Source organism: Pseudomonas sp. B21_DOA, assembly GCA_030544685.1.
GTDB classification, from domain to species: domain Bacteria; phylum Pseudomonadota; class Gammaproteobacteria; order Pseudomonadales; family Pseudomonadaceae; genus Aquipseudomonas; species Aquipseudomonas fluorescens_AO.
Genome location: CP086683.1, coordinates 5123440 through 5181110 on the forward strand (window position 1 = coordinate 5123440; position 57671 = coordinate 5181110).

A 57671-nucleotide genomic window follows, 5' to 3' on the forward strand; every position below is an offset into this window, starting at 1 on the left:
ACGACTTGTTTCAGCGTAATGGCACGTCCACTGCACATGCCCTCTCCCGAGCTTTCCAACCATTGCGGGAGCAAGCGCATGAACACACAACTCAAACCCACGCTGGGCACGTTGCACCTGTGGGGCATTGCCGTGGGGCTGGTGATTTCCGGGGAATATTTTGGCTGGAGTTACGGCTGGGGCGTGGCCGGTACGCTGGGATTTCTGGTGACTTCATTCATGGTCGCGACCATGTACACCTGCTTTATCTTCAGCTTTACCGAACTGACCACCGCGATTCCCCACGCCGGCGGGCCGTTTGCCTACAGCCGCCGCGCGTTTGGCGAAAAAGGCGGATTGATCGCCGGACTGGCCACACTGATCGAATTCGTCTTCGCCCCGCCAGCGATTGCTCTGGCGATAGGCGCTTACTTGAATGTGCAATTTCCGGCACTGGACCCGAAACACGCGGCGGTCGGCGCGTACATCGTGTTCATGGGCCTGAACATTCTCGGAGTGAAACTGGCCGCGACGTTCGAGCTGATCGTCTGCGTGCTGGCGGTGGCTGAGTTGCTGGTGTTCATGGGCGTGGTCGCGCCGGCGTTCAGCTTCAGCAACTTTGCACTGAATGGCTGGGCCGGTTCTGACGTCTTCGGCGCACCGGCGATTGCCGGGATGTTCGCGGCGATTCCCTTCGCGATCTGGTTCTTCCTCGCCATCGAAGGCGCCGCCATGGCCGCCGAAGAAGCCAAGGACCCGAAACGTACGATCCCGAAAGCCTACATCAGCGGCATCCTGACCCTGGTGCTGCTGGCCATGGGCGTGATGTTCTTCGCGGGCGGTGTAGGCGACTGGCGCACCTTGGCCAACATCAACGATCCGTTACCACAAGCGATGAAAACCGTGGTCGGCGACAACTCCGGTTGGCTGCACATGCTCGTCTGGATCGGTCTGTTCGGCCTGGTCGCCAGTTTTCACGGCATCATCCTCGGCTACTCACGACAATTCTTCGCCCTCGCCCGCGCCGGTTACCTGCCTGCCTCACTGGCAAAACTGTCGCGCTTTCAGACCCCACACCGGGCAATCATCGCTGGCGGCCTCATCGGCATCGCGGCGATCTACAGCGACGGCCTGATCAACCTCGGCGGCATGACACTCACCGCAGCGATGATCACCATGGCCGTGTTCGGCGCGATCGTGATGTACATCATGAGCATGCTCAGCCTGTTCAAACTGCGTAAATCGGAACCGAATCTGGAACGTACTTTCCGCGCGCCGTGCTATCCGCTGGTGCCGATGATTGCGCTGATACTGGCGGTGGTTTGCCTGGTAGCGATGGCGTGGTTCAACACACTGATCGGGCTGATTTTCCTCGGTTTCATGGCGGTGGGGTTCTGCTACTTCATGCTGACCGGGCAACTGCGCGCCGATGCGCCGGCGGATGCGATGTTGACCGGTTTGTGACGCCGTTCGGGTGTGCCGGGCATTAGCGGCCTAGAATGGAACCACTGCGAAGTCGTTTCGCTCAAAGGTGGTATGCAGCATCGCACGGCGAAGTCCTCGCCCGTCGAGCTGCCCTTAAGGAGAGCCGTTATGCCCTGGTATGCCTGGTTGATTCTGGTCGTTGCGATCGGCTCGATTGTTGGCGGATTGATGATGTTGCGCGACACCGCCAACAAGGTCGAACTGACCGATGAAGAACGCAAGCGCGTCGCACAGCGCAATGCCGAAGCGGACGCCAAGGACGCACAGGACCGCTGACACCAACCCCGCCGCCATGGCGGGGTTTGTTTTTCCAGCGCAATCGGACTTACCCGCCGGCTGTTTAGATTTTGGAAGTACAGTCACCATTTAATCTTCCGTGGTTAAGATGGCAGCATCGTCGCGGAGAGCTCCACATGCGTTACTCGCCAGATCACAAAGCCCAGACCCATCAGCGCATCATCAAGGAAGCCTCGGCGCGCTTTCGCAAGGACGGCATAGGCGCCACCGGCCTGCAACCGTTGATGAAAGCGCTGGGCTTGACCCATGGCGGTTTCTACTCGCACTTCAAATCCAAGGAAGAACTGGTCGAAAAAGCCCTGCAAGAGGCCGGCGAGCAAGTCGCGGGCCTATGCGAAGAAATCTTCGCGCAGGAAAACCCTTTGCAAGTATTCATCGACACCTACCTGTCAGAGTGGCATCAGACCTCGCCTCAAGAGGGCTGCCCGCTGCTGACCATTTCCTCGGAACTGGGCCTGCGCGGCCAGCCAAGCCCCACCAGTGACGAAGTCCTCAACGCTCGCCTCGAACAAATTCAAGGCACGCTCGAAGGCGAGAACAGCGCCGATCGCAGCATTGTCATCATGGCGACCCTGGCCGGCGCACTGCTGCTGTCACGCAGCGTCGCGAATGCCGACTTCGCTCAGCGCATCCTCGACGTCACCCGCGAACATCTCAAGCAATCGAGCGATTAACCTTCCCAGCGCTTGAACAGCACGCTCGCGTTGACCCCGCCAAAACCGAAGCCGTTGGACAAGGCATATTCGATCGCCATCGACCGCGCCTGACCATGGACGATGTCCACCCCTTGGCTCGCCGGATCCGGGTTTTCGAAGTTGAGCGTTGGCGGCACTACCTGATCACGAATCGCCAGGAGCGTGAAAATCGCCTCCAGCCCGCCGGCCGCGCCGAGCAAATGACCGGTAGCGGATTTGGTCGAAGTCACGGCGATCTTGTTCTGCGTGCCAAACAACGCCTTGATCGCCGCCAACTCGCCCAGGTCACCGACCGGCGTCGACGTCGCATGAGCATTGAGATGCTGCACGTGCTCCGGCGTCACACCGCCCTGAGCCAGTGCCAATTGCATCGCCCGGCGTGCGCCACTGCCGTCTTCCGGCCCGGCGGTCAGGTGATAGGCATCGGCGGTGGTGCCGTAGCCGACCAGTTCGGCCAGCGGTTTCGCCCCACGCGCCAGAGCATGCTCCAGCGATTCGATGACCAGCAGGCCGGCACCCTCGCCCATCACGAAACCGTCGCGCCCACTGTCGAAAGGACGCGAGGCTTTTTCAGGGTGTCGTTGTAACCGCTGGACAGCGCCCGCGCCGCCGCGAAACCGGCGAGACTGACGCGATCGATCGAAGCTTCAGCACCGCCACATACAGCGATGTCCGCCTCACCTGCGCGAATCAACCGCGCCGCATCGCCGATCGCCTGAACCCCGGCGGCACATGCGGTAACCGGTGCGCCCAACGGCCCTTTGAGGCCATGCTGGATCGACACATGACCGGCCGCGAGATTGACCAGAAACGATGGGATGGTGAACGGCGACAAACGCCGCGGGCCACGGCTGTCGGTGGTACGCACGGCATCGGCAATGGCACCGAAACCACCGACGCCCGAGCCGATGATTGTTGCGGTCCGCTCCTGGCTTTCAGCGTCCGCCGGATGCCAGCCTGCCTGCTCCAGCGCCTGCCGCGCCGCTTCCATGGCGAACATGATGAAGCGATCCATCTTCTTCTGTTCCTTGGGCGGCGTCGCACGATCCGGATCAAACCCGGCCTCGGCATCCTCCTCCACCGTCGGCACGCTGCCGCCGACCCGGGTCGGCAGATCAGCCACAACCGCGTCTGGCAGGTTGCGCAACCCGGAACGACCGGCCAGCAAACGCTGCCAGACGATTTCAACATCACTGCCCAAGGGTGAAACCAGGCCCATGCCCGTAACGACGACTCGACGTTGGTTCATATTGTGGTGACCCCTTATCAATTCAAAATTCGACGTGCATCGGTGTACTGCGATTCAGCTGCTGAATCAGTCCCGAGCGAAATTATTATAGGCATAATTAAGGCGCAATATGATACCCGTAATTTTCAGCGTTCAGGCATCGACCAGATCGGCACCCAATAAAAAGGCCGGTCAATGACCGGCCTCTCGGCGTTGAACTGTCAGCTTAGTTCACTTCCAGCTTTTCACGATTTCGATCCAGAATCGCCTTACCAATCCCCTTCACCTCCAGCAACTCATCCACCGACGCGAACGGACCATTTGTATCCCGATACGCAACAATCGCCTGCGCTTTCGCCTCTCCCACACCCGCCAACTCCTTTTGCAACGTTGCCGCATCCGCGCCGTTGAGATCGACCTTGGTAGTCTGGGAAGGCGCCGCTGCATCCATCAGCAAAGGCGCCTTCGGCGTCGGCGAAGGCGCTTCAGGTGCCGCAATCGCGGCGATCGAGGCACTGGTGAGGAAAGCAAAGATCAGCGAGTAGAAATAACCGGTACGCATAAGTGACGCTCCATCATCGTTTTAGAAAGCAGCTTTTCCCAAGCTGCTCTTCAAACGTAGGCCATGATGGAGCGAAGTCAAAAATGCGAGCGTTACAGGATGTGAAACAATCAAGGCTCGAGACGACGTTGCTGGTAGATCCAGTCAACGATCTCGCCATCGGGGGTGTAGCCGCTGACCGTTTCACGCAGGAGCTGGCGGACACGGATGTAGTCATCTCTCTCGACGGCTTTGAGCAATTCGCTCAGCCGCGCTTTCAACACATCCCAAGACAAATGGTCTTCGTTGGCACTCATGATCATCGGATGTGGGGTTGCGGCGACGTTGTCGCCAATCAGCAACTCTTCGTAGAGCTTTTCGCCAGGACGCAACCCTGTGAATTCGATGGAGACGTCGCCTTGCGGGTTGCGGTCGGAGCGGATACTCAGACCCGAGAGGTGAATCATTTTCTCGGCAAGCTCGACGATCTTCACCGGCTCGCCCATGTCCAGCACGAACACATCGCCGCCTTGTCCCATCGAGCCAGCCTGAATCACCAATTGGGCCGCCTCGGGGATGGTCATGAAATAGCGGGTTATTTTCGGATGGGTCACCGTCAGAGGACCACCAGATTTGATTTGGCTGTGGAACAACGGGATCACTGAACCGGAAGACCCCAGCACATTGCCGAATCGCACCATGGTGAAGCGGGTTTTGTTGACCCGTGAAACGTTGGCCTTGTCACCAAACAGGACTGGAGCGATCTCGTGGCTCAACGCTTGCAGAACCAGTTCGGCGAGGCGTTTGGTACTGCCCATCACATTGGTCGGGCGAACGGCCTTGTCGGTAGAAATCAACACGAAATTGGCCACACCTGACTGCAGGGCTGCCTGCGCGGTATTCAAGGTGCCGATCACGTTATTCAGCACACCTTCGGCAATGTTGTGCTCGACCATCGGTACGTGTTTGTAAGCCGCTGCGTGATAAACCGTGTCGACCTGCCAGGTTTTCATCACATCCAGCAACTTGTCCGGATGGCGAATGGAACCGAGGATGGGCAACAGACGCACCTTGACCGACTCCCTGCACCCACGCTGCTCCAGTTCGGACAAAATGCTATAGAGATTGAATTCACTGTGATCGAACAGCAGTAGTGTGGTCGGGCCCAAGGCAAAAATCTGCCGGCACAGCTCTGAGCCGATCGAGCCACCAGCACCGGTCACCATGACGACTTTGCCCCTGATGCAGCGTTGCAGCAGGTCCGGTTGCGCTGGCACGGCGTCGCGCCCCAGCAAGTCAGCGATGTCGACTTCCTGAATGTCTTCGACTTTCACCCTTCCGCTGGCCAGATCGGTGAAATTCGGCACGCTGCGGATATGCAGAGGAAAACCCTCGAGCAGGTTGAGAATCTCCCGCCGTCTGGCCCGGGTGGAGGATGGCAGGGCCAGCAGGATTTCCTGGGCGCCGGTAACGTCGATCATTTCCTGAATGTGCTTGGGCTTGTAGACATGCAGACCCGAGATCGATCGGTCAGCGATACTGGCGTCATCGTCAATGAAAGCCACCGGGCGCATGACCTTGCCCATGCGCAACGCGGCAACCAGCTGATTGCCGGCGACGCCGGCGCCGTAAATGGCAACCTTCGTCAAGCCGTTATCACGATTGGTGAAGGGCACATGTTGCGCTGCAGTAAACCAGTCCCCCATGAAGTATTGGCGCATACACAAGCGCAGTCCGCCAATGATGACCAGACTCAACCACCAGTAATTGAAAATGATCGAACGCGGTACAACGGCCTCGTGGTTGCTGTACCAGTACACGACAACGGCCAGGATCAGCGAAGAAAGACTTACCGCCTTGATAATGGCAATCAGCGCGTCATTGCCGAAATACCGCATGACAGCCCGGTACATGCCGAAGCGAATGAAAAGGGGGATAGCGACGACGGGGGCGCAGACAAACAGCCAGACATGCACTCTGAACGGGTTATACATGTCGTCGATGCCCAGGCGAACGATGAACGCCAGCCACAGGGCTGCCCAGACCAGGACGATGTCCGTTGCCACCTGAATCAGGCGTTTGCGTCGCCTCGGCAATGCGACGAGCCGCTCCCGAACCTTGTCCATCAACTCTTCAAACACTCAGTTTTCTCCCTTCAACTGCTGTATTCCTCTGCTGAACTGCTGGCATGCACTGTAAACCCAAATGACAGAGCCGTGACGCGGTGGCCTTTCAGTTCTTTTCCAGTTCGCCGGCGCGATATGCGATTGCAAGCCACAGCAGAGGAGCATAGGCGACAATAACGCCCAGGCTCCCGTCCAGTCCGAAATGCGTAACGGCCACGGCAATCGGCAACAACCAGAACATATTGATCACGGCAACGGTAATAGTGACGGGCAGATGACTGCCAAACCGACGAGAGGCATATTGATAGGCGTGACTGCGATGCGCCTCATAAACTTTATCGCCGCGCAGCAAGCGCCGAAATAGCGTGAATGTCGCATCGACAATAAACACGCCGAGCAGTATCAGCCAGCCCCATAGCAGCTCGGCACTCTGCCATGCCGCCTGCAGCGACAAGCCTCCCAGCACGATACCGAGAAATCCGCTGCCGGCATCGCCCATGAAGATTCGAGCGGGCGGAAAATTCCAGAACAGAAAGCCGCCGACGCACACCGCCAGCAGCAGCGGCGCCCAGACCACTTGCGGCCAACCACCCAGCCAGCCAAGCAGACAGGCGCCGAGGCATACGCAAATGGCCTCGACACTGGCGATACCGTCAATACCGTCCATGAAGTTGTACAGATTGAGCAGCCAGACAAGATAAAACACCGCCAGCACATGACCGACAACACCCAGGTCGACCACCACGCCCCAGAACTGCAGGGCAGGGAGTCCGCCCATCCACCAGAGCAACCAGGTCGCCGCGGCAAAATGCCCCAGCAATCGCCAGCGTGCAGCGATGTGTCCATGGTCATCCATGAACCCAACCACGGCGACCAGCGCCCCGCCCCGGCGATAGCGATAAACGGCGCGAACGCAATCAAATCCCGCCACAGCAGATACACCAGCGCCAACAAGAACGTCAGAACAATCGCCACCCCGCCACCACGCGGGGTTGGCACCGAATGCGAGCTTCGCGCATTGGGAATATCCATAAGGCTTCTTGCCAGAGCGTAATGACGCAAAGCCCAGGTCAGTGTCAGGGAGAGAAGCGCAATGATCGCGATGAACCATCCGTAATTCATTTTTGGCGAGTATCCAGAAAATGCTGCGCCGTCAGGTTCAAGGCGCGATCAAGGGCCACCGGAGGCACCCAGTTCAATAGTTGGCGGTTCTTGCTGATATCGACCTGCAAAGAACCGAAGAGTCTTTGCGACAGCGCTTCACGGCCCAGCAATCTGGCCACACCGCTCATGAAACCGACGGAGACCGGCAATAGCCGGGCCGGTCTGCCAAGCGCGGTGCCGAGCCTGCGCAACAGCTGAGTGGTCGAGACATCTTCACCATCACTGGCCAGAAACACCTGATTTGCAGCTGCCGGGTGCTCGGCGCAGGTCAGCACCAGATCGATCAGATTATCGAGCGCCACCAGGCTGCGCCGATTGTCGACGGCACCGAACGGCAGTGGCACGCCGCGATATAGCCAGCGCATCATGCTGAGGAAATTGGCTTTGACGCTCGGGCCGTAGACCAGCACCGGGCGGATGATGACCACGTCCATGCCGGTGCCCGCGGCCAAAGACAGCAACGCCTGTTCGGCTTCGTGTTTGGAGATGCCGTATGGATCGACCGGCGCAGGTAGGTCATCGGCCGTGTACACGTGCCCGGGCGCAGTGCCCTCCCCGTTGACCTTGATCGAACTGACGAAGATGAAACGCCGCACTCCGGCCGCCGCGGCTTGCCGAGCGAGATCCAGAGTGCCTTGCACATTGGCTAGACGGAACGCTGCCAGCGGATCGGCGTCCACCTCGTTCATGATATGAACCCGCGCCGCGGTATGGATGACGCAATCGACGCCCTGCATTGCCTCCGATAGATCCTGCCCGCGGCCAAGACCGGACCACTGGACCGCATGCATGCGAGGATCCATAGCCGTTTCGGCGCGGCGCAGAGGGGCCACGACATGGCAGTCCGCTGACGCAAGCAATCGGCCGATCAATGCCCGGCCCACAAAACCGCTGCCACCCGTTACCAGAAATGTCTTGGTGCTCATGGGCGACCCTTGGAAGAAATGGATACTGCACACACTGCAGCGACGCTGTTGCAAGTGACGGAACCGCGCTTCTGGCGCGACGCCAGGAAAATCCGATCGGCTACCGCACGAGGCGGGCAGTTTATTGAATCGACGACTTCATAGCCACTTCTGTGGCGATAGCAGTCCTGCAAGCTGCATCTACCGCAAAGCCAAACACTGGCGCTAATTGCACTTTGCTGTTGGAGCGGGCTCAGGGTACGGATAGAATCCGTGCGGAAAAGTGATCGGAGCGCTCGCAGCTACAGGATTTCAGCTCCGCCATCACGTCAAATCTCGGCTAACACCGGCCAAAATCAAGATAGCAGACGCCTTTTGCTTCGAAATGGAGAGCACCCATGCAACAGATCAACAACCTCGCAGCGAAGATCGACAAGTTCAAGTCGCAGATTAACGCTTCGGTGCAGCGCGTGGTCGACAGCGGTTGGGTGGTATTAGGGCCGGAAGTCAAACGCTTTGAAACAGCATTCGCTGAGTATCTGCAGGCTGGCCATTGCATCAGCGTCGCCAATGGAACCGACGCCATCGAGCTGGCGCTCAAGGCACTCGGTGTCGCTGAAGGCGATCAGGTCGCTACAGTGGCCAATGCCGGCATGTACACCACCACATCGGTACTGGCCATCGGCGCAACTCCGCTGTTCATGGATGTCGACCTGGACACTCATGTGGTCACCTTGGCGAGCGTCGAGCAAGCGATCGAAGCCGGGGCCAAAGCCGTTGTCGTTACCCACCTGTACGGTCTCGCAGTGCCGGACATCAAGGCCATCGCGGCGTGCTGCGCGACGCACAAGGTTGCTCTGCTGGAAGATTGCGCCCAGGCTCATGGCGCCGAGCGCGATGGTCAACGCGTGGGTACCTTCGGGGACGCTTCCAGTTTCAGCTTCTATCCAACGAAGAATCTCGGAGCCTTGGGCGACGGCGGCGCTGTCGTGACCAATTCGGCTGCAATTGCCCAGCGTGTTGCGCAATTGCGCCAATACGGGTGGTCATCCAAGTATTGCGTGGAGCTCGCAGGCGCCCGCAACAGTCGCCTCGATGAAATGCAGGCGGCCATCCTGTCCGAATTTCTGCCGCACCTTGATGAGGGCAATGCGCGCCGCCGCGAAATCGCCCAGCGCTACCGCACCGAGATTCGCCACGGTGACATCAACCACTCGCCAGACACGGGCCTGGCCTCGGTTGCCCACCTGTACGTGATCAAGTCGCCGAAACGTGACGCTCTGCAAAAACACCTGCGTGAAGCGCAGATCGCCTCAGACGTGCACTACCCGATCCCCGACTACAAGCAGCCGGTATTCGGCCAACAGTTCGCCGGTCTCAACCTGGTCAACACCGAGCAACTGGCTTCGGTCATCCTCACGCTGCCTTGCTATCCGGAAATGACCGACGCCGAAGTCAGCAACGTGATTGCAGCCGCCAATGGATGGACTGCATGAGATATTCCGTCATCGTTCCAGTCTATAAAAACGCTGATTCGATTCCCCGGCTGATCCAGGCTCTGACCGACATGAACACCACACTCGAGAATCAGCTCGAGGTGGTGTTTGTGGTGGATGGCAGCCCTGATGACTCGTTCCTGTTGCTCAAACAGGCTTTGGGTAGCATGAAATTTTCTGCACAACTGCTCGCGCACTCGCGCAACTTCGGGTCGTTCCCTGCCATTCGCACCGGCCTGATGGCTGCCAAGGGTGATTATTTCGGAGTGATGGCCGCCGATCTGCAAGAGCCGCCAGAACTCTTGATCAGTTTTTTCAAGTCGCTGTCCAACGATGAATGCGACGTTGCCATCGGTACGCGCAATGCCCGCCAGGATCCGTTCTCCAGCCGGATGGCGTCGTCGATCTTCTGGGGCCTGTATCGCCGCCTGGTGGTGCACGACATGCCTGCAGGAGGGGTCGACATCTTCGGCTGCAACAAGGCGTTTCGCGAGCAGTTGCTGCAGCTGAACGAGTCGCGCTCGTCGCTGATTGCGCTTATTTTCTGGCTCGGCTTTCGGCGCAAGTTCATCGAATACGAACGGCAGACACGCCTGGAAGGCAAATCGGCGTGGACCTTCAAGAAGAAGCTCGAGTACATGATGGACAGTGTGTTCGCGTTTACCGATTACCCGATCAGACTGCTCACACGCATGGGCGCCATGGGCTCGCTCATTTCGCTGTTCATCGGCTTTATGGTGATCATTGCGAAATTGTCTGGAGCTATCGAGGTGCCAGGGTATGCCGCCACCATGCTGGTGGTGCTCTTGTTGGGCACACTCAATCTGCTCGGCCTGGGGCTCGTGGGCACCTATGCCTGGCGCGCCTACGAAAACAGCAAGCAGCGTCCGCTTGCCATCGTCTGCATGAAACTCGACAACAAGGAACATTCCAATGACTGAGCCGTTCATCCACTCCAGCGCCGATGTAAAGAGTTCGAAGATCGGCAAGAACACACGCATCTGGCAATACGTTGTGGTCTTCCCGGACGCGGTGATTGGTGACGACGTCAACGTCTGCTCGCACTCGCTAATTGAAAATGACGTGGTGATTGGTGATCGCACTACCATCAAGTCCGGTGTTTACGTGTGGGACGGCTTGCGGATCGGCTCCGACGTATTCATCGGCCCGAACGCCACGTTCACCAACGACAAATTCCCACGCTCCAAGGTATATCCGGAGACGTTTTCGCAGACGGTCATCCAGGACGGCGCCTCGATTGGCGGCGGCGCGGTCATTCTGCCCGGCGTCACCATCGGTACCGGCGCAATGGTGGGTGCAGGTGCGGTCGTTACCAAGTCCGTACCTCCGTACGCCATCGTGACCGGCTCTCCGGCCCGTATAACAGGCTACGTGGAAAACTCCGCATCCAGTGATGCCACCAAGACTCCTGCTGTCAAAACCCAGGAGCAGGATGATGCGGTAGTGCGTATCGGCGTCGGCGATGTCACCACCCACCGCTTCAAATACATTGCGGACATGCGCGGCGACCTGTCCGTAGGTGAGTTCCACAAGGAAATCCCGTTTACCCCCAAACGTTATTTTCTCGTGTTCAATGTTCCGAGCCAGAAAACCCGCGGCGAGCATGCCCACCACAAGTGCCACCAGTTCCTGATTTGCGTCAAAGGCAGCTGCGCAGTGGTGGTAGATGACGGCACCAACCGTGCCGAAGTGTTGCTCGACGCTCCGAACAAAGGCATCTATCTGCCGCCACTGACCTGGGGTATCCAGTACAAATATTCCGAAGATGCGGTACTGCTGGTGTTCACCTCGGACTATTACGAAGCTGACGATTACATCCGTGATTATTCAGAGTTCACCAAGCTGACTGCCAAAAAAGCGCGCCGTGACCACACTGAAAAACAATCCGCAAGTTCGCCGCTGGATCAGCTTCCTGATCGGCGGCGGGCTCAATACCGGAATAACCTACTGCCTCTATCTGTTGCTCAGCTATGTGATCAACTACCAGATAGCCTATGCGATCGCCTATGTTGCCGGAATAGTCTTTGCCTACTTCTTCAACTCGAAAGTCGTGTTCAAGGTCGAGCACTCGGTGATCGGCATGCTTGTTTATCCGACCATTTATCTCGTGCAGTACGTACTCGGCGCAGTGTTACTCAATGTGCTGGTCGAGCACTTGAATATGCACAAGGCTGTCGCACCGATTCTGGTCATATTACTTCTCCTACCCTCAAGTTACCTTCTAAACAAAGTCGTTCTTAAGGCAACTCATAAAACCAAGCCCGCGAAGGATTAACAGGCGCCCCATGACAACTACGAAACCGGCATTGCCTGCGATGCCAATTCATCCCTATAGCAGGTCGATGCTATGGCTCGCCCACTTGGCTCCGGCACTGCTGACCGTTGTGTTCATATGGCTGCCCTTCGGATTTTTGCTGACCGGGCTTATTGAGGAATGGGGTGTTATCGGCCTCTTCAGTAGAGCGGGACTGTTTTTCGTAACAGACATTTCAAGCCCCTTGCCTGCTCATGCCTTGCGACCCTTGACGGTATTTCCCCATGCGGTCGCTTATTTTCTTGACCCGAATAGTTTCAATTTCTGGCACATATTGCTGATGGTCGCACTGACGATCAAAGGCGCCTCATTGAGTTTGCTTACCACTCGGGTGACAGGCTCCATCAAATGGGGAATGTTCGCCAGCATTCTGGTCATTATTTACCCAGCCGACACGATGCAGCTCTCGTTCCGGGCGATCCACATCAATTGGGCATTGAGCCTGGTATTGATTGGCAGCGTCTTGCTGCTCGCAGCAACCGACCAGAACAGTAAACTCCGCGGGACACTCCTGAGCTTGGCTGCTGGCTTCCTGCTGGCTTGTGCCAGTGCAATGTATGAAGCCTCCCTGCTGCTCGTCGCCATTCCGTTTATGGTCGCGTTCGCACAGACGGGATTCAAGCGATTGTTTTCAAACCTGAAAGACAATTGCCTTTACTACGTGATCTGGGTTTCCGGCGCCCTGACATATATTGTTTATGTCATTCATACCGCGCCGCTGGTAAAAAGCTATCAAAGCGTGCTGGCTGGCGGCAGCGCACTGACGACGCTGATGACGTACTATCCCAACCTGTTCAAAGTGGGCTTGTTTCGCAGTATCTTCGGCGGCTGGATCGATGCACTGCGCATCACCCGCATCGAGATAATCAGTTATTGGTATCTGGTAGTTGCGACTGCAGTACTGATGGGACTGATTTATATCTTCTTGAAGAGATCGGTAAAAACCGTCGCATTCGAAGAAAAAGCGCTGACTTTGCAATCGTTTTACGGCTCGCCTTAATCGGCCTCGCCCTCATTTGCATCGGCTACGCTCCGTTTCTGCTGTCGCCTCCGCATATGGCGATCAGCCAACGGACCTTTTATTCGCTACACCAGGCGCCGTACTGTTCGCAGTTTCAATGCTCTGGGCTTTGAGCAAAGCATCCAAAGCACTGACCTCGGCAGGATTCGCCGCGCTCATCTTCACTGGCCTCGCCTTCCAGCTGTTCCAGTTTCACCATTACATTGAAATTTCCAGGCAACAACAGCTCGCGCTCAGGGACATTGTTCAAAATTTCGACGGCAACGCTGCTGATAAGACCCTGTTGATCCTCGACTACAACAATCAGCTCAATCATGTCTGGATGTTCTTGAATCCTGACTTGGCAAACGTTCTTACTTACATTTATGGCAAACCCGTCAACGACATCCAGGTTTGCTATATGCCCAGCCGCGAATGGCAAGCGCCAACACCTTCGGTGCAACGCAAGGGCACTTGCGAAGAGGGCAAAGATGACTGGACATTCAATTTTCCGTCGCCTGTTACTGGCCCAGGCATGGAGTTGGCACCTGCCACCCCGAGCATGAAGCTCTCCAAGTCGAAAGTGGTCACGGTGGTGGTCGGGGACAGAAAGCCGAACGCGGAAAATGGTTTATCGGCATCCTACCGCACGGAGCTGGAATCGGGCGATACGCCGACCAGCCTGCGCTACCGTGGAATTACCGAAACCAAACCGTGGTTTGATTTTTCAAATTTCGCGACCAATTGGCCAAAGACGAGTACTTCTGGGGCTTTGGCAACTGGTGGAATCTCGACCTTCCTACGGCTGGCTCTGGATGGCGCGACGCAGATTGGGAACCTCGCCGGTTCAATCACATTGCTACGGCCTGGATGAATGCACCGCAAGCGTCACTTTACTTCGATCTCGAGCCGAAAAACGCGCCTTACGTACTGAGCGGTTTTTTCGACGCGTTCCCGAACGAGGCGAGCCGCAGCAACATGAAGTTCAGAATTAACGGCTCAGAGATTCCTGTTGAATGGAGCGAGGTTGGAAAGTTCACCGGGGCAGTGGACCCTAAACTCTTGAAAACGGGACGCAATGTACTCGAGTTCGAGACGGTCCCCAACCATGATTACTACGGTTATTCTGCGCGGCTGGACTGGGTCAAGATCGCACCTGAATAACCCTGCCCCCCGCATCCTTGCCAGTTGAAAATGCAGATGCGGGGTTTATTCGAATTTATTTCACGTCGAGCCAGCAAACTCTTCGCTGAAACGGAGCAACAACATGGATGCGATGAAAATCGATACCCGCCCCCCGTCAGAGCAATCGGCAATGTACACCTTCAGACTAAGCGAAAGGTTCGTCGCCTTCGCACTGGCCACGCTACTGATGTTTATGGCCCAGCTTTACATCAACCCACAGACATTTCTGGGGGATGCCTATAACTATTGGGATCTGAGCTCAAAAATCTGGGATTTTTCATTTCCAAAATCTTTGCGCGGTTACTTTTATCCATTGCTGCTCTCGCCAGCGAGGATATTCTTCGACGCCTATCCTGAAACGGGATACCTGGCTGTCCATCTCATCCAGGCACTGGCCTTCTCCTACTCACTGTGCATTTCGCTGCCATACGTGTTCAGCAAGGTCATCGGGGGCAAAATCACCCTGCCACGCCGCCTGTTGGTGCCTGCGCTGGTAGCCATTTTCTTCCCGCCGCTGATTGCTTACACACTTAGCGACCTTCCCGCTTTCTGCCTGATCATTGGCGCGCTGGCCCTGATTCTCAAAGCAAGCGAGCAAAAGAGTGTCGCAAGAGCAATCGTCCTTATGATCGTGGCAGGGGTACTGGCATACGGGGCATACAATACTCGAACAATCTATCTGTTCACTCTCATTGCCTTGCTGCCGGCTATTCCCCTGCTCGCGCTTAAAAATCAATGCCTGCGTAAAAAAATACTGTTATTGGCATTCTTCGTCATCGGCTCGGCGATCGCAGCCATTCCTCAGTCTTTGATAAACAAAAGCACCTGAATTCTGCAACACCCTTGGTTGTCGCGAGCGTCAACGACGCTTCACTCTTCGCAAGTCAGCTTAAATGGGGAATTACCCTGCAGCGTTATGAAACAGGCCACGACACAGAGACCGGTGCAATCTTTCCTATCTTCTATCTCGATCCGATAGGAGTGCGATTAACTGAAGAATTAAAGTTTAAAGGTACTGTTCCAACACTACCGTGGTATTTCCAACTGCTCCTCTCGGAACCGGTTTCATTTCTCAAGATATACACTAAGCATTTTGTGAACGGGCTGGATGTTCGTGACTATGACACCTATACGAAAGTTCGCTCCAAGGAAAATGACATTCGCTCGGCGACCAGTATCGCGATCGCTCTGTTTGGCCTGATCTGCTTATTCCTTTTAGTGATTCAAAAATCGGACAACCGGGCGCAAGGCTTATATCGCATTGGCTGGCTGGCGGTTATTGTGTTGCCGGTATTCGCAATTCTTCCGGGCGCCATTGAGACCAGGTTTTTCTTGCCTCTGCATGTGATGGCTTACTGTGCGATTGCGTTTGGAGTTTCAAAACAGTGCGCACGGGCGACTTCGGCAAAAGTCCTGATTCCTCTGGGCATTTTGTTTGTGGTCGCCGTACCTATCGCGTTCATGATTGCAAAAGCTGCGATATCCAACCCGGTTTTTCAATTGAATTGAGAGTCGGATGTCAGTGTAAGGGCGTCGCGCGAGACGCCCTTGTATGCAGATTGAGACGACGCGCTCACGATCACTGTACGGAAGACTCCACGGCGCTTGTGCGAAGCTCTCGGACCTCAGGGTTTTCGCAGCAAGCGCCGATAGATTGCCGCGTACGCTGAAACCATGGATCGCGCAGAAAACACCTCAGAGTATCGACGCTGCGCATTCTCACCGAAGGCCTGAGCGCGCTCAGGAGCGTTCGACAACGTCAACATTGCGCTGGCAAGGGCACCGGAGTCTCTAGGCGGAACCACAAGTCCGGTCTCACCAGCAATGTTGATGAAGGTAGTACCCGAGCCGATTTCACAGGAAATGAGCGGTTTGCCGTACATCGCCGCCTCGAGCAGCGAAATGCCAAATGACTCCGAACGCAAGTGTGATGGAAACACAAAGGCATAACACAGCGTCAACAGCGCAGCCTTGTCCTCATCACCCAAGCCTCCCAGAAAATGCACATTGGCAAGGCCGAGCCGCGCAGCCTGCTCTTTAGTTCGGACTCCTGATGCCCGCCCCCGAGGATCACCACTGGCAAACCGCTGATCTTTGCCGCATCCAGCAAGTAATCGAGCCCCTTGTAATATCGCAAGGCACCGACGAACAGGAAGAACTTAGAACCCACCCTGCTCCGCCAGAAATCAAGCCTGGTTTCGGGGACGACCGGATAGGTAGCTCTGTCCAACCCATAAGGAATGATTTCGACCTTGTCGCGGAACCGTGACAGCACCGGACTGCTTTGTGCGTAGTTAGGTGAAGACGCCACGATACAATCCACGCTGGAGAGAAAGCGATTCATCAGTGGCTGATACAACTTGAGCAGTGTCTTTTGCTTGACGATATCGGAGTGATAACTGAGTACCGAGGGTTTGCCATGCCGAGTCGCAAAATGGACCAGGTCCATATAAGGCCAGGGAAGTGGTAATGCACCACATCAGCCTCTTTGGCCAATTGCGAAAAATCCTTGAACGCGGACAGAGAGAATCCCGTCGAGGCAACATGCATATCCAGCCTCGAGCGATGGGTCAGGTGATTACCCACTGTTTCATTACGAGCAGCGCCCCGTTCACTGAGGTACAGCACTTCGGAGCAAAACCCGTGTTCCGCGCCGCCTTGGGCTATCTGGAAAATGACCTGCTCGATCCCGCCCATCGTTTCCGGGTAATAGGTTTTGAAGAAGTGCAGAACCTTGATCATTTGGCGTCGATAACCTTTTGGTAGACCTGCAGGGTTTCTCGAGCACAACGCTCCCAGGAAAAGCCTTGCGCGTGCTTCATTCCCTTGATGACGGCGGCATCGCGCCAACACTGATCGGTCAGCCCGCGCTCGATAAGACCGGTCAGCGCTTCTACGTCCAGCGCGGCGCACATCAGCGCAGCATCACCCGCCACCTCGGGCAGCGAGGAGCTATTGGAGCAGACCACCGGCACCCCGGAGCTCATGGCTTCCAGAACCGGTAGACCGAAACCTTCATAAAGCGACGGAAACGCGAACAGACGTGCGCCGGCAAACAGCAGGGGCAAGTCTGCGCTGGGAACGAATCCGAGATAATGCGCCCAGCCTTCACGCCTGGCGCTTTCGAGCTTCTCGTGAATCGCGTCGTTGCGCCAACCGTGATACCCGGTAAGGATCAACGGCCAACGGGTTCGCAATGCAAGGGGCAATCGACCATAGGCGGCGAGCAACGTCTCGATGTTCTTGCGTGGCTCGATCGTACCGACAAAAAGCGTGTAGCCATCGGGCTTCAAGCCATGGCGTGCAAGCACATCGCGAAGCTCATGCGGCGCGCGAGGAAAGAACTCCGGAGAGCTGGCCAGCGGCACAGTATGGATTCGTTCGATGGGCCATGAAAAATAGCTGGCCAGTTCCTGTCGCGTGAATTCCGAATCAGTGATCAAAGCATCGGCCCTGACCAGCGTGGTTTTCAGCTCTTTTTGCAGATAACGGACTAACTGCGGCGCGTGACAATGCGCCCAGGTGAAGGGCGACAGATCGTGAAACGTTGCCACGCTGCGCCCGGCAAAAGGCGGCAGATAATAATTGGGGCTGTGGTAGAGAAAATCCCCATGCCCTTTCAGGGCAGCCTTGCGCAACATCGGCATCAACAGCCGATAAGCTTCCACTGCCAAAAAGTTCTTCTGCACCGCACGCTTCAAGCCGTAACCACTGCCGGACTCATTGGAAGCTGTGGGAAGTTCAGGCAGAAAACGTCGACCGGCAAAAAATTGCAGGTCGGTAATTTCGGGACTTTGCTGAAGTCTCAGCGCAAGTTCATAGGTATAGCGACCGATGCCAGTCAGCGGAAAGCGGATCGGCTCAACTGAAAGAACTAGCTTCATTTATTCCGCCGCAAGCATCCAGCTCAGAGTTTCTTCCAGTCTTGGCGTATCCCAGCCCTGAACCAGCTCACAAAGACGGGTATTGTCGCCGCAGAGAATTTTGACTTCGTTGGCTCGGACGAACGCCGGGTTCACTTCGACTGCAAGCTGATGCCCCGTGATAGCCGAACACATGTCGATCACTTCACGCAGGGAATGACTCTTGCCCGAACTCACATTGACCGTCTGGCCAACAGGCCGCGCCTCGATCAAACCGCGATAAGCCTTGACCACTGCACGCACATCACTGAAGTCGCGAGATACATCGAGATTGCCCAGCTCGATCTTGTCCGCACGTTGCCGGAAATGAGCGACGATCTTCGGCAGCAGAAAGCTCTCGGCCTGGCCGACACCGGTGTAATTGAAAGGACGCGTCACCACTATCGGCAAGCGGTTATGCCAAAGACTGGCCATGTATTCCATGGCCAGTTTGCTGACTGCGTAATCGTTGGCCGGCGCTGGCGGTGTGGTTTCACTGAGCAACCCCGCCGAAGCATTGCCATAGACATTGGCACTGCTTGCCAGCAGCACGCAGTCCGGCACCTTGCCACAAGCTGCGACGGCTTCCAGCAGGTGACGGGTGCCGATCAGATTGACGCGGTAGAACGTATCGGCCGCACCGTGAGCCACAAAGGCGAGTGCAGCCAGATGAATTACCACGTCGGGTTGAATAGTTGCCAGTAACTCGCGCAAGGCAGAACCGTCAGCCAGATCAACCTGATAATAGCCAGGTTCATCCGACGGTTGTGTACCCATCCCTATCACTTCATAGCCACCGGCCTTGAGCTCAGCAGCCATGTACCGCCCGGTGAAACCTTGAATACCTGTGATCAACGCGCGCTTACCGGCAATACTCATCAGAACGAAAACCCTTTCTCATTTCGACGCAGATCCGCCTCGACCATCATGCGGCACAGCTCTTCAAGCGTGGTTTTTGGCTCCCAGCCCAGCGCCGCTTTGGCTTTGGCAGGGTTGCCGATCAACAGCTCGACTTCGGTAGGACGGTAGAATTTCGGGTTGATCGTGACCAACACCTTGCCAGTCGCCAGGTCTGTGCCCTTCTCGTCTTCAGCCGCACCGCTCCAGGCCAGATCGATCCCGACAGCCTTGAAGGCCATGGTGACGAAATCGCGCACGGTTTCGGTACGGTTGGTCGCAAGTACAAAAGTATCCGGCTCGTCTGCCTGCAGCATGCGCCACATGCCTTCGACGTACTCTTTCGCAAAGCCCCAGTCACGCTTGGCGTCCAGATTGCCGAGTTCCATCTTGTCGAGCAGGCCCAGCTTGATCTTCGCCACGGAGTCGGTGATCTTGCGGGTAACGAACTCGCGTCCGCGCAGTGGCGACTCGTGGTTGAACAAAATGCCGCTGGTGGCAAAGATGTTGTAGGACTCGCGGTAGTTGATGGTCATCCAGTGCGCGTACAGTTTGGCAACGCCGTAAGGACTGCGCGGGTAGAAAGGTGTGCTTTCGATCTGGGGGATCGCCTGCACCTTGCCGAACATCTCGGAAGTCGATGCCTGGTAGAAACGCACTTTCGGATTGACGATCCGGATCGCTTCCAGAAGGTTCACACACCCCATGCCGGTAATGTCACCGGTAGTCAGAGGCTGATCGAATGACACGCCAACGAAACTCTGGGCTGCAAGGTTGTAAACCTCAGTCGCTTCAGTGGTCTGAAGCAGACGGATGCTGGCCGACAGATCGGTCAGGTCGTACTCGACCAGATGCAGATTGGGATGCTTTTCAATACCCAGCTCCTCAATGCGCCAGAAGTTGACAGAACTGGTTCGACGGTAGGTGCCGTACACCGTATAACCCTTTTCCAGCAGCAGTTCCGCCAGATAGGCGCCGTCTTGCCCAGTAATGCCGGTAACGATAGCTTTCATGCGAATCCTCTAAACTCCATTAGAGAGCCTTTGCCAGGCTCCGTTGTGTCATGTGCGCCCATTGAGCTCTAAGTCGAAGAGCCATGAAATCTTGCAGATCATACAGAATGCGGCTCGGAACGACGATACCAAAGCTGTTCGCCAGGCGTAACAGGATCATTATGCCAGCAGCCCATGACCTTCCTCCGCGTGTCGAGGATTGCATTCTGCCCGATCCCTGCCACGCCTACACGGATATATAAATCAAGAAGTTGCTGCTACTGATCGAAATCCTCCAGCTCGTGCGACAGGCAATAAAGAAATAACTCAGAAAGAGTGACACTCCCCGCACCCAAGCCTAAAATGGCGTGTTTTTTTGATCAACAATCTGGTGCTATTAATGCGCAATGGTTCAGTAAGTATCGCCGTGTCGGACATCATCGCCGCGACGAGACGGTACGCTTTAGTAGGGATGCTAGGCTGGCAGGACGTTCGCCAGCGCTATAGAAGGTCGGCACTCGGACCGTTCTGGCTGACTATCAGCATGGGCGTCATGATCGCCACCATCGGTGTGGTTTTCGGTCAGATTTTCAATTCTCCGATTCAGGAATTCCTGCCTTTTCTCGCGATCGGCATGATTCTCTGGAGCTTCATGTCCACGGTGATCACCGAAGGCTGCACCGGGTTCATTGCCGCCGAAGGCATCATCAAGCAATTACCGATCCCCCTGTTTGCCCACATCATGCGCATGATCTGGCGCAACATCCTGATTCTGGGTCACAACATCGTGATCTTTCCACTGGTACTGCTGGCCGTCGGCAAACCGCTGACCTGGTTGGCCCTGATCAGCATTCCGGGTTTTTCCTGGCACTGCTCAACTTGACCTGGATCGCCCTTCTGCTGGGCATTCTGTGTGCGCGCTACCGTGATCTGCCCCAGATTGTCGGAAGTTTGTTGCAAGTCGTGTTTTACCTCACGCCAATCATGTGGATGCCAAGCTTGCTGCCGCAACGGGCAGGTCTGTACCTGCTCGATCTGAACCCGGCCTACCATGTCATGTCGGTGGTTCGATCCCCGCTGATCGGGCAGTTGCCCACCGCTACCAACTGGTGGGTTTCCTGGGCATGGCCGTCGTCGGCTGGGCTTTCGCGCTCGTGGTTTACGGCCGTTACAAGCGCCGCATCGCATACTGGCTCTGAGAAGAACGACTAATGTCCTTGATCGAATTCAAAAATGTCTGTGTAGATTTTCCGATCTATAACGCGAACGGACGCTCGCTGAAAAAGCGTCTGATGCAAGTGGCTACCGGCGGTCAGTTAGGTGCGGATCAACAGGGCCGAGTGATTGTCAGAGCTCTCGAAGACCTGACTTTCACGCTCCGCGACGGGGATCGGGTCGGCCTCCTTGGACACAACGGCGCCGGCAAGAGCACGCTGCTGCGCTTGCTCAGCAGCGTGTACGAACCTTCCTCCGGCACCGCCGTGATCAAGGGAGAAATCGGCTCGTTGATCGACATATCACTGGGTACGGATCCGGAAGCGACCGGCCGGGAAAACATTTTCCTGCGCGGCGGCATTCTTGGCATGACCAAGTCGGAGATCGCCGAAAAGCTCGACGAGATCATCGAATTCTCCGAGCTTGGTGATTTTGTCGACATGCCGATCCGCACTTATTCGTCAGGGATGCACTTGCGTCTGGCGTTTGCGGTTTCGACGACGATAAAACCGGAAATTCTGTTGATGGACGAATGGCTTTCGGTGGGCGATGAAGGCTTCAAGCACAAAGCCGAAATCCGCATGAACGAGCTGGTGAAATCGACCAATATCCTGGTGATTGCCAGCCACTCGCGCGAACTCGTCATGCACACCTGTAATCGAGTGCTGTGGCTGGAGCACGGGAAAATAAAAATGGATGGCGACCCGGCGACGGTCACCGCAGCTTATTTCGGAGCTTGAGGCAGATGAACAGCATTAAGCGCAACGGGGTGGATATACAGGTGGCTTTCACGCTGGCCTCCAGCCGCCTGCACGCCAAGAACCTCATTGAAACGGGGGCTGATGTCCCGGCGGAGGTTGTCGCGACCAAGCCAGGCATGAAACTGATCGTACGCCACTATACGAAACAGGCGCTTGTGCGTATTGCGCATCGCCTTGTCAGAGCGGCCCGACCGGTCACCCGACCACTATTGTTCCGCCTGCGCAACTACTTCACCTCCACCCTCCGCCAGGAAATGCTGGAAGAGTTCACCAAGCTGCAGAAAATTCAGTACCAGCAGCACCAGCAGATCGTTCTCGAATTTCAGCGCCTGGCGAACTCGGCGAAGATCCAGGCCCGACTGTCGCAAAAAATCTTTTCCGGCCAGCACTCGCTGGAAAGTCTGCAACAACAACTTGACCGTATCGAACGGAAATGTCCGGGCGTCGACCGTCAACCGGCTGTCGATTCGCCTCAGGGCGAGGCCACGGCCGCTCCTCGACAAGCCAGAGGTGAAGGTGCATGAAAAGTGAAGTGATCGTCGTCGGTGCCGGCGGGCACGCCAAGGTGTGTATCGAATTGCTGCGAGCCCAAGGCGATAGCGTCGCTTACTGCGTAGGTAATCCGGACAGTCCGGATACCTGCCTGGGGGTTCCCGTACTTAAAAATGACGAACACCTCGCGGCGCTTCGCAATGATGGCTACGAAAAGGCATTCATCGCGATCGGCTCCAATTCGGTGCGAAACAAGCTGGCCGCAAAGGCGACCCAGCTGGGGTTTGGCCTGGTCAATGCGATCAGTCCGGCAGCAGTGGTATCACCTTCAGCTAATTTGGGGAGGGAATCGCCGTCATGGCCGGCGCCGTTATCAATGCCGAGGCGAAAATTTCGGACCTGTGCATCGTCAATACCGGCGCCACTATCGATCACGATTGCGTGATTGGCGAGGCGGTCCATATCGCTCCGCAATGCGCGCTGGCGGGCAATGTGCATGTGGGCAAGCTCAGCTTTATCGGTGTCGGCAGCAAAATCATCCCCGAGGTTCATATTGGTGAGTCGGTGATGGTAGGTGCCGGCAGCGTCGTCATTTCGAACATCGGGTCGGCAACTACAGTCGTAGGCGTGCCAGCCAAAGTTCTACACAAAATTTGAAGGAACAAGCATGAATCGTATTTCTGTTGCACAACCGAAGCTTGCCGGAAACGAACGTAAGTATGTGCTGGATTGCCTGGATACCAACTGGATTTCCTCGAACGGCAAATACATCGGCGCCTTCGAAGAAAGCTTCGCAGCATTCTGCGGCGTCAAGCACGCGATCGCGACCAACAACGGCACCACTGCACTGCACCTGGCATTGGTCGTGCTCGACCTGCAACCGGGCGATGAAGTCATCATTCCGACAGTGACCTACATTGCCACCGCCAATGCCGTGCGCTACTGCGGAGCGACGCCTGTATTGGTGGACGTTTGCGCCGATACGATGAACATCGATCCGCAGACCATCGAAAGCAAGATCACCGCGAAGACCAAAGGCATCATCCCGGTGCACCTGTACGGTCACCCTGCGCAAATGGATGTCGTCAACGAAATCGCCCGCAAACACAACCTGTGGGTGGTGGAAGACGCGGCCGAAGCCCATGGCGCCGAGGTCAAGGGCAGCAAGGTTGGCAGCCTCGGCACGTGCGCAACCTTCAGTTTTTTGGCAACAAGATCGTCACCACTGGTGAGGGCGGCATGATTACCACCAACGATGATGAGCTGGCGGCGAAACTGCGCCTGTTCCGTGGTCAGGGCATGGACCCGAAGCGTCGTTACTGGTTTCCAGTGGTCGGCTACAACTACCGCATGACCAACATTCAGGCAGCGATCGGTCTGGCGCAGATGGAAAACATTGATACTGCCCTGGCAGATCGTGATCGGCTCGCTGGCTGGTATAACGAAGCGCTGGCCGACCTGGCTGGCAAAATCGTGTTGCCGACCGAGGCCTCCTGGGCCAAACAGGTTTTCTGGATGTACAACATCTTCCTGAGCGATGGCGACGAGCACAAACGTGACGAAGTCATGCAAAAGCTTGATGCCATGGGTATCGAAACCCGCCCGGTCTTCTACCCGATGCACGTGCTGCCACCGTACAAGGAGGACAGTACCTACCCTGTTGCAGACTTGTGGTCGGGACGGGGCATCAATTTGCCGACGCATCAGGACCTGACTCAGGATGACATCATCAGAATTGCAGCCAGCCTGCGTGAGGTCCTGGCCGACTGATGAAAATCGCCCTTTGCTCCACATTCGTGCCCTTCATCAGAGGGGCGGAAGGAATATCGTCGACTGGCTGGCCTCCACGCTGACGGCAGCCGGCCATCAGGTCGAAGTCGTCTACTTGCCCGAACTGGATGCGCCGGATCTGTTGTTTCAACAGATGATGGCGTTGCGTTGGGTCGATCTGCAGAGCGCTGACCGGGTGATATGTTTCCGGCCACAGTCGCACCTGATTCCCCATCCGCACAAGATCCTCTGGTTCATCCATCACATTCGTGCGTTCTACGATATGTGGGACAGCCCGTACCGCGATTTCCCGGACAATGCCAAGCATCGCGCAATTCGCGATGCGCTGGTGGATGCCGATACCCGAGCCCTGGGCGAAGCAAAGGCGATCTTCACCAATTCGAAGGTCGTATCCAAGCGACTCAAGACCTACAACGACTTCGATAGCGAGGTGCTTTACCCTCCGGTCTTCGAATCGGAGCGTTTTTTTGCGCTGGCTACAACGATGAAATCGCTTACATCTGCCGCCTCGAACATCACAAGCGCCAACACCTGCTGATCGACGCACTGAACTATACGACGACGCCGGTCCGCCTGCGGTTGCTGGGAACGGGCGCGGGTCCAGACTACGGCATCGCCCTGCGCGAAAAAATCGAAGAGTACGGCCTTTCGGACCGAGTGACCCTGGATGATCGCTGGATCACTGAAGAAGAAAAGGTCGCGCAGCTGTCAGTTTGCCTGGCTGCCGCCTACCTTCCGGTTGATGAAGACTCCTACGGCTACCCCAGCCTCGAAGCCAGTCACGCGGAAAAACCGATCCTAACCACTACCGACTCGGGTGGCGTTCTGGAATTGGTTCAGGATGGCTATAACGGCTATATCGCCGAGCCGACTCCAGAGTCTCTGGCCGCTGCGATGGACAAACTCTACCGGGATCGAAGTCTGACCGAAGCCATGGGCAAGAATGCCCGGCAGCGCCTGGTTGACTTGAAAATTTCCTGGTCACATGTGCTGGAGCGTCTGTTGGCATGAAAGTCCTGATTGTAAACAACATGGCTCCGTTCATCTGGGGCGGCGCCGAAGAACTGGCGGTCAATCTGCAAAGAAACCTGCTCATGGCCGGTCACGACGCCGAAGTCATGCGCATCCCGGCTCAGTGGGAACCGGCATCGCGCATCCCTCCCAGATGCTGCTGACCCGCACGCTGGAAATCTTCAATACCGATCACGTCATCGCCTTGAAATTCCCGGCGTACCTGGTTCGCCACCACCGCAAATCACTGTGGCTGCTGCACCAGTATCGTCAGGCCTACGACCTTTACGACGTCGGCCAGACCAACCTGCCGGCAGACAAGAGCGGCAGCGACATTCGCAACGCCATTATCAACGCGGACAACGAAACTTTCGCGGAGAGCCGCAGCATCTACACCAACTCCGAAGTGACCAGACAGCGGTTGTTCAAATACAACGGCTTCGACTCGCAGGTGTTGTTGCCGCCCGTAAACGATCCTGAAGCATTCACCGGCGGTGAATATGACGATTACATATTTGCCGGCGGACGCGTCAACGGCATGAAGCGTCAGCACTTGCTGCTGCGAGCACTTGCCAAAGCCGACAAACGGGTCAAGCTGGTCATTGCCGGGCCTCCCGAGTCGCACGCCGACACGCTGCAATTGCATTCGATCATCAATGAGTTCGGCCTGCATGACCGCGTCAAACTTGACCTTGGATTCCTGCCTCGCTCCACCTACGTCAATTATGTCAATCGTGCACTCGCGGTTGCTTACATTCCGTTCGATGAAGACTCCTGGGTTACGTCGCGATGGAAGCCGCCACTGCGCGCAAAGCACTGATCACGACGACGGACAGCGGTGGCATCCTGGGCCTGGTCAATCCGCAGGAGTCCGGATGGCGGGCAGAACCCACTGCAGAAAGTCTGGCAGAAGCGATGAATGCGGCATTCGAAAGCAAAACCCGAACCATCGAGTACGGCGAAGGCGCGGAGGCGCTGTGGAACACCCTGGGCATCAACTGGCCCGAGACCATAGAGGCGCTACTTAAATGAAACTGGTCATTTTTACCCCCGGCGTCAAATCCTCCGCCATCGGAAGGATGACTCGTCTCGTGGTTCGCGCCCTGCTCAGTCAGCAGCACCACATTGTGCTGGTGCGCACTGAAAGCCCGCATGTTCTCGACAAAGAGGCTCATGACTTCGGTTGCACCGTCATTGCCTGGACGGATGAAGAGCGGGTTGGCACCGAAGTGGCGGACGCTGACTGCCTCGTCTACCAGATCGGCGACAACTACGAGTTTCACGAAGGTGGCGTAGCCTGGCTTCACAAAGCCCCGGGCATCGTCTGCCTGCATGACTTCTTCCTCGGCCATCTTTTCTGGGGTTGGGCGCAGCAACGGCGCGATGAGGCCCATCACATCCTGACGCAGTGGTACGGACGCAGAATCGCCAGCGACTACTTCAACGTCAGCGACAGTACGACCTTCATCAACTCGACGCGAGAAACCGCACCGCTGACCGAATGGATCAGTTCGATGGCCACCGGCGTGATTACCCATAGCAACTGGGGATGCAAGCGGGTAATGGCCGCGTGCGCGGGTCCGGTTTTTGTGACGCCGCTGGCCTACGACGCTCCCGGGGCTGTCGCCGGGCAACCGGTACAAAATGACAATCGCAAGTTGCGGTTGTTGACCATTGGCCACGTCAACCCCAACAAACGGGTGGAAAGTTGCATCAAGGCCATTGCCAGCAACGCCTCACTTCGAAAGAACGTGAGTTACCGTCTGGTGGGGGCGATTCTTCCGGATGTCGAACGGAAATTGTCCGAAATGGCCGCCAAAGCCGGGGTCGAGCTGATTATTTCCAACGAAGTCGATGACGCCGCGTTGTCAGAGGCCATTCGCGAAGCTGACGTTATCAGTTGCCTGCGCTGGCCCAGCCTCGAAGCGGCTTCGGCCTCTGCGATTGAAGCGATGCTGTACGGTAAAGCCACCATCGTTACCGACACCGGCTTTTACAGCGAACTGCCCGATCAGTACGTATTGAAGGTATCGCCTGAAAGGGAAATAGAAGATCTGAAGAAGATCCTTCTATCACTGCGCAGCAGCCCCTCCGCGGCGATCGATATCGGCAAGCAGGCGCAAACGTGGGCACAGGAGACATTCACGGCCGAGAACTACGCCCACAAACTTGTGCAGGCGGTGCCTGTCGCGCTTCGGGCGAAGGTCATCATTTCAGCGGTCGACCATTTTGCGACCATCATCGAGAAATGGTCAGCAAGCCCCGAATTGCTCGGTACGCCCGAGATTCTCAAGTCGCTGAATCTGTTCAACACCAATACGATTGCCTGAATACCAGCATGCGGTGGATCGACCCTGATCCACCGCATGCTGTAATCGTTACTTCAGGCTATCGAAAACAAACTGCGCCGTCTCTTTCCAGGCAACGGGTTTGTAATCACGTTTGATCGCCGCTTCCTTGGCCGCCAGCGCCAGCGGATCGAACGCATACTTGTGCAGTTCAGCCACCCAAGCCGACACATCCCATGGCTCCAGGTAGTCCAGCAGCTGCCCGCCTACTTCCGGAATCGAAGCCGCATTGGAGGCCAGGCAGTACTTGCCGGCAGCGAGACTTTCGGCAACAGGCAGTCCCCACCCTTCATACAATGACGGGAACGCAGTCATCATGCAGTTGCGGTACAAGTGCATGAGGTCTGAGTCCGACACGTTATTGAGAATGCGTATGTAATCCTGAGTTCTCGGATCAAGCGAGATGTCCGATAACAAGTCACCCACGCCCCAACCCGGCATTCCGACAAAGACCAGTTTAGGCAGATCCTGAACACCGCTATCGATCAGGCGGGTATAGGCGCGGTAAAGCACCTCATGGTTCTTGCGGCGCTCGATCGTGGAAACGAACAGGACGAAACGCTCTTTCAACAATGTCTCGACGTCAGGGCTGACGGCGTCGCTCAACTCGTGAGATAGCTGGCAGCCCAACTTGACCACCGCCGTTTCAGGAACCGGCGCACCCAATTCATCGAGCAACGCGATCAGATCCTTGCGCGTGCATTCGGAAATGCACAGGATCTTGTCCGCGCACCAGGCGACGTCAGCAAAGTAATTGGCAAACTTGGCCGCAACATCACCCACACACAAATGTGGCAGCCTCACCGGAATCACGTCGTAGCAGAAGAGAATGACGCGCAAACCGACCTGCTTCTTCAACTCATAGAGATGCACAAGGTCTTTATTGTCCCAGTCCAGCCCCACCGATATGTAGCTGTCACCTTTGGCAAAGGGATGGCCGCCACTGTGCACTTTGCGTGACGCAGGATTGAATACATGGCTGCGCTGGGCCGGTTTGAAAAAGCCCGTGCGGCCGAAATCAAATGGCGGACGCCGATCACCGCTTCCACGATGGAGGTACGGCGCAGCTGGAAAAACTGATAGATACGCCCGCTCAACTTGGGAGGCAGGCGGTTCAGTACCTTGGTCGCCTTTTCTTTCAGGCGCGCCTCTATCGAACGTTTATTGGTAGTGCCGGCAGCTGTCCGGCCTGGCGCTGCCGCGTGAACCCCGGAAATTCTCTTCAGGGTTTTTGCCACGTCGGTCGCATCGATCGCGCTGTATCCGGTGGCATGACTGAAGAAGCAGAACTTCACCTCTTCCCCGCCGCGATCAGTTCGAGCGCATGGGCCGCAGCCTCGGCCTCGGTACGAATAATGCCTACGGCTGGCCGACGCCAGCCAAGAATGGTTGTTACATCAAACCAAGTGGTCATGCTTGCGCCTTCTGAACGATAACGTCTGCCGCTGTACGCGGAATTGATTCCAGACTCCGAGCCCACGTCAATGGCTCACGCGATGCTCTGTCCGGGCCGTCACCACTGATCATCGCAGGCCCGGTGAGACGCGCGCGGATTGCCGCATGAAACTCGTGGGGCGTACGCGCAACACTGATCTCGGGAAGCAGAAGATGCTGTTCGAAACCACGAAATGCCGCTTCGGTGCCGATGACGTACTTGCCAGAGTAAATGGCTTCTGCGGTTTTGATATTCGAGCCGCCACCGTGAGGGATCGGTAACAGAAATGCGTGCGCAAGTGTCTTGACGGCGTCCAGATCTTCGTCCGGCAGCATGTACAGCAGTTGCAGGCGCGACAGGTTCAGTTGTCCCCAGCGACTGTCGCGAAGTGTGGTTTCGAGGTGCTCACATACACTGCCGACCACCACCAGTTTGCTGTCCGGAGGAATGCACGCCAGAGAACTGCCGAGGCATTCATTGAAACCCTTGAAATTGGGCGGATGGGCACTGGCAACATAGAGAATCCAGGGCGACTGCGGCAGCCGCTCTTTCCAACTGGCGAGCAACTCCGCCCTGGCCGACCATGGCGCGATACCGTTGGACGCCAGCAGCGGTCTTTTCGCGCCCCAGACCTTGAGAATATCGAAATCGGCCTGGGTTACCGCCACGGCAATATCTGCTTCCAGCGTTGCCTTGCGCTCGAGCGTCTCGATGTCGGCGATCACCGATTCGGCGCCCTTGATGCCATAGCTGTCGAGAATCTCCTGCTTCAGCGGAGCTTCGATGTTCTGCGAGCCGTAGATGAGGCACGCATTGGCGTATTGCGGCATCTGGCGGATCTTCAGCACCAGCGGCCATAGCCATGGCTGCTCGACATGAATCACGTCGATCACTGGCGGCAGTTTCTTGAGAATGTCAGCGAAACCGCCCTGCTCCGACGCTGCGAATTCCCCGGACAGCAAATCGTTGATCAGTGGCACATACGTGCCCTTGTATTTCCTGAAGTCGCTGCCAGCCGGAAAGCTGACATCGTTGGCACCCAGGGTAGATGGCGGATAACCTTCCGGCTCATATACAGCCAGATGAGTTACATCCCAACCATTTTCGCGAAAGGTCTTGGCGATGTTGGCGACCCGGACCTGTCCGCCGTGACGGGGACTGGCAATCGGGTACGTGCTTAACAATAAAACCGTTTTCAAAATGGCAACCTATAGAAATGATATTTCGCAACCCGCGCCCGCATCGCTGTGCTTCGCTCACCCAAGCACGGGCGCCGCTGAATACCAGACGGGCGAAGCTTCAAGCACCCTTGATCAACAATTCGATCTCTTTCAGACGCGCCCACATCAATGCCTGATCGCCACGGGTTTCGACGTTCAGGCGCAACAGCGGCTCGGTGTTGGAGCCGCGCAGGTTGAAGCGCCAGTCGGCAAACGACACGCTGATGCCGTCAGTCCTGTCGAGCGCGGGATTGAGCGGCAGGAAATGCTCCAGGACTTTGTGCAGCATCGCCGGCACATCTTCAACGCGATAGTTGATCTCGCCGGTGCATGGATAAGCGTCAATACGCTCGTCGACCAGTTGCGCCAGGCTCTTGCCAGTGCTGGACATCAGGGCCGTGACCAACAACCACGGGATCATCCCGCTGTCACAATAGGCGAAATCACGGAAATAGTGGTGGGCGCTCATTTCGCCGCCATAAATGGCGTCCTCGATACGCATGCGCTCTTTGATAAAGGCATGCCCCGTCTTGCACAACACCGGCACGCCGCCCGCTTGCTCGACCTGCTCGATGGTGTTCCAGGTCAGTCGCGGGTCATGAATGATCTTGCTGCCCGGGTGTTGCTTGAGCAACATTTCCGCCAACAGCCCGACCAGGTAATAACCTTCGATAAACCGGCCGGTTTCGTCGAAAAAGAAACACCGGTCAAAATCCCCATCCCACGCCAGCCCGACATCGCAGCCATTTTCAAGCAATGCCTGGCGCGTCAGCTCGCGATTTTCCGGCAACAGAGGGTTGGGCACGCCATTGGGGAAGTGACCGTCCGGCTCGGCATTGATCAGCGTCCATTCGAATGGCAACTTGCCCATCAACTCCTGCAGGACCGGCCCGGCAGCACCGTTGCCAGGGTCTGCAAGGATCTTCAGCGGCTTGAGGTTCGCCACGTTGATGTAAGTCAGCAAGTGGTCGATGTAACGGCTTTTATCGAACGCCTCACGCACATTACCTACGGCTTCCGCCAACGCGCCAAGGTCACCACTCTCTACCCGATCACGGATGGCGTTCAGCCCGGTGTCACCGCTGATGGGACGTGATTGCGACTTGACGAGTTTCATCCCGTTATAGCCTTTGGGATTGTGACTCGCCGTGATCATTACGCCACCATCGGCATTGAAGGCACTGGTGGCGAAATAGACTTCTTCAGTTCCGCACAGGCCGATGTCGATGACATCGGCACCTGCCTCTCTCAGTCCACGGGCCATCGCCTCGGCCAGCATCGGACTTTCCAGTCGCATATCGCGCCCCAGCACGATGCTTTTGGCTTGCAACTCAACGACCATGGCCCGGCCGATCCGGTAAGCGACATCCTCATTCAGATCGACCGGTACTTCACCACGGATGTCATAAGCCTTAAAGCAGCGGGTCTTGATAGGGGTATGCATTTCGATCTCTTGCCTGGGAATCCGAGACAGCCGCCGGAAAATGCCGCAGCTGTGAATCATCGATAGGGAGTGAAGTCGCGCAATGTCACATGCAAATAAGCCCGACCGGTAAAAAATCGCCGGTCAGGCCTATGGCTGCCACCGCGCTGTTATTTGTCGACGCGGCCGTAATTGTCTTCAAAGCGGACGATATCGTCTTCACCCAGATAATCGCCGCTTTGCACCTCGATCAGCACCAGGTCAATGACGCCCGGGTTCATCAGGCGATGCTGGTGACCGGCACGGATGAACGTCGACTCGTTGGTGTTGAGCATCAGTTCCTGCTGGTCGTTGACCACGACCGCCATCCCGCTGACGACGATCCAGTGTTCACTGCGGTGATGATGCATCTGCAGCGACAGCGACGCTTTGGGCTTTACTACAATTCGCTTGATCTTGAAGCGTTCGCCATTTTCCAGGGTGGTATAGGTACCCCATGGACGGTGGACCGTACGGTGCAGCAAATGCACGGTGTGGCTGCACGCCTTGAGCTGATTGACGATGTGTTTCACGTCTTGAGCGTGATCTTTATGAGCAATCATCACCGCATCAGGCGTGTCGATGACCAACAGGTCTTCCACACCGACCAGCGCAGTCAGACGCCCCTCGCTGTTCACATAATTATTGCGCGAGCCATGGGACAACACTTCGCCTTCAAAGCGGTTGCCGTTTTCATCCGGCGCAGTCAGTTCGCTCACCGCGTTCCATGAACCGATGTCACTCCAGCCAATGTCGCACGGTATGGTCGCGACTTTCTGGGAACGCTCCATCAATGCATAGTCGATGGAGATATCCGGCACCTGCGCAAAGCTTTCGCTGTCCAGCGCCAGGCAACGATATTTGTTGGAGGACGATAGGCGAGACACCTCGATGGTCTTTGCAACCGCCTCGACAACGTCGGGGCGTGCAGCCGAAGCTCTTCCAGAACGGTGCCTACACGGAAACAGAACATGCCCGAGTTCCAGAAATAGTTGCCAGCACTGACGTAGTTCTGTGCAGTCTCCAGATCAGGTTTCTCGACAAACCGGGCGACCTTCAACCCGCCCTTGAGCGGTGCCTCTTTCTGCGCTTCGATATAACCGAAACCGGTTTCCGGATAGGTCGGCTGAATGCCAAACGTAACCAGCCAGCCTTGACTGGCCAGCGCCACAGCATCGGACACCGCCGCGGCAAAGGCTTTTTCGTCCTGGATCAAATGATCGGCGGCGAGCACCAGCATATGTGCATCGGGACCATGGGTGGCTTCCAGTTGCAAGGCCGCTGCGGCCACTGCCGCCGCCGTGTTTCGCCCAAAGGGCTCGAGAATGAAGCCTTGCGCGTGCCTGGCCGTGTTGACGACGCCGTATTCATCTTCAGTTTTGAACAGCAACTCGCGATTGGTCACGGTGAGGACTTCCACCACACCGTCCAGCCGCGAGGCGCGCAAGAACGTCTTCTGGATCAGATTCTGACCATCCGGCAACTCCATGAAGGGTTTTGGATGGGCTTCACGGGATACAGGCCACAACCGGCTGCCCACTCCGCCAGACAAAATTACGGGAATCAGTTCCATGCTCAAAGTCCTTAACCCTCTCTCCTGCAGATGATATCCAGGAAAGCAGTCTCAATAATGATTGCAGTCGAACTGCACCGAACCCAGTGCAGAATCCTTGCCCCGCCTCTCGGCCTCAAGACGACAGGGCTGATGACACATACGCCCTCGCGAGCGCCGAATACGTTGCGTGATTGTCTGCCATTCTACAGCGCCAGCCCCTTGATGATTCGACAGAATGCAACGAACGGTGGTCGGCAAGCAGCGCCCGTCAACGCGCGGGTTGATCCAGCAACTTTTGCAGATACTGCCCGTATCCGGTTTTCTTCAGGCGCTGCGCCTGAGCTTCGACCTGCTCATCGGTAATCCAGCCGTTGTGGTAGGCGATTTCCTCCAGGCACGCTACTTTGAGCCCCTGACGATGCTCGATGGTGTGGACGAAATGCCCGGCTTCCAGCAGCGAGTCATGTGTACCGGTATCCAGCCAGGCAAAGCCGCGCCCCAACATTTCGACGTTCAGGGTTTTCTGTTCCAGATACGCACGATTGATGTCGGTAATTTCCAGCTCGCCTCGTTCCGACGGCTTGATGTTCTTGGCGATTTCGACGACCTGGTTATCGTAGAAGTACAACCCGGTCACGGCGTAGTTGGATTTCGGCTTCAGTGGCTTTTCTTCGATGCTCAGCGCGCAGCCATTGGCATCGAATTCCACCACCCCGAAACGCTCCGGGTCGGACACGTGATAGCCGAACACTGTCGCGCCTGAGGCCTGAGCGTTGGCAGAGCGAAGGTTTTCGGTGAAGTACTGACCGTAAAAGATATTGTCGCCGAGAATCAGGCAGCAAGGGTCGCTACCGATAAACGATTCGCCGATGATGAACGCCTGCGCAAGGCCGTCCGGGCTCGGCTGTTCGGCATAACTCAACTCGATGCCATACAGACTGCCGTCGCCCAGCAACTTGCGGAAATTGGGCAAGTCTTCAGGGGTCGAAATGATCAGGATTTCTCGTATGCCCGCGAGCATGAGCACAGACAACGGATAGAAAATCATCGGTTTGTCGTAGATAGGCAACAGCTGCTTGGACACCCCCAGCGTGACCGGATGCAAACGTGTCCCGGAGCCACCAGCGAGAATGATGCCTTTACGATTGGTCTTGATCATTTATTCAGAATTTCCCTGAGCATTCGGGTTACACCACTTTGCCAATCCGGCAAGTGTAGAGAAAAAGTAGCGCGCAGCTTTTGAGTATCCAGACGCGAGTTCAGCGGTCGATGTGCGGGCGTCGGATAGGCAGCGCTTTCGACTGGCTCGATAGCCTTCACGGCGAGTAATTCACCATTGGCTTGAGCGAAGGCGATCACTTGGTTTGCGTAGCCATGCCAGGACACTTCACCAGCGGCTGCCAAGTGGTACAACCCCGCCAGTTCGGGCCGTTGCAGGGCCTGGCGAAGCGCCTGAGCCGTTACGTCGGCAATCAGATCTGCACCGGTAGGCGCACCAATCTGATCCGCGACCACGCTCAACGTTTCGCGATCCTTGGCCAACCGCAGCATCGTCTTCGCGAAGTTGTTACCGCGAGCACCATAAACCCAACTGGTACGGAAGATCAGGTGCTTGCAACCCGATGCAGTGATTGCCTGCTCGCCGGCGAGTTTGCTGAATCCATAATGGTTCACCGGCGCAACGGCATCCGTTTCCCGCCACGCGGCAGTGCCCTGGCCATTGAAAACGTAATCGGTTGAATAATGAACCAGCCAGGCATCCGAGGCGACGGCTTCTTCAGCCATAACACCCGCTGCAATGCCGTTTACACGGTCAGCCAAGTCGGTTTCCGATTCGGCTTTATCAACCGCAGTGTAAGCAGCAGCGTTAACGATAACGTCGGGCTGCACCTGCCGAATCGTCGTGCGAAGAGCCTCGGGATTCGACAGATCGCCATTCAATCCACCGGCCTGATGGCGATCAAGCGCAATCAACTCCCCAAGCGGAGCCAGAGAGCGTTGCAGCTCCCAGCCCACCTGACCGTTCTTGCCCAGCAGCAGGATTTTCATGCGTTGTTCGAGCGATCTGTGTAGTTCTGATCGATCCACTGCTGATAGCTGCCGCTCTTCACGTGCTCAACCCAATCAGCGTTGTTCAAGTACCACTCGACAGTCTTGCGAATTCCGGTCTCGAAGGTCTCTTCAGGCGCCCAACCCAATTCCCGCTGGATCTTGCTGGCATCGATGGCATAGCGCTGATCATGCCCAGGGCGGTCCTGCACATAGGTAATCAGGCTGGCATGGGGACGATGGGCCGAATCAGGCCGCAATTCATCGAGCAACGAACACAGGGTATGCACCACTTCGATGTTCTGTTTTTCGTTGTGTCCGCCAATGTTGTAGGTCTCACCGATGACGCCTTCGGTGACGACTTTGTACAACGCACGAGCATGATCTTCGACATACAACCAATCGCGAACCTGATCGCCTTTGCCGTACACCGGCAGCGGCTTGCCTTCAAGTGCGTTGAGAATGATCAGCGGGATCAGCTTCTCAGGGAAGTGACATGGGCCATAGTTGTTCGAACAGTTGGTAACCAGCGTAGGCAAGCCATAAGTGCGTGCCCAGGCCCGAACCAGATGATCGGAGCTGGCCTTGCTCGCCGAGTAGGGTGAGCTTGGCTGATAAGGCGTGGTTTCGGTGAAGAGGTCTTCCGGACCTTCGAGATCTCCGTAAACCTCGTCGGTCGAAATGTGATGGAAGCGGAAATTCGCTTTGCGTGCATCATCCAACGCAGCCCAGTAATGGCGCGCTGCTTCGAGCAGCGTGTAAGTACCGATGATATTGGTCTGGATGAAGTCGGAAGGTCCCGATATAGAGCGATCAACGTGGGATTCTGCGGCCAGATGCATGATTGCATCCGGTTGATGCTCACGCAGAACGCGGTCGATCTGGTCACGATCACAGATATCGACCCGCTCGAACGCATAACGGGAATTCTGACTGACTTCCGCCAATGACTCCAGATTGCCGGCGTACGTGAGTTTATCGACGTTAACGACTGCATCGGAAGTCTTGGAGATGATATGACGGATGACTGCCGAGCCAATGAAGCCGGCACCGCCGGTAACTAGAATTTTCACGCGAAGCGATACCCTTGAGCTGCGGACAGCGCTGCCAGCGAGCGCGGTCTAATCCATGAATGCAGAAGCCACTATCAGTCGGCATCCGTCAGAGTCAGTCTGAATCGACATGCAGAAGGCACGATCGAACAAGGGACGCATTTTACAGCTTAATGATGGTTTTACTAATGGATAAGGCACGCCGAGACGCAATTTCGACAGATGCCGTGCGCCTGCCGCTTTCAGACCATTCGCTTGCGCGCGGCTCTGGATGAACGCCCCAGAAACCAGCCCAATACCGGGCCAATCAGCATGCCAATCAGCAGCGCCAACACTGCAACCACCGAGACTGGCAACTGCGGGCCGGAAAAACCCAGAAACAAAAGCGCAACCGATTGTTGGTTCTCCAGCACAAATGCCAGAACAATCAGAACCATCAGCAGAAGAAAAACGCCAAGCAGTATGCGTTTCAGGTTACGCATTCACGCCCCTTGAATTTGAATAGCGAAGATCAAGCGCCCTCCTCCTCTTCCTCATTTACCCGATCACGCAATTCTTTACCCGGCTTGAAATGCGGAACGAATTTACCGTCCAGACTGACGGACTGGCCGGTCTTGGGATTGCGACCTACACGAGGCGCGCGATAGTGCAGGGAGAAGCTGCCGAAACCACGGATCTCAATACGATCACCGGTGGCGAGGCACTGAGACATTTGTTCAAGCATGGTCTTGATGGCCAGCTCCACATCCTTGGATGAGAGTAGCCCTTGATGGGTGACAATTCGTTCGATCAACTCCGACTTCGTCATATTTTTCCCTTCTTTTTCAAGCAGCTAGATCAGCGCTTGAAAGGTTTTAGCATGCCCGGAAGATTTTGAACAGCCCAGGGATTGACATATCTTTCCCGGGGTCAAAATGCCCATTTTCAGGGCATCCCATTGGCGAGTCGGATCGCTGCGCACCTAACGACACATCACCAGCATGGTCCGGGTTACGAAGCCTGCCGGATTGAAGCCGAACGGATATTGGTCGTCATCTTCGGCATCATCAGACCGGGTTATGACCTTGTAGCCCTTGCCCTTACACTCCTTCGCTGCGCGCTTCTGGCACTTTTCCCAACCGGAGCCCAGCCCCGAGCAGTCGACCTCGATACCACTGACGCCGCGCACCGCATGGGTTTTCGCGCTGGTGGTGCACCCTGCCAGCGCCAGGACCATTGCAGCAACAAGTAACTTGTTCATCCACTTCCTTATGCCAGGCAAGCCTGACGACTAACGCTCAAGACCAAGCTTAGTCGCGAATAGGCGATTGATCCGATTAAAGAAACAGACCCGCAGGCGTCGGCATTGGTTTCATGCACGGACGTACAAAGACCAAATCGCAGACACAAAAAAGGGCGACCGAAGTCGCCCTTTTTAATGATCAAGCAGAACTCAGTTCTGTTTGGCCATTGCTTGACGCAGCAGTGCCGCCATAGTGGTATCAGCTGCTTCGCCTTCCGGAGCTGCTTTCAGGCTCTGGATGGCTTCTTTCTCTTCAGCATCGTCTTTCGACTTGATCGAGAGCTGGATTACGCGGCTCTTGCGATCAACGCTGATGATCTTGGCTTCAACTTCCTGGCCTTCTTTCAGAACGTTGCGCGCGTCTTCAACGCGGTCACGGCTGATTTCGGAGGCTTTCAGGGTAGCTTCGATGTCGTCGGCCAGAACGATGATGGCGCCTTTGGCGTCAACTTCTTTCACGGTACCGGTCACGATAGCGCCCTTGTCGTTAACCGAGACGTACTCGGAGAACGGATCGCTTTCCAGCTGCTTGATGCCCAGGGAGATGCGCTCGCGCTCTGGGTCAACAGACAGGATGACAGTGTCCAGCTCGTCGCCCTTCTTGAAACGACGTACGGCTTCTTCGCCCACTTCGTTCCAGGAGATGTCGGACAGGTGAACCAGACCGTCGATGCCGCCGTCCAGACCAATGAAGATACCGAAATCGGTGATCGACTTGATGGTGCCGGAGATCTTGTCGCCCTTGTTGAACTGGCCAGAGAAGTCTTCCCATGGGTTCGACTTGCACTGCTTGATGCCCAGGGAGATACGACGACGCTCTTCGTCGATGTCCAGAACCATGACTTCCACTTCGTCGCCGACTTGTACGACTTTCGAAGGGTGGATGTTCTTGTTGGTCCAGTCCATTTCCGAAACGTGTACCAGACCTTCAACGCCTTCTTCCAGCTCAGCGAAGCAGCCGTAGTCGGTCAGGTTGGTTACACGAGCGGTAACGCGAGTGCCTTCTGGGTAACGGGCTTTGATAGCCACCCATGGATCTTCGCCCAGTTGCTTCAGGCCCAGGGAAACACGGTTGCGTTCGCGATCGTATTTCAGAACCTTGACGTCGATTTCGTCACCAACGTTGACGATCTCGGAAGGATGCTTGATGCGCTTCCAGGCCATGTCGGTGATGTGCAGCAGGCCGTCCACGCCACCCAGATCGACGAATGCGCCGTAATCGGTGAGGTTTTTGACGATACCTTTGACTTGCTGGCCTTCCTGCAGGGATTCCAGCAGAGCTTCACGCTCGGCGGAGTTCTCGGCTTCGAGGACGCTGCGACGGGAAACGACAACGTTGTTGCGCTTCTGGTCCAGCTTGATGACCTTGAATTCCAGCTCTTTGCCTTCCAGGTGCGTGGTGTCGCGCACTGGACGGACGTCAACCAGGGAACCTGGCAGGAACGCACGGATGCCGTTAACGTCGACAGTGAAGCCGCCTTTAACCTTACCGTTGATAACGCCCTTGACCACTTCCTCGGCTGCGAAGGCTGCTTCCAGAACGATCCAGCATTCAGCGCGCTTGGCTTTTTCACGGGACAGCTTGGTCTCGCCAAAGCCGTCTTCAACCGAATCCAGAGCAACGTGAACTTCATCACCAACGTTGATGTTCAGTTCGCCAGCATCGTTGTAGAACTGCTCAAGCGGGATGAGTGCTTCAGACTTCAGACCAGCGTGAACGGTTACCCAGCGAGCCTGGTAATCGATATCAACGATAACACCGGTGATGATGGAGCCTGCCTGAAGGTTCAGGGTTTTCAGGCTTTCTTCAAAGAGTTCCGCAAAGCTTTCGCTCATTTTAATTCCTGTAGATGAGGGCGAAGTAAACGCCCATCTCCACACCCCAGACGGTGTGGGTTAGTTTCATTTAAAAGAAGCACCGCAGGACTATGACTGGTCCCCTGCGACCTTCTTGGTCACCCGGCGATATCGCGAATGGCGATCTCGCTCATGATGCGTTCAAGCACCTGATCGATGGAAAGCTCCGTTGAATCCAGCTGAATCGCGTCGGCCGCCGGCTTGAGCGGGGCTACTGCGCGCTGGGTGTCACGCTCATCGCGTGCACGGATCTCATCTAGCAGACTCGACAGACTAACACCCTCGACTTTGCCCTTCAACTGCAAATATCGACGGCGCGCCCGCTCCTCGGCACTGGCGGTGAGGAAAATCTTCAGCGGTGCATCCGGAAACACCACCGTACCCATGTCGCGACCGTCGGCCACCAGGCCCGGCGCTTCCTGGAAAGCACGCTGGCGCTGCAGCAGCGCCTCGCGCACGGCGGGCAGCGCAGCCACTTGCGAGGCGCCGGAACCGACGCTTTCGGTACGGATGACATCGCTGACTTCGTCGCCTTCCAGAATGATCCGCTGCAGCTGACCTTCGGTCGCGGCGATGAACTGCACATCCAGATGAGCGGCCAATGTCTTCAGCAGCTCTTCATTGGTCAGGTCGACGCCATGGTTGTGCGCTGCAAACGCCAGCAATCGATAAAGCGCACCGGAATCCAGCAGGTTCCAGCCCAGACGCTTGGCCAGAATCCCGGCGACCGTGCCTTTGCCGGAGCCGCTTGGCCCATCGATGGTGATGACCGGTGCAATGTTTTTCACGACTGAGCCTCTTGTGCCACACGAATGCCGACTTGCCCGCACAGCGCGAGGAAATTGGGGAACGATGTCGCGACGTTGGCGCAATCATGGATGCGGATCGGTGCGGTAGCGCGCAACGAAGCGACGCTGAAGGCCATGGCGATACGGTGGTCGCCGTGACCGTGCACTTCACCGCCGCTGATCTGGCCGCCGTCGATGATGATACCGTCCGGGGTCGGCTCGCACTTGACGCCCAGCGCCAGCAAGCCGTCCGCCATGACCTGAATCCGATCGGATTCCTTCACCCGCAGCTCTTCTGCGCCGGTGAGCACGGTACGCCCTTCGGCGCACGCGGCAGCAACGAACAGGACCGGGAATTCGTCGATCGCCAGTGGGACCAGTTCTTCCGGAATCTCGATACCCTTGAGTCTAGCTGCCCGCACGCGCAAGTCAGCCACTGGCTCGCCACCGACTTCGCGCTGGTTTTCCAGCGTGATATCGGCGCCCATCAGCCGCAGGATATCGATCACGCCAGTACGGGTCGGGTTGATACCGACGTGCTCGAGCACCAGTTCGGAACCCTCGGCGATCGAGGCCGCAACGAGGAAGAACGCCGATGACGAGATATCGCCCGGCACTTCGATGTGAGTTGCAGTGAGCTTGCCGCCGGATTCGACCGAAGCCGTGGCACCGTCGACGCTGACCGGGTAGCCGAAGCCACGCAGCATGCGCTCGGTGTGGTCGCGCGTCGGTGCCGGCTCGGTGACGGTGGTCTTGCCTTCGGCATACAGACCGGCAAGCAGCAGGCAGGATTTCACCTGCGCGCTGGCCATCGGCATGGTGTAAGTCTGGCCCTTGAGCTTGTGCCCGCCACGAATGGTCATTGGTGGACGACCTTCAGCAGCAGTTTCGATCACGGCGCCCATTTCCCGCAGCGGATTGGCCACACGATTCATTGGACGCTTGGACAGCGAAGCGTCGCCGGTCAGGGTGCTGTCGAAGTTCTGCGCCGCCAGCAGGCCGGAGAGCAGACGCATCGAGGTGCCGGAGTTGCCCAGATAGATCGGGCCCGGCGCCGGTTTCAGGCCGTGCAGGCCGACACCATGGATAGTCACGCGGCAGTGGTGCGGGCCTTCGATGACCACACCCATGTCGCGAAACGCCTGCAAGGTCGCCAGGGCGTCTTCACCCTCAAGGAAGCCTTCGACTTCGGTGACGCCTTCGGCCAGCGAGCCGAGCATGATCGAACGGTGGGAAATCGATTTGTCACCCGGTACGCGAATCCGACCGGACAGGCGGCCACCAGGTTGAGCCAGGAAGATCAGATCGTTGGAATTCATAGCGTCCACATAGGCCCTGCGGGCCAGGATTTTACTGAAATGCTCGCGGGCAACCCGGGCGCGCGTGAAAACGCCCAACAATTGGTGCCCATCCCTGCATCGACCGCGTCGCGCAAGGCGTCGAGGTCGCTGCGAAATGTATCGAGTGTGCGCAGGACAGCCTCGCGGTTGGCGAGGAAGATGTCGTGCCACATCACCGGGTCGCTTCCGGCGATTCTTGTGAAATCGCGAAAACCACCGGCAGCGTAACGGAAGATCTCCAGATTTTCATTGCGCTTGGCCAATGAATCGACCAGACCGAAGGCCAGCAGGTGCGGTAGATGGCTGGTCGCGGCCAGCACTTCGTCGTGACGCTCGACCTGCATGTGCTCGACATCGGCACCCAGTTCGCGCCACAGGCGATCGACCACCGCCAGCGCGGCAGGATCGGTCTGCTCGAGCGGCGTCAGGATCACCTTGTGCCGGCGGAACAGCTCGGCATTCGAGGCCTCCACCCCGCTCTGCTCGGAACCAGCAATCGGGTGCCCCGGGACGAAACGCGCCGGCATGCCGCCGAACGCTTCGGTCGCCGCGCGCACCACGTTGCCTTTGGCGCTGCCGACATCCGTAAGAATCGCTTGCCCCAGATCCATGACAGCCAGACGCGCGAGCAGCTTTTCCATGGCCAGAATCGGCACCGCCAGCTGAATCACATCGGCACCGACGCAAGCCGCCGCCAAATCATCTTCGCAGCGATCGACCACACCCAATTCGACCGCGAGCTTGCGCGATTGCGGATCCAGATCGACGCCGACCACTTCACGGCACAGGCCGCTTTCACGCAAGCCTTTGGCAAACGAACCACCGATCAACCCCAGACCGACCACCACAAGGCGACCGATCATAGGTGCAGCAGGTTGCAGCGCAGTGACATCAACCACGAGCCAGAACCTTGCGCAGCGCCTCAAGAAAACGGCTGTTTTCCGCTGGCAGACCGATGGTCACCCGCAGGTGGTTCGGCATGCCGTAATTGGCCACCGGACGCACGATCACGCCTTCGCGCAGCAAGCCCTGGAAAACCGGAGCCGCGACCTGGCCGAGATCGACGCAGATGAAGTTGCCTTTGGACTCGATCCAGCCCAGCCCCAACTCACGGAAACCCGCCTGCAACTGCTGCATGCCGGTTTCGTTGAGCTGGCGGCTTTGCGCCAGATATTCCTCGTCCTTCAACGCCGCACACGCCGCCGCCAAGGCGAGGCTGTTGACGTTGAATGGCTGACGAACGCGGTTCAGCACGTCCGCCACCACAGGCGTCGACAAGCCATAACCGACGCGCAGCGCGGCCAGGCCATAGGCCTTGGAGAAGGTGCGCGACACCAGCAGGTTCGGGTACGCGGCGAGGAAATCGAGACCGTCCGGCAAATCGCTGCCTTCGGCGTACTCGATGTAAGCCTCGTCCAGCACCACCAGAACGTGCTCGGGTACATCTTGCAGGAACTCATCCAGCGCCTCAGCGCCGAACCAGGTGCCGGTCGGGTTGTTCGGGTTGGCGATGAACACCACGCGGGTGTTAGCGTCGATGGCCGCAAGCATCGCCGGCAGGTCATGGCCCCAATCCTTGGCCGGAACGACTTTGGCTTGTGCGCCGACCGCTTGAGTCGCGATCGGATAGACGGCGAAAGCGTGCTCGCTGAACACCGCATTCAGGCCTGGGGCCAGATAGGCACGGGCTACCAGCTCAAGAATGTCGTTGGAGCCATTGCCCAGGGTGACCTGATTCAGCTCGACGCGACACTGCTCGGCCAGTAGTGATTTCAGGGCGAAACCATTGCCGTCCGGGTAGCGGGTCAGCTCGGCCAGCTCTTCGCGAATTGCCGCCAGCGCCTTTGGGCTGGCGCCCAATGGGTTTTCGTTACTCGCCAGTTTGACGACTTTTGCCGGATCCAGATCCAGCTCGCGCGCCAGTTCGTCCACAGGCTTGCCCGGAACGTACGGCGAAAGTTGTTGCACGCCCGGCTGTGCCAGAGCGAGGAAGTTGCCACTCATTTGCTACCGCCCCTTAGAGAACTGCTTTCGGGTAGGAACCCAGCACTTTGAGTGCTACTGCTTCCTGACTGATCTTTTCCAGCACACCTTTGATCAACGGATCACGGTGGTGGCCGACGAAGTCGATGAAGAACACGTAAGTCCATTTGCCGCTGCGCGACGGACGGGTTTCGATGCGGGTCAGGTCGATGCCATTGTCATGGAACGGCACCAGCAGCTCATGAAGCGCGCCGGGCTTGTTGCTCATCGACACGATGATCGAGGTCTTGTCGTCACCGGTTGGCGGCACTTCCTGGTTACCGATCATCAGGAAGCGCGTCGAGTTGTCCGGGCGATCTTCGATTTTCTCGGCAAGACGCGTCAGGCCGTACAGCCCCGCCGCCATATCGCCAGCGATCGCTGCCGAATTCCACTCACCCTTGACCCGCTTGGCCGCTTCGGCATTGCTCGACACCGCGACGCGCTCGACATTCGGGTAATGCGCGTCCAGCCACTTGCGGCACTGGGCCAGCGACTGCGCGTGGGAATAGATGCGGCTGATGCTGTCGGTCTTGGTGTTTTCGCCGACCAGCAGATGGTGGTGGATGCGCAGCTCGACTTCGCCACAGATCACCATGTCGTGTTCGAGGAAGCTGTCCAGCGTGTGGTTGACCGCGCCTTCGGTGGAGTTTTCCACCGGCACCACGCCGAAGTTCACCGCACCGGCGGCGACTTCACGGAACACTTCGTCGATCGCCGCCATCGGCTTGCTGATCACCGCGTGGCCGAAGTGCTTCATCGCCGCCGCTTGGGTGAAGGTGCCTTCAGGGCCGAGATAGGCCACTTTCAGCGGCTGCTCCAGCGCCAGGCACGACGACATGATTTCGCGAAACAGCCGCGCCATTTCTTCGTTGCCCAGCGGCCCCTGATTGCGCTCCATCACGCGCTTGAGCACCTGAGCTTCGCGCTCGGGACGATAGAACACCGGCACTTCGCCTTCGGCCAGCGAGGCCATCTTCACGCGGGCGACTTCCTGGGCGCAACGCGCACGCTCACTGATCAGCTCGAGGACTTTGGTGTCCAGAGCGTCGATGCGAACGCGCAGTGCCTTGAGTTCTTGCTCGGACATCAGCCGTGTTCCTTCTCGAATTCCGCCATGTACGCGACCAGCGCGTTGACCGCGGTGATGTCGACGGCGTTGTAGATGGAGGCGCGCATACCGCCGACCGAGCGGTGGCCTTTGAGGTTGAGCAGGCCGCGCTCGTCGGCACCGGCGAGGAACGGCTTGTCCAGACGATCGTCAGCCAGACGGAACGGCACGTTCATCCACGAGCGATCCGACTTGTTGATCGGGTTACTATAGAGGCCGCTGGCGTCGATGAAGTCGTACAGGGTGCGCTGCTTGACGTCGTTGAGCCTGGCGATCGCTTCAACGCCGCCCTGCTCTTTCAGCCACTGGAACACCAGACCGGACAGGTACCAGGCCAGCGTCGGCGGGGTGTTGTACATCGAGCCGTTATCGGCCGCGACCTTGTAGTTGAGCATGGTCGGGCACAGCGAGCGCGCCTTGCCCAGCAGGTCTTCGCGGATGATGTTGACGACGATGCCACTCGGGCCGATGTTCTTTTGCGCGCCGGCGTAGATCATGCCAAAACGCGAGATATCGACCGGGCGCGAGAGGATGTCGGAAGACATGTCGGCCACCAGCGGCACGTCACCGGTTTGCAGGATCCACTGGAATTCCAGACCGCCAATGGTTTCGTTCGGCGCGTAGTGAACGTAAGCGGCGTCTTTCGACAGGTTCCACTCGTTCTGGCCTGGGATGGCGAAATAGTCGTAAGGCTTGGCAGTGGCAGCAACGTTGACGTGGCCGTAGCGCGAAGCTTCTTCGATGGCTTTCTGCGACCAGATACCGGTGTCGATGTAATCGGCCGAGCCGCCTTCAGGCAGCAGGTTCAGCGGGATCTGCGCAAACTGCTGGCTGGCGCCGCCCTGCAGAAACAGCACTTTGTAGTTCGACGGGATATTCAGCAGGTCACGCAGATCCTGCTCGGCCTGGGTGGCGATGGACACGAACTCATCGCTGCGATGGCTCATTTCCATGACCGACAGACCCTTGCCGTGCCAATCAAGGAGTTCACCCTGGGCGCGCTGCAGGACAGCTTCAGGCAGCGCCGCCGGACCGGCGCAGAAGTTATAGGCTCGCTTGCTCACATCCAATCTCGCTCTGATTTGGTGGTATCACGCAATAAATCACACTACCGATCAACATGGTCCTGTGGGAGCGAGCCTGCTCGCGAATGCATCACCGCGGTGCTTCAGAGGTACCGCAGCGCCTGCTTTCGCGAGCAGGCTCGCTCCCACAGGAGATATCCATGATGTCGAAAATTCATACCGGACAAATAACAAGGGGGCGAATTCTCATCCGCCCCCTCGTTTGTCCGCTTATTCCTGCGGTTCTTCGTCTGCTGCGGCGTCGAGTTGCTGGTCTTCACCGACATCGTCGATGCCGACGCTGCCTGCGATTTCCTCGCCCTCTTCACCTTCGAGCTCTTCGCCTTCGATTTCCGAAGGCTCCTGAACCCGCTCCAGCCCGACCAGGGTTTCATCCTTGGCCAGCTTGATCAGCGTCACGCCCTGAGTATTACGGCCCAGGCTCGACACTTCGTCGACACGGGTACGCACCAGGGTGCCCTGATCGGAGATCAGCATGATTTCTTCGCCGTCGAGCACCTGCACTGCGCCGACCAGACGGCCGTTACGCTCGTTGCTGACCATGGCAATCACGCCCTGACCGCCACGCTTGTACTCAGGGAACTCGGAGATCGCGGTGCGCTTGCCATAACCACGCTCGGAAGCGGTGAGGATCTGGCTGCCTTCTTCCGGGATCAGCATGGAAATCAGCTTCTGCCCTTCCGGCAGACGCATGCCGCGCACGCCGCGAGCGGTACGGCCCATGGCACGCACGTCGGACTCTTTGAAGCGGGTGACCTTGCCGCCGTCGGAGAACAACATTACTTCGCGCTCACCATCAGTGATGGCCGCAGAGATCAGCACGTCGCCTTCGTCCAGCTCCAGCGCGATCAGACCGACGCTGCGCTGACGGCTGAAGGATTCCAGCGGGGTCTTCTTCACGGTGCCGTTGGCGGTGGCCATGAAGATGTAGTGACCTTCGGTGTACTCCTCGACCGGCAGCATGGTGGTGATGTATTCACCGTCATCCAGCGGCAGCAGGTTGACCAGCGGACGACCACGGGCCGCGCGGGAGGCTTCCGGAATCTCGTAGGTCTTGAGCCAGTACACCTTGCCCTTGCTGGAGAACAGCAGCAGCGTGGTGTGGCTGTTGGCAACCAGCAGGTGAGCGATGTAGTCCTCGTCCTTGACGCCGGTAGCCGATTTGCCTTTGCCGCCACGACGCTGAGCCTGGTACGCAGCCAGCGGTTGGGTCTTGGCGTAGCCACCGTGGGAAATGGTCACGACGCGCTCTTCTTCCGGGATCATGTCGCCCAGGGTCAGATCGAGACGGGCATCGAGAATTTCGGTGCGGCGCACATCGCCGTATTCGGCGCGGATCACTTCCAGCTCTTCGCGGATCACTTCCATCAGGCGCACAGCGCTGTTGAGGATGCGGATCAGCTCGCCGATCTGGTTGAGGATCTCTTGATACTCGGCCAGCAGCTTCTCGTGCTCCAGACCGGTCAGACGGTGCAGGCGCAGCTCGAGAATGGCTTGGGCCTGTTCTGGCGAGAGGAAGTACTTGCCTTCGCGCAGGCCGTATTGCGGATCGAGGTTTTCCGGACGGCACGAATCGGCACCGGCGCGTTCAACCATCGCCACCACAGCCGAGGATTCCCAAGGCGTGCTGATCAGCGCTTCCTTGGCTTCCGACGGCGTTGGCGAAGCCTTGATCAGGGCGATCACCGGGTCGATGTTCGACAGCGCAACGGCCTGGCCTTCGAGAATGTGCCCACGCTCGCGCGCCTTGCGCAGTTCGAACACGGTACGACGGGTAACCACTTCGCGACGGTGACGGACGAAGGCTTCCAGCAGATCCTTGAGGTTGAGGATGCGCGGGCGGCCGTCGATCAGCGCGACGATGTTGATACCGAACACCGATTGCAGCTGGGTCTGGGCGTAGAGGTTGTTGAGGATCACCTCAGGCACTTCGCCGCGACGCAGCTCGATCACGACGCGCATGCCGTCCTTGTCGGACTCGTCGCGCAGCTCGGTGATGCCTTCGAGCTTCTTCTCTTTGACCAGCTCGGCGATCTTCTCGATCAGACGCGCCTTGTTCAGCTGGTAAGGCAGCTCGGTGATGACGATCTGCTGACGACCACCGACCTTGTCGATGTCTTCGATGATCGAGCGGGCACGCATGTAAATGCGCCCGCGACCGGTGCGGTAGGCTTCGATGATGCCGGCGCGACCGTTGATGATCGCAGCCGTCGGGAAGTCCGGACCCGGAATGTATTGCATCAGCTCATCGACGGTCAGCTCGGGGTTGTCGATGAGGGCCAGGCAACCGTCGATGACTTCACCGAGGTTGTGCGGAGGAATGTTGGTCGCCATGCCCACGGCGATACCGCTGGAACCGTTGACCAGCAGGTTCGGCACGCGGGTCGGCATGACCGCCGGGATCAGTTCGGTGCCGTCGTAGTTCGGCACCCAGTCCACAGTTTCCTTGTGCAGGTCAGCCAGCAGCTCGTGCGCCAGCTTGGTCATGCGCACTTCGGTGTATCGCATGGCCGCGGCGTTATCGCCGTCGACCGAACCGAAGTTGCCCTGGCCGTCGACCAGCAGGTAGCGCAGGGAGAAAGGCTGGGCCATACGAACGATGGTGTCGTACACGGCAGTGTCACCGTGCGGGTGGTACTTACCGATCACGTCGCCGACGACACGGGCAGATTTCTTGTACGGCTTGTTGTAGTCGTTGCCCAGCTCGCTCATCGCGAACAGTACGCGACGGTGCACGGGCTTGAGGCCATCGCGCGCATCCGGCAGTGCACGGCCGACGATCACGCTCATTGCGTAGTCGAGGTAGGACTGTTTCAGCTCGTCTTCGATATTGACCGGGAGGATTTCTTTGGCCAGTTCGCCCATGAGAAGCCTGATTCCTTTTTCTGGTGAAACTTCGTCATATCCATGTGGGAGCAACGAAGCTCGTCGGGGCCGGCCGAGTGCCATGCGCCGACTTACGACAAATCAACATTTGGATCGCGGATTTGCGCAGTAAAGACAGCTCCGTGGAGCCGCCTCGGAAAACGCCGGATGTTATCACAAAGGCCGCCACGCACCTATCCCCCAGATGCGCATGGAGCATAGTTAGTTGACCGATGACAGGCTTGAGGGGGACGAGAGAGGCTCAGAGCTTCTTTGAATGTGAAATCGGGGGCAGATTTACAGTTGTTTATTGACATTCAGGCCCTCATCGCTGGCAAGCCAGCTCCCACAGGTTCAATGCCGGGCACAAAACCTGTGGGAGCTGGCTTGCCAGCGATGGGGCCCGCTCAGACGCTACAGCCCTTCAATGCAGGCGCTTGCGGCACATCAGCTGGGCCATTTTCGCGGTGTCCGGGCGTTCGACGATGCCTTTCTCGGTGACGATCGCGTCGATCAGATCCGCTGGAGTGACATCAAATACCGGGTTGAACGCTTCAACATCGGCACCGACGCGTTTGCCGCCAACTTCGAGCAGTTCGGCGCCATCACGCTCTTCGATCGGGATGTCATCGCCGCTGGCGAGGTTCATGTCGATGGTCGAACTCGGCGCCACCACCATGAAGCGCACGCCGTGGTGCATGGCGTTGACTGCCAGTTGATAGGTGCCGATCTTGTTCGCCACGTCGCCATTGGCGGTGATGCGGTCAGCGCCGACGATCACCCAGGTCACGCCTTTGGTTTTCATGATGTGCGCGGCGGCGGAGTCAGCGTTAAGGGTCACCGGGATGCCTTCGTTGGCCAGCTCCCACGCGGTCAGGCGCGAGCCCTGCAGCCATGGCCGGGTTTCGTCGGCGTAAACGCGTTCGACCATGCCCTCTATATAAGCAGCGCGGATCACCCCCAGCGCAGTACCGAACCCGCCAGTGGCCAGCGCGCCGGTGTTGCAGTGGGTCAGGATGGCTTGAGCGTTGCCCTGATGCTTGCGAATCAGGTCGACGCCAAGCTGCGCCATGGTCAGGTTGGCCTCGCGGTCGCTTTCGTGAATGGCGACGGCTTCGGCTTCCAGCGCCGCCAGCGGATCGGCGTTGCTTTTCAAACGATCCAGGCGATCGTGCATGCGCCCCAGCGCCCAGAACAGATTGACCGCAGTAGGACGCGAATCCGCCAGCAGGGCAAAATCCTCTTCCAGCGCCGCGTACCAGTCGCCGCCTTCGGCAATCCGCGCCCGCGCTGCGAGGACGATGCCATAGGCCGCGCTGATACCGATGGCCGGCGCGCCACGCACAACCATCGAGCGAATCGCCTCGGCCACGCCGGCGGCGCTGGTGTAGGCGATCCAGGTTTCCTCGAACGGCAAAATACGCTGATCCAGCAGGTGCAGCGCGCCATCACGCCAATCGATGGCCTTCACTTTCTCCGCAGCCAACAGTCGATCGCGCATCCCACACCCCGCACTCATGAACAAAAGCCGCCGATTATAGCGATCCCCCGCGAAGACGCTCGGGTATACTTCGCCATCCTTTACAAAAGCACTGGAACCGACCCTCGATGCCGAAACCTGCCATTGCGCTCGACCTGTTATTGCTGCCGACCTGGCTGGTCCCCGTCGAACCCGCAGGCGTGGTGCTCAAGGAGCACGGCCTGGGCATCCGCGACGGTTGCATCGTGTTTATCGGCCCGCGCGCCGAAGCGTTGAAGTGTAACGCGACAGAAATCCGTGAACTGCCGGACGTTCTGTTGGCGCCGGGACTGATCAACGCCCACGGCCACGCGGCGATGACGCTGTTCCGTGGCCTGGCTGACGATCTGCCGCTGATGACCTGGCTGGAAAACCACATCTGGCCGGCCGAAGGCAAATGGGTCGATGAGGACTTCGTCCGCGACGGCACCGATCTGGCCATCGCCGAGCAGATCAAGGGCGGCATCAGCTGTTTCTCGGACATGTATTTCTTCCCGAAAGTCGCCAGCGAGCGCGTGCACAACAGCGGCATCCGTGCGCAGATCGCCATTCCGATCCTCGATTTCCCGATCCCCGGCGCCAGCAGTGCCGACGAAGCCATTCGTCAGGGCGTCGAATTGTTCGGCGACCTCAAGCATCACGAACGCATCAAAATTACTTTCGGCCCTCATGCACCCTACACCGTCGGTGATGAGAACCTGGAGAAAATCAGGGTGATCGCCGAGGAGCTGGACGCCGCGATCCACATGCATGTGCACGAGACCGCTTTCGAGGTGCAACAGGCCGTCGAGCAAACCGGCGAACGGCCACTGGCGCGCCTCGGCCGCCTGGGCCTGCTCGGGCCGCGCTTCCAGGCCGTGCACATGACCCAGATCAGCGATGACGACCTCGCCCTGCTGGTAGAAAGCAACAGCAGCGTGATCCACTGCCCGGAATCCAATCTGAAACTGGCCAGCGGCTTCTGCCCGGTCGAACGTTTGTGGCAGGCTGGAGTGAACGTCGCCGTCGGTACCGATGGTGCGGCGAGCAACAATGATCTCGACCTGCTCGGCGAAACCCGTACCGCCGCCCTGCTGGCCAAAGCCGTCGCCGGTTCCGCCACCGCGCTGGACGCCCACCGCGCCTTGCGCATGGCCACCCTCAATGGCGCCCGTGCACTGGGGATCGAGGCGCAGGTCGGCTCGCTGGAGCTCGGCAAGGCCGCCGACATCGTCGCTTTCGACCTGTCTGGTCTGGCGCAACAACCGGTGTATGACCCGGTGTCGCAGCTGATCTACGCCACCGGGCGCGATTGCGTGAAACACCTGTGGGTCGCCGGCAAGCAACTGCTCGACGACCGGCGCCTGACCCGTATGGACGAACAACAGCTGGGCGCAACCGCCCGCCACTGGGGCCAGCGCATCAGCGGCCACACCGAATCGTAAACACCGCGGCGCAATATCCGCGGCTACAGCCCTTTTCAGGTTTTTCGAGGAATTGAACATGAGCAACGTCGACCACGCCGAAATCGCCAAATTCGAAGCCCTGGCCCATCGCTGGTGGGACCGCGAAAGCGAATTCAAACCGCTGCATGACATCAACCCGCTGCGGGTCAACTGGATCGACGAACGAGTCAATCTGGCCGGCAAGAAAGTCCTCGACGTCGGTTGCGGCGGCGGCATCCTCAGCGAAGCCATGGCCCAGCGCGGCGCCACGGTGATGGGTATCGACATGGGCGAAGCGCCGCTGGCGGTCGCGCAACTGCATCAACTCGAGTCCGGAGTCAGCGTCGAGTATCGCCAGATCACCGCCGAAGCCCTCGCCGAAGAGATGCCCGAGCAGTTCGACGTGGTCACCTGCCTGGAAATGCTCGAGCACGTGCCGGATCCGTCCTCGGTAATCCGCGCCTGCTTCCGCATGGTCAAGCCGGGCGGCCAGGTGTTCTTCTCGACCATCAACCGCAACCCGAAGGCCTATCTGTTCGCGATCATCGGCGCCGAATACATCATGAAGCTGCTGCCGCGCGGCACCCACGACTTCAAGAAATTCATCCGCCCGTCCGAGCTCGGCGCGTGGAGCCGCATGGCCGGCCTGACCGTCAAGGACATCATCGGCCTGACCTACAACCCGCTGACCAAGCACTACAAGCTGGCCAACGACGTTGACGTCAACTACATGATCCAGACCCTGCGCGAGGAATAAGCCGATGGCCATCAGAGCGGTACTTTTCGACATGGACGGCACCCTGCTCGACACCGCGCCGGACTTCATCGCCATCTGCCAGGCGATGCGCGCCGATCGCGGTCTGCCACCGATCAACGACAAGCACATCCGCGACGAGATTTCCGGCGGGGCCAAGGCCATGGTCGCAGTGACGTTCTCGATGGATCCGGAATCGCCGGGCTTCGAAGAACTTCGTCTGGAGTTCCTGGAGCGCTATCTGGTCGGCTGCGCCGTGCACAGCAAACTGTTCGACGGCATGGCCGAACTGCTCGTTGACATTGAAAAGGCCCACCTGATCTGGGGCGTGGTCACCAACAAACCGCTGCGCTTCGCCGAGCCGATCATGCAACGTCTGGGGCTGGCCGAGCGTTCGGCGCTGCTGATCTGCCCGGATCATGTGAAGAACAGCAAGCCGGATCCGGAGCCTTTGATCCTCGCCTGCAACATGCTTGATCTGGATCCGTCGACCGTACTGTTTATCGGCGATGATCTGCGCGATATCGAATCCGGCCGCGATGCCGGCACCAAGACCGCTGCGGTCACTTACGGCTACATCCACCCGGATGACAACCCACGGCATTGGGGCGCAGACGTGGTGGTGGATCACCCGCTGGAGTTGCGCAAGGTGCTTGATAGCGCGCTTTGCAGCTGCTGACCTGACTGCGCCAAGCTCCCTGTGTGGCAAGGGGATTTATCCCCGCTGGGCTGCGAAGCGGCCCCGCTTTGATCCAGGCAATGTGACACACAGGTTTTGCGACGGCTTCGCCGCCGAACGGGGATAAATCCCCTCGCCACAGGGGTGAAGCAGGTCTTCATGAAAAGGACTACGAGGTTTTTATGTTTGATTACACCGCTCGCCCTGAATTGCTCAAGGATCGGGTCATTCTGGTCACCGGTGCCGGCCGTGGCATCGGCGCGGCTGCGGCGAAAACCTATGCCGCCCACGGCGCCACTGTACTGCTGCTGGGCAAGACCGAAGCCAATCTGACCGAGGTCTACGACGCAATCGAAGCAGCGGGCCACCCGCAACCGGCGGTGATCCCGTTCAACCTCGAGACCGCCCTGCCCCATCAGTACGATGAGCTGGCAGCGATGATCGAAACCGAGTTCGGCCACCTCGATGGCCTGCTGCACAACGCTTCGATCATCGGACCGCGCACGCCGATCGAACAACTGTCCGGCGAAAACTTCATGCGCGTCATGCAGGTCAACGTTAACGCGATGTTCATGCTGACCAGCACCCTGCTGCCGTTGCTCAAGCTATCCCAGGATGCTTCGGTGGTGTTCACCTCAAGCAGCGTCGGGCGCAAGGGTCGCGCGTACTGGGGCGCTTACGGTGTGTCGAAATTTGCCACCGAGGGCCTGATGCAAACCCTGGCCGATGAAGTGGAAGGCGTTGCGCCGTTACGCTCCAACAGCATCAACCCGGGCGGCACCCGCACGAGCATGCGCGCGCAGGCGTATCCGGGGAAAACCCGCTGAACAACCCGACACCGGAAGAGATCATGCCGGTGTATCTGTACCTGATGGGCCCCGACAGCGCGGGCGTCAATGGCCAGGCTTTCAACGCCCAATAACGCCATACGTCGCATTTGTTGCCGCGGCAGAATGCTGTCGCGGCAAGCCATTGCCGCTTGAAACCGTCACAAAGCCGCCAAAAACCCAGCGCGGCGGCCCGTCATCCGTCAGCAAGTCATTGATTCGAAAAGCTTTAAATAAAATCGAACCGAATGGCACGGGTTTCGCTCTAAATTCCCTCAAAACATGCCGTGTGATGGCCATGGGGCAACGCCGATTTCGATAGCTGACTGATCGTCTTGCGGCAGACTAAACTTACGCCAAACGTCCTACGGGACTGATGGATCAGTACGACGCGCAGCCCATAGCCGCTCTCACCCAGCCTGTAAGACAGACTTACTGCTTAGGGGCTCACGCCATATGAAATCTCCTTCCCAGACCCATGCAATTGACTTCGACAGTGCCAAATTGCAGCGCCTGGGCTTCGGTCAACTACCGGCGCTGATCGAGCGCCCGACCAGCCTGGCGCAACTGCGTCAGCAAATGAGCCTGCAACTGCAAACCAGCCTTGAGCCACAGCGCATCCTTGGCCTGTTCTTTCGCGAAATCCAGCGCCTGGTGCCGCTGGACGCCCTCAGCTATGTGCATAAGGCTAGCGACCTGCGCCTGGAGTTCGGCGCGCGCGGTCATCATTCGGTCAGCTACACCCTGAGCCACGAAGGTGAGCACATGGGCGAACTGATCTTCCGTCGCAATCAGCGTTTCAACGACAAGGAACAGGGCGAACTCGAGTCGCTGCTGTCCTGCTTGTTGTATCCGATGCGCAACGCCCTGCTCTATCGCGCTGCAACCCAAAGTGCTTTGCGCGATCCATTGACCGGCGCTGGCAACCGCGTTGCCATGGAGCAGACCTTGCAGCGCGAGATCGACATGTCGCGCCGCCATGTGCAGCCGCTATCAGTACTGATGCTCGACATCGACCACTTCAAGCGGGTCAATGACGATCATGGTCACAGCGCGGGTGATGAAGTGCTCAGAGCGATTGCCGCTTCGATCAAGGCGCAACTACGCAATGTCGACATGGTGTTCCGGTATGGCGGCGAAGAGTTTTTGATTCTGCTGTCCAACACCGGTCGCGAGGCGGCAGCGATGGTCGGCGAGCGTTTGCGCCAGGCGACGCAGTCGGAGGAATACTTTGCCGATGGCCAGTTGATCGAGATCACCGTGAGTCTGGGATGCTCGACGTTACTGCCGGGCGAGTCGGCGGACAGCTTGCTGCGCCGGGCCGACAGTGCGCTCTATGTCGCAAAGCGCGAAGGGCGGAACCGGCTGGCGATGGCCGGCTAAAAATCATTGTGGGAGCGAGCCTGCTCGCGAAGAGGGAGTGTCAGACAACGAGTCGTTGAATGACCCACCGCTTTCGCGAGCAGGCTTGCTCCCACAGTTCGATCAGCTTTCGGTTACGGTCCTGCGCTCGCGGTTGACCAGCAACCGCTCCGAAGTTTCAAGCTGCATGCACCGTTCCAGGAACAGGTACATGTAGTCGTAGCTCTTGCAGATCGCCTGACGCAGCTCTGCCTGCAAAGCCTTGCTCGGGTTCATGCCGGCCAGGGTGCAGATGATTTCCAGCGCTTCCCACGGGTGGGCATCATCGTACTGGGCGTGCATCTTCAACCACTTCATCGCGCGCTTGCGATCTTCTTCCGGAAACGCTGCCGCGTAGACCCCGGTCGAGCAGACCACCGCTGACCATTCCCCGGTCGCGCCCTCGATCGCATAGTTGGTCGCGGCAATTGCCACGATCAGCGGATCTGCCGAGCTGGTGTGCCAGCACCAGTGACTCAGGGCGTGCAGCTCCGGCGGCACTTGCTGGGCCTGAAGATCTTCGAGGCTGACGCCATGGGCGCGGCTCCAGTGCATCCAGTAGTCGGCATGGTTGAGTTCGACGCGGATATTGCGCATCAGCCAGCGCCGCGCCATGTCCTCGCCGGGATGGCGGGCGAAGCGGGTCTTGGTGAGGTTCTGCGCCATGTACAAGGCAAACTGCTCGACCACCGGCCAGCCCCCTATCAGGTACTGGCGCATGGTTTTCGCGCTGAGTTTGTTGTCGCGCATGCGCTGATAAAGTTCATGCTCGACAACCCGGCGCTTACTCTCGCTGCAATCCTTGATGAGCTGTTGCGCCCAGGCAGGATAACTTGCAGCTTCCATGAGGGGTCCGGTTCGGTTGAATGTGTCGATCACTGTTCGGCTCCTTTTGAGTTGTGATGGCAAGGATCGGCGAGAGACTTCAACGGAACGTGCCAGGCGCTTTGAACAACAACGGCTGCGGTCTGGCAGGGCGACTTTGCAAACTGTCACAGGTAAACAACTGCGGACGCTCGATAACATACCCCTGAGCGTAATCCACACCTATTTCAAGCAACGCCTGTTCGATCTGGTTAGTTTCAACAAACTCGGCAATTGTCTGCTTACCCATAACATGACCGATGTGATTGATCACTTCGACCATTGCCCGATTAATCGGGTCGTCCAGCATATCCTTTACGAAACTCCCGTCGATCTTCAGGAAGTCTACAGGCAAATGTTTCAAGTAAGCGAATGAAGACATTCCGGCACAAAAGTCATCCAGGGAAAAGTGACAACCTAAGCCTTTGAGTTCGTTGATAAAACGAATTGCACTGCCAAGATTTGCGATTGCACTGGTTTCAGTAATTTCAAAACAAATCATTTCAGGCGGTATAGCGTAGTTAACAAACTGTTCCCGCAGGAAGTGCAAAAAGGCGTCATCTCCGATAGTAATGCCTGACAGATTAATCGCACACATCGCTAAAGGAAGTTCATGTTCCTGTTCGATGCACTGAGCAATAACCTTGAAAACATTTTCAACTACCCAGCGATCCAACTGGGTCATCAAACCATATCGCTCCGCCGCCGGGATAAAGCTGTCAGGCAGAATCATCCGCCCCGATTCATCATGTAAACGCAGGAGGATCTCGATGTGCCCGGCCTGGCCAGCTTGCGGCTTGAGCGGCGCGATCTGTTGGGCATACAGGCAAAAACGGTTTTCCTCCAGCGCCATGTGCAGGCGCTGCACCCAGGCCATTTCACCGAAACGCATGGACAGTTCTGAATCGTCGGCGTGATAGACCTGCACGCGGTTGCGGCCCTTTTCCTTGGCCATGTAGCAAGCCATGTCCGCCGCGCGCAACGAGGCTTCGAGGGTGGTCGGATTCTGTGCGACATGCACCAGGCCGATACTGACGGTGGTCAGGAATGGCCGCCCTTTCCAGACAAAATGCAGGTTCTGCACCGTCTGGCGCAGGCTCTCGGCAATCTTCTCCGCCACCTCTGGCGGGCAGTTCTGAAGCAGAATGCCGAACTCGTCGCCACCCAGCCGCGCCAGCGTGTCGCCCTCACGCAGGCCCGATTGCAACAGCGTGCAGATATGCCGCAACAGCTCA

At 57.7% G+C, this 57671-nt stretch carries 49 protein-coding genes and 12 pseudogenes (1 of these 61 running past the window's edge); 30 read left to right on the forward strand and 31 right to left on the reverse strand.

The genetic code is table 11. The annotated features are described in order from the left end of the window. Positions 1 to 78: 78 nt before the first annotated feature. From eat to LJU32_23665, 3 genes are all read left to right on the forward strand, one after another. On the forward strand, positions 79 to 1443 hold the full coding sequence (gene eat, locus LJU32_23655; protein WKV88397.1) for an ethanolamine permease: 1365 nt from the start codon (positions 79 to 81) through the stop codon (positions 1441 to 1443). A gap of 129 nt (positions 1444 to 1572) precedes the next feature. After that, positions 1573 to 1740: a DUF2897 family protein gene (locus LJU32_23660; protein WKV88398.1), complete on the forward strand. Its 168-nt coding sequence runs from the start codon at positions 1573 to 1575 to the stop codon at positions 1738 to 1740. Positions 1741 to 1877: 137 nt separating this feature from the next. Then, the gene (locus LJU32_23665) at positions 1878 to 2435 is read left to right on the forward strand and encodes a TetR/AcrR family transcriptional regulator (GenBank protein WKV88399.1); all 558 of its coding nucleotides are present in this window, start codon (positions 1878 to 1880) and stop codon (positions 2433 to 2435) included. Here LJU32_23665 and fabF read toward each other — a convergent pair. The 5 genes and pseudogenes from fabF to LJU32_23690 form a co-directional block, all read right to left on the reverse strand. After that, positions 2432 to 3705, reverse strand: a pseudogene (gene fabF / locus LJU32_23670) (beta-ketoacyl-ACP synthase II). The gene LJU32_23665 and the pseudogene fabF overlap by 4 nt on opposite strands. Positions 3706 to 3910: 205 nt before the next feature. Beyond that, positions 3911 to 4246 (reverse strand): helix-hairpin-helix domain-containing protein, encoded by a 336-nt coding sequence (locus LJU32_23675; protein ID WKV88400.1) that lies wholly within the window; start codon positions 4244 to 4246, stop codon positions 3911 to 3913. Between the two features lie 110 nt (positions 4247 to 4356). Beyond that, positions 4357 to 6354: a polysaccharide biosynthesis protein gene (locus LJU32_23680; GenBank protein WKV91184.1), complete on the reverse strand. Its 1998-nt coding sequence runs from the start codon at positions 6352 to 6354 to the stop codon at positions 4357 to 4359. A 103-nt stretch (positions 6355 to 6457) separates the two neighbouring features. Then, positions 6458 to 7473: pseudogene (locus LJU32_23685) on the reverse strand (glycosyltransferase family 4 protein). Next, complete coding sequence (locus LJU32_23690) at positions 7470 to 8441, reverse strand: SDR family oxidoreductase (protein ID WKV88401.1); 972 nt, start codon at positions 8439 to 8441, stop codon at positions 7470 to 7472. The pseudogene LJU32_23685 and the gene LJU32_23690 overlap by 4 nt, the downstream one beginning before the upstream one ends. A 377-nt stretch (positions 8442 to 8818) precedes the next feature. Between LJU32_23690 and LJU32_23695 the strand changes: the two genes are divergently transcribed. From LJU32_23695 to LJU32_23745, 11 genes and pseudogenes are all read left to right on the forward strand, one after another. Continuing rightward, the gene (locus LJU32_23695) at positions 8819 to 9916 is read left to right on the forward strand and encodes a DegT/DnrJ/EryC1/StrS family aminotransferase (GenBank protein ID WKV88402.1); all 1098 of its coding nucleotides are present in this window, start codon (positions 8819 to 8821) and stop codon (positions 9914 to 9916) included. After that, a complete protein-coding gene (locus tag LJU32_23700) occupies positions 9913 to 10857 on the forward strand; it encodes a glycosyltransferase family 2 protein (protein ID WKV88403.1) in 945 nt (314 codons plus the stop codon). Before LJU32_23695 ends, LJU32_23700 begins: the two co-directional genes overlap by 4 nt. Then, positions 10850 to 11101, forward strand: a pseudogene (locus LJU32_23705) (isomerase). Before LJU32_23700 ends, LJU32_23705 begins: the two are co-directional and overlap by 8 nt. Positions 11102 to 11173: 72 nt before the next feature. After that, a pseudogene (locus LJU32_23710) lies at positions 11174 to 11305 on the forward strand (isomerase). Between the two features lie 75 nt (positions 11306 to 11380). Next, a pseudogene (locus tag LJU32_23715) lies at positions 11381 to 11782 on the forward strand (FdtA/QdtA family cupin domain-containing protein). Between the two features lie 19 nt (positions 11783 to 11801). Further along, a complete protein-coding gene (locus LJU32_23720; protein WKV91185.1) occupies positions 11802 to 12212 on the forward strand; it encodes a GtrA family protein in 411 nt (136 codons plus the stop codon). Between the two features lie 10 nt (positions 12213 to 12222). Beyond that, positions 12223 to 13251: a hypothetical protein gene (locus LJU32_23725; GenBank protein WKV88404.1), complete on the forward strand. Its 1029-nt coding sequence runs from the start codon at positions 12223 to 12225 to the stop codon at positions 13249 to 13251. Positions 13252 to 13369: 118 nt separating this feature from the next. Further along, positions 13370 to 14125 carry a hypothetical protein gene (locus LJU32_23730; protein ID WKV88405.1) on the forward strand — a complete coding sequence of 252 codons (756 nt, stop codon included), beginning with the start codon at positions 13370 to 13372 and terminating at the stop codon, positions 14123 to 14125. After that, on the forward strand, positions 14122 to 14415 hold the full coding sequence (locus LJU32_23735; GenBank protein ID WKV88406.1) for a hypothetical protein: 294 nt from the start codon (positions 14122 to 14124) through the stop codon (positions 14413 to 14415). The genes LJU32_23730 and LJU32_23735 overlap by 4 nt, the downstream gene beginning before the upstream one ends. A 103-nt stretch (positions 14416 to 14518) precedes the next feature. Further along, positions 14519 to 15265, forward strand: coding sequence for a hypothetical protein (locus LJU32_23740; protein WKV88407.1), 747 nt, complete (start codon positions 14519 to 14521; stop codon positions 15263 to 15265). 14 nt (positions 15266 to 15279) lie between these two features. Further along, positions 15280 to 15945: a hypothetical protein gene (locus tag LJU32_23745; protein ID WKV88408.1), complete on the forward strand. Its 666-nt coding sequence runs from the start codon at positions 15280 to 15282 to the stop codon at positions 15943 to 15945. Positions 15946 to 16061: 116 nt separating this feature from the next. Here the strand turns inward: LJU32_23745 and LJU32_23750 are convergent. The 4 genes and pseudogenes from LJU32_23750 to gmd form a co-directional block, all read right to left on the reverse strand. Continuing rightward, positions 16062 to 17175 (reverse strand): annotated as a pseudogene (locus tag LJU32_23750) (glycosyltransferase family 4 protein). After that, on the reverse strand, positions 17175 to 18320 hold the full coding sequence (locus LJU32_23755) for a glycosyltransferase family 4 protein (protein ID WKV88409.1): 1146 nt from the start codon (positions 18318 to 18320) through the stop codon (positions 17175 to 17177). The pseudogene LJU32_23750 and the gene LJU32_23755 overlap by 1 nt, the downstream one beginning before the upstream one ends. Beyond that, positions 18321 to 19217 (reverse strand): GDP-mannose 4,6-dehydratase, encoded by an 897-nt coding sequence (locus LJU32_23760; GenBank protein ID WKV88410.1) that lies wholly within the window; start codon positions 19215 to 19217, stop codon positions 18321 to 18323. Then, entirely contained in the window at positions 19217 to 20248 is a 1032-nt protein-coding gene (gene gmd / locus LJU32_23765) for a GDP-mannose 4,6-dehydratase (GenBank protein ID WKV88411.1), read from the reverse strand. Before gmd ends, LJU32_23760 begins: the two co-directional genes overlap by 1 nt. Positions 20249 to 20699: 451 nt before the next feature. Here gmd and LJU32_23770 point away from each other — a divergent pair. From LJU32_23770 to LJU32_23820, 11 genes and pseudogenes are all read left to right on the forward strand, one after another. Further along, a pseudogene (locus LJU32_23770) lies at positions 20700 to 21439 on the forward strand (ABC transporter permease). After that, on the forward strand, positions 21439 to 22182 hold the full coding sequence (locus LJU32_23775) for an ABC transporter ATP-binding protein (GenBank protein ID WKV88412.1): 744 nt from the start codon (positions 21439 to 21441) through the stop codon (positions 22180 to 22182). Before LJU32_23770 ends, LJU32_23775 begins: the two are co-directional and overlap by 1 nt. A 5-nt stretch (positions 22183 to 22187) precedes the next feature. Continuing rightward, the gene (locus LJU32_23780; protein WKV88413.1) at positions 22188 to 22727 is read left to right on the forward strand and encodes a hypothetical protein; all 540 of its coding nucleotides are present in this window, start codon (positions 22188 to 22190) and stop codon (positions 22725 to 22727) included. 325 nt (positions 22728 to 23052) lie between these two features. Next, positions 23053 to 23352 (forward strand): hypothetical protein, encoded by a 300-nt coding sequence (locus tag LJU32_23785; protein WKV88414.1) that lies wholly within the window; start codon positions 23053 to 23055, stop codon positions 23350 to 23352. A gap of 10 nt (positions 23353 to 23362) precedes the next feature. Further along, a pseudogene (locus LJU32_23790) lies at positions 23363 to 24465 on the forward strand (DegT/DnrJ/EryC1/StrS family aminotransferase). Positions 24466 to 24478: 13 nt separating this feature from the next. After that, positions 24479 to 25024, forward strand: coding sequence for a hypothetical protein (locus LJU32_23795; GenBank protein ID WKV88415.1), 546 nt, complete (start codon positions 24479 to 24481; stop codon positions 25022 to 25024). Beyond that, positions 24985 to 25497, forward strand: a complete 513-nt coding sequence (locus LJU32_23800; protein ID WKV91186.1) for a glycosyltransferase family 4 protein — start codon at positions 24985 to 24987, stop codon at positions 25495 to 25497. Before LJU32_23795 ends, LJU32_23800 begins: the two co-directional genes overlap by 40 nt. Next, entirely contained in the window at positions 25494 to 25661 is a 168-nt protein-coding gene (locus tag LJU32_23805) for a hypothetical protein (GenBank protein ID WKV88416.1), read from the forward strand. The genes LJU32_23800 and LJU32_23805 overlap by 4 nt, the downstream gene beginning before the upstream one ends. Beyond that, positions 25652 to 26317: a hypothetical protein gene (locus LJU32_23810; protein ID WKV88417.1), complete on the forward strand. Its 666-nt coding sequence runs from the start codon at positions 25652 to 25654 to the stop codon at positions 26315 to 26317. The genes LJU32_23805 and LJU32_23810 overlap by 10 nt, the downstream gene beginning before the upstream one ends. Then, positions 26287 to 26529, forward strand: a complete 243-nt coding sequence (locus LJU32_23815) for a hypothetical protein (protein WKV88418.1) — start codon at positions 26287 to 26289, stop codon at positions 26527 to 26529. The genes LJU32_23810 and LJU32_23815 overlap by 31 nt, the downstream gene beginning before the upstream one ends. Continuing rightward, positions 26526 to 27827, forward strand: a complete 1302-nt coding sequence (locus tag LJU32_23820; protein ID WKV88419.1) for a glycosyltransferase — start codon at positions 26526 to 26528, stop codon at positions 27825 to 27827. Before LJU32_23815 ends, LJU32_23820 begins: the two co-directional genes overlap by 4 nt. A gap of 48 nt (positions 27828 to 27875) precedes the next feature. On the opposite strand, the gene LJU32_23825 is transcribed toward LJU32_23820, so the two are convergent. The 19 genes and pseudogenes from LJU32_23825 to mtnA all read right to left on the reverse strand — a co-directional run bounded on the left by LJU32_23825 (position 27876) and on the right by mtnA (position 50469). Beyond that, the gene (locus LJU32_23825; GenBank protein ID WKV88420.1) at positions 27876 to 28748 is read right to left on the reverse strand and encodes a glycosyltransferase family 4 protein; all 873 of its coding nucleotides are present in this window, start codon (positions 28746 to 28748) and stop codon (positions 27876 to 27878) included. After that, positions 28700 to 29140, reverse strand: a complete 441-nt coding sequence (locus LJU32_23830) for a hypothetical protein (GenBank protein WKV88421.1) — start codon at positions 29138 to 29140, stop codon at positions 28700 to 28702. The genes LJU32_23825 and LJU32_23830 overlap by 49 nt, the downstream gene beginning before the upstream one ends. Before the next feature lie 115 nt (positions 29141 to 29255). Beyond that, complete coding sequence (locus tag LJU32_23835) at positions 29256 to 30479, reverse strand: hypothetical protein (protein WKV88422.1); 1224 nt, start codon at positions 30477 to 30479, stop codon at positions 29256 to 29258. 100 nt (positions 30480 to 30579) lie between these two features. After that, entirely contained in the window at positions 30580 to 31944 is a 1365-nt protein-coding gene (locus LJU32_23840) for a phosphomannomutase/phosphoglucomutase (GenBank protein WKV88423.1), read from the reverse strand. Positions 31945 to 32093: 149 nt separating this feature from the next. Next, positions 32094 to 33535: pseudogene (locus LJU32_23845) on the reverse strand (mannose-1-phosphate guanylyltransferase/mannose-6-phosphate isomerase). A 250-nt stretch (positions 33536 to 33785) separates the two neighbouring features. Beyond that, positions 33786 to 34676, reverse strand: coding sequence for a glucose-1-phosphate thymidylyltransferase RfbA (gene rfbA / locus LJU32_23850; protein WKV88424.1), 891 nt, complete (start codon positions 34674 to 34676; stop codon positions 33786 to 33788). Then, a complete protein-coding gene (gene rfbD / locus LJU32_23855; GenBank protein ID WKV88425.1) occupies positions 34673 to 35566 on the reverse strand; it encodes a dTDP-4-dehydrorhamnose reductase in 894 nt (297 codons plus the stop codon). Before rfbD ends, rfbA begins: the two co-directional genes overlap by 4 nt. After that, the gene (gene rfbB / locus LJU32_23860; GenBank protein ID WKV88426.1) at positions 35563 to 36639 is read right to left on the reverse strand and encodes a dTDP-glucose 4,6-dehydratase; all 1077 of its coding nucleotides are present in this window, start codon (positions 36637 to 36639) and stop codon (positions 35563 to 35565) included. Before rfbB ends, rfbD begins: the two co-directional genes overlap by 4 nt. Before the next feature lie 221 nt (positions 36640 to 36860). Then, positions 36861 to 37100, reverse strand: coding sequence for a lipopolysaccharide assembly protein LapA domain-containing protein (locus LJU32_23865; protein WKV88427.1), 240 nt, complete (start codon positions 37098 to 37100; stop codon positions 36861 to 36863). Positions 37101 to 37129: 29 nt separating this feature from the next. Beyond that, on the reverse strand, positions 37130 to 37426 hold the full coding sequence (gene ihfB, locus LJU32_23870) for an integration host factor subunit beta (GenBank protein WKV88428.1): 297 nt from the start codon (positions 37424 to 37426) through the stop codon (positions 37130 to 37132). A gap of 153 nt (positions 37427 to 37579) precedes the next feature. Next, positions 37580 to 37858 (reverse strand): hypothetical protein, encoded by a 279-nt coding sequence (locus LJU32_23875; GenBank protein WKV88429.1) that lies wholly within the window; start codon positions 37856 to 37858, stop codon positions 37580 to 37582. A gap of 192 nt (positions 37859 to 38050) precedes the next feature. Further along, positions 38051 to 39736 carry a 30S ribosomal protein S1 gene (gene rpsA, locus LJU32_23880; protein WKV88430.1) on the reverse strand — a complete coding sequence of 562 codons (1686 nt, stop codon included), beginning with the start codon at positions 39734 to 39736 and terminating at the stop codon, positions 38051 to 38053. Between the two features lie 119 nt (positions 39737 to 39855). Next, positions 39856 to 40545, reverse strand: coding sequence for a (d)CMP kinase (cmk, locus tag LJU32_23885; protein ID WKV88431.1), 690 nt, complete (start codon positions 40543 to 40545; stop codon positions 39856 to 39858). Then, positions 40542 to 42748, reverse strand: a pseudogene (locus tag LJU32_23890) (bifunctional prephenate dehydrogenase/3-phosphoshikimate 1-carboxyvinyltransferase). Before LJU32_23890 ends, cmk begins: the two are co-directional and overlap by 4 nt. Before the next feature lie 28 nt (positions 42749 to 42776). Then, entirely contained in the window at positions 42777 to 43889 is a 1113-nt protein-coding gene (gene hisC, locus LJU32_23895; protein ID WKV88432.1) for a histidinol-phosphate transaminase, read from the reverse strand. Between the two features lie 13 nt (positions 43890 to 43902). Continuing rightward, the gene (gene pheA, locus LJU32_23900) at positions 43903 to 44997 is read right to left on the reverse strand and encodes a prephenate dehydratase (GenBank protein WKV88433.1); all 1095 of its coding nucleotides are present in this window, start codon (positions 44995 to 44997) and stop codon (positions 43903 to 43905) included. After that, complete coding sequence (gene serC / locus LJU32_23905) at positions 44997 to 46082, reverse strand: 3-phosphoserine/phosphohydroxythreonine transaminase (GenBank protein ID WKV88434.1); 1086 nt, start codon at positions 46080 to 46082, stop codon at positions 44997 to 44999. The genes pheA and serC overlap by 1 nt, the downstream gene beginning before the upstream one ends. 231 nt (positions 46083 to 46313) lie before the next feature. Continuing rightward, complete coding sequence (gene gyrA, locus LJU32_23910) at positions 46314 to 48968, reverse strand: DNA gyrase subunit A (protein ID WKV88435.1); 2655 nt, start codon at positions 48966 to 48968, stop codon at positions 46314 to 46316. Positions 48969 to 49392: 424 nt separating this feature from the next. Then, positions 49393 to 50469 (reverse strand): S-methyl-5-thioribose-1-phosphate isomerase, encoded by a 1077-nt coding sequence (gene mtnA / locus LJU32_23915; GenBank protein WKV88436.1) that lies wholly within the window; start codon positions 50467 to 50469, stop codon positions 49393 to 49395. Between the two features lie 107 nt (positions 50470 to 50576). Between mtnA and LJU32_23920 the strand changes: the two genes are divergently transcribed. The 4 genes and pseudogenes from LJU32_23920 (at position 50577) to LJU32_23935 (ending at position 54266) form a co-directional block, all read left to right on the forward strand. Next, a complete protein-coding gene (locus LJU32_23920) occupies positions 50577 to 51911 on the forward strand; it encodes a TRZ/ATZ family hydrolase (GenBank protein ID WKV88437.1) in 1335 nt (444 codons plus the stop codon). A gap of 58 nt (positions 51912 to 51969) precedes the next feature. Then, a complete protein-coding gene (gene ubiG, locus LJU32_23925; protein ID WKV88438.1) occupies positions 51970 to 52668 on the forward strand; it encodes a bifunctional 2-polyprenyl-6-hydroxyphenol methylase/3-demethylubiquinol 3-O-methyltransferase UbiG in 699 nt (232 codons plus the stop codon). Between the two features lie 4 nt (positions 52669 to 52672). Then, positions 52673 to 53344 (forward strand): N-acetylmuramic acid 6-phosphate phosphatase MupP, encoded by a 672-nt coding sequence (gene mupP, locus LJU32_23930; protein ID WKV88439.1) that lies wholly within the window; start codon positions 52673 to 52675, stop codon positions 53342 to 53344. 182 nt (positions 53345 to 53526) lie between these two features. Beyond that, positions 53527 to 54266, forward strand: a pseudogene (locus LJU32_23935) (YciK family oxidoreductase). Here the strand turns inward: LJU32_23935 and LJU32_23940 are convergent. After that, a complete protein-coding gene (locus LJU32_23940; protein WKV88440.1) occupies positions 54253 to 54471 on the reverse strand; it encodes a hypothetical protein in 219 nt (72 codons plus the stop codon). The pseudogene LJU32_23935 and the gene LJU32_23940 overlap by 14 nt on opposite strands. A gap of 156 nt (positions 54472 to 54627) precedes the next feature. Here LJU32_23940 and LJU32_23945 point away from each other — a divergent pair, with 156 nt between their 5' ends. After that, positions 54628 to 55554, forward strand: a complete 927-nt coding sequence (locus LJU32_23945; protein ID WKV88441.1) for a GGDEF domain-containing protein — start codon at positions 54628 to 54630, stop codon at positions 55552 to 55554. Positions 55555 to 55656: 102 nt separating this feature from the next. Here LJU32_23945 and LJU32_23950 read toward each other — a convergent pair whose 3' ends face one another. Beyond that, the gene (locus tag LJU32_23950) at positions 55657 to 56451 is read right to left on the reverse strand and encodes an iron-containing redox enzyme family protein (protein WKV88442.1); all 795 of its coding nucleotides are present in this window, start codon (positions 56449 to 56451) and stop codon (positions 55657 to 55659) included. Between the two features lie 46 nt (positions 56452 to 56497). Further along, positions 56498 to 57671: pseudogene (locus LJU32_23955) on the reverse strand (EAL domain-containing protein); it runs 1284 nt beyond the window's last position.

Coding starts and splice junctions, on each gene's coding strand:
- eat (WKV88397.1), top strand. CDS start 79: ATGAACACACAACTCAAACCCACGCTGGGCACGTTGCACCTGTGGGGC.
- LJU32_23660 (WKV88398.1), top strand. CDS start 1,573: ATGCCCTGGTATGCCTGGTTGATTCTGGTCGTTGCGATCGGCTCGATT.
- LJU32_23665 (WKV88399.1), top strand. CDS start 1,878: ATGCGTTACTCGCCAGATCACAAAGCCCAGACCCATCAGCGCATCATC.
- LJU32_23675 (WKV88400.1), bottom strand. CDS start 4,246: ATGCGTACCGGTTATTTCTACTCGCTGATCTTTGCTTTCCTCACCAGT.
- LJU32_23690 (WKV88401.1), bottom strand. CDS start 8,441: ATGAGCACCAAGACATTTCTGGTAACGGGTGGCAGCGGTTTTGTGGGC.
- LJU32_23695 (WKV88402.1), top strand. CDS start 8,819: ATGCAACAGATCAACAACCTCGCAGCGAAGATCGACAAGTTCAAGTCG.
- LJU32_23700 (WKV88403.1), top strand. CDS start 9,913: ATGAGATATTCCGTCATCGTTCCAGTCTATAAAAACGCTGATTCGATT.
- LJU32_23725 (WKV88404.1), top strand. CDS start 12,223: ATGACAACTACGAAACCGGCATTGCCTGCGATGCCAATTCATCCCTAT.
- LJU32_23730 (WKV88405.1), top strand. CDS start 13,370: ATGCTCTGGGCTTTGAGCAAAGCATCCAAAGCACTGACCTCGGCAGGA.
- LJU32_23735 (WKV88406.1), top strand. CDS start 14,122: ATGAATGCACCGCAAGCGTCACTTTACTTCGATCTCGAGCCGAAAAAC.
- LJU32_23740 (WKV88407.1), top strand. CDS start 14,519: ATGGATGCGATGAAAATCGATACCCGCCCCCCGTCAGAGCAATCGGCA.
- LJU32_23755 (WKV88409.1), bottom strand. CDS start 18,320: ATGAAGCTAGTTCTTTCAGTTGAGCCGATCCGCTTTCCGCTGACTGGC.
- LJU32_23760 (WKV88410.1), bottom strand. CDS start 19,217: ATGAGTATTGCCGGTAAGCGCGCGTTGATCACAGGTATTCAAGGTTTC.
- gmd (WKV88411.1), bottom strand. CDS start 20,248: ATGAAAGCTATCGTTACCGGCATTACTGGGCAAGACGGCGCCTATCTG.
- LJU32_23775 (WKV88412.1), top strand. CDS start 21,439: ATGTCCTTGATCGAATTCAAAAATGTCTGTGTAGATTTTCCGATCTAT.
- LJU32_23780 (WKV88413.1), top strand. CDS start 22,188: ATGAACAGCATTAAGCGCAACGGGGTGGATATACAGGTGGCTTTCACG.
- LJU32_23785 (WKV88414.1), top strand. CDS start 23,053: ATGGCCGGCGCCGTTATCAATGCCGAGGCGAAAATTTCGGACCTGTGC.
- LJU32_23805 (WKV88416.1), top strand. CDS start 25,494: ATGAAAGTCCTGATTGTAAACAACATGGCTCCGTTCATCTGGGGCGGC.
- LJU32_23810 (WKV88417.1), top strand. CDS start 25,652: ATGCTGCTGACCCGCACGCTGGAAATCTTCAATACCGATCACGTCATC.
- LJU32_23815 (WKV88418.1), top strand. CDS start 26,287: ATGGAAGCCGCCACTGCGCGCAAAGCACTGATCACGACGACGGACAGC.
- LJU32_23820 (WKV88419.1), top strand. CDS start 26,526: ATGAAACTGGTCATTTTTACCCCCGGCGTCAAATCCTCCGCCATCGGA.
- LJU32_23840 (WKV88423.1), bottom strand. CDS start 31,944: ATGCATACCCCTATCAAGACCCGCTGCTTTAAGGCTTATGACATCCGT.
- rfbA (WKV88424.1), bottom strand. CDS start 34,676: ATGATCAAGACCAATCGTAAAGGCATCATTCTCGCTGGTGGCTCCGGG.
- rfbD (WKV88425.1), bottom strand. CDS start 35,566: ATGAAAATCCTGCTGCTGGGCAAGAACGGTCAGGTGGGCTGGGAGCTG.
- LJU32_23865 (WKV88427.1), bottom strand. CDS start 37,100: ATGCGTAACCTGAAACGCATACTGCTTGGCGTTTTTCTTCTGCTGATG.
- ihfB (WKV88428.1), bottom strand. CDS start 37,426: ATGACGAAGTCGGAGTTGATCGAACGAATTGTCACCCATCAAGGGCTA.
- LJU32_23875 (WKV88429.1), bottom strand. CDS start 37,858: ATGAACAAGTTACTTGTTGCTGCAATGGTCCTGGCGCTGGCAGGGTGC.
- rpsA (WKV88430.1), bottom strand. CDS start 39,736: ATGAGCGAAAGCTTTGCGGAACTCTTTGAAGAAAGCCTGAAAACCCTG.
- hisC (WKV88432.1), bottom strand. CDS start 43,889: ATGAGTGGCAACTTCCTCGCTCTGGCACAGCCGGGCGTGCAACAACTT.
- pheA (WKV88433.1), bottom strand. CDS start 44,997: ATGTCCGAGCAAGAACTCAAGGCACTGCGCGTTCGCATCGACGCTCTG.
- gyrA (WKV88435.1), bottom strand. CDS start 48,968: ATGGGCGAACTGGCCAAAGAAATCCTCCCGGTCAATATCGAAGACGAG.
- mtnA (WKV88436.1), bottom strand. CDS start 50,469: ATGCGCGATCGACTGTTGGCTGCGGAGAAAGTGAAGGCCATCGATTGG.
- LJU32_23920 (WKV88437.1), top strand. CDS start 50,577: ATGCCGAAACCTGCCATTGCGCTCGACCTGTTATTGCTGCCGACCTGG.
- ubiG (WKV88438.1), top strand. CDS start 51,970: ATGAGCAACGTCGACCACGCCGAAATCGCCAAATTCGAAGCCCTGGCC.
- mupP (WKV88439.1), top strand. CDS start 52,673: ATGGCCATCAGAGCGGTACTTTTCGACATGGACGGCACCCTGCTCGAC.
- LJU32_23940 (WKV88440.1), bottom strand. CDS start 54,471: ATGGCCATCACACGGCATGTTTTGAGGGAATTTAGAGCGAAACCCGTG.
- LJU32_23945 (WKV88441.1), top strand. CDS start 54,628: ATGAAATCTCCTTCCCAGACCCATGCAATTGACTTCGACAGTGCCAAA.